This is a genomic window from Pseudoxanthomonas fibrivorans (assembly GCF_041464125.1).
GTDB lineage: Bacteria > Pseudomonadota > Gammaproteobacteria > Xanthomonadales > Xanthomonadaceae > Pseudoxanthomonas.
In genome coordinates, this window is the sequence record NZ_JBGNUG010000001.1 from 2,795,689 (window position 1) to 2,850,033 (window position 54,345).

Here is a 54,345-nt window from a genome sequence, read left to right on the forward strand (position 1 = left end):
GACGTGTTCGGCGTGCACGCGGTGGGCGGCATCGTCGGCGCGATCCTGACCGGCGTGTTCTCGGCCGATTCGCTCGGCGGCGTCAAGGCCGTGGCCGACGGCTACTCGATCGGCGGGCAGGTCGTGACCCAGGCGCTGGGCGTGGGCCTGACCGTGCTCTGGATCGGCGTGGTCTCGGTGATCGGCTATTCGATCGCCAGGCTGGTGTTCGGCCTGCGCGTGAACGAGGAGTCCGAGCGCATCGGCCTGGACATCACCTCGCACGGCGAGTCCGCGTACGAGTCCTGATCCGGATGCATCCGTCCCGCGGCGCAATGCCGCGGGACGGCGTTCCTCCTCCGGTGCGGCCGGCTGCGTCCGGCCGCGACCGGCGATGCGCACGGCCGGGGGGCGTCGCGCTCCCGCCATCGCCAAGGTGATCCCCGTGTCTCCCGCCTCTCCGCGGCCCCGTCCCGTCCATGCCGGCGCATCCCCGAGCCGCGGCCGGCGCTTGCCTTCGCCGCCGGCCCACGCTGCAATGGGCCATGGTCGTCCGCTGGCTGTGCCTGCTGTTCCCCGCCCTGCTGCTGTGCGCCTGCGCGCAGGCGCCGGGCCGCAAACCGCTCGCGCCGTGGGAACCCACGCCGAACCACCACCCGCGGCGCGCGCGGTTGGCGGCCGGGCGCGGGCGCGCCGGCGCCGGTCCGCAATCCGCTCGCGCAGTGGGAACCCTCGCCGAACCACGACGCGCGGCGCGCGATCGTGATCGTGATCCACGCGACCGAGCAGGAGTCGGCGGCGCAGAGCCTGCACACGCTGAGCACGCGCAACAGCGGCGGTCCGGTGAGCGCGCACTACCTGGTCGGTTCGGACGGCCGCCTGTACCAGCTGGTCGAGGATTCGCGCCGCGCCTGGCATGCGGGCGGTGGCAGCTGGGGCACGATCGACGACCTGAACTCCGCGTCCATCGGCATCGAGCTGGACAACGATGGCGCTGAACCCTTTCCGCCCGCGCAGGTCGCCACGCTGCTGCGCCTGCTCGACGACCTCTGCACCCGGCTGCGCATCCCGCGCCATGCGGTCATCGCCCACGCCGACATGGCGCCGACGCGCAAGCGCGACCCGGGGCCGCGGTTCCCGTGGCGCGACCTCGCCGCGGCCGGCTATGGCCTGTGGCCCGACCCCGCCGACGGTGAGCCGCCACCCGGCTTCGATCCCTGGCTCGCGTTGCAGGCGATCGGCTACCCGCTGGACGACCGCGCGGCCACCGTCCGTGCCTACCGCCGCCACTTCCGTGGCGACGAGGCCGACGCGCTCGACGCGGACGACCACCGCATCCTCCACTCGCTGGTCCTGCAGGCCCGCCGGCTGCGCTGAGGGCGGATCCCGTCGCGGATCGCGCCCCGGCCCGCTTTGCACTAAATTGGTGCAATGAGCATGGCCACGCCCGTCCCGACACTCGATCCGATCCTGGAGCAGCTGGGCACCCCCGTGGCGTGGGCTGACCGCCAGGCCCGCATCACCGGCATGAACCCGGCGTTCCCGCGCTGGCTGGGTGTCGGGGTACGGCGCCTGCTGGGCCAGCCGCTGGCCGCGCTGGAACTGGAAGGCGACGCCCTGGCGCGGTTCCTGGACCAGGACGAGCGCGAGGTCCTGCGCCTGCACCGCATCGCCCTGGGCATGCCCGGCGAGGCGCCGAGGTTCGCCGACGGCTGGGTGACCCGCACCGCCGATGGCTGGCTGCTGGAAGCCCACCCGGTCGATGCGTTCCCGGCCCCGGATCCCGCCCAGGCCCTGCCGGGGGCGCTGCAGGCCGCGCTCAAGGGCCTGGCCCATGAACTGCGCAACCCGCTGGCCGGGCTGAAAGGCGCGGCCCAGCTGCTGGCCCGCCGCACCAGCCAGCGGCCGGACGAGGGCGGCGAGGCCGAACTGGTCGAACTGATCGGCGCGGAGATCGACCGCCTCAGCCAGCTGGTCGACCAGCTGCTGTCGCCGGCGCCGCAACGCCCCCACGCACCGCTGAACATCCACGCCGTGCTCGAGCGCGTGCTGCGCCTGGCCGAGGCCGAGGGCGGCTGGACCATGCGCGTGCAGCGCGACTACGACCCCAGCATTCCCGAATTTTCCGGGGACGCCGACCGCCTGACCCAGGCGGTGTGGAACCTGGTGCGCAACGCGCTGCAGGCCGGCGCCTCGATGATCATCCTGCGCACCCGGGTCGAGAGCGGCCTGCACATCCGCGAGCACCTGCATGCGCGCGCGCTGCGCGTGGAGATCGTCGACGACGGCCGCGGCGTGCCGGACGAACTGGCCGAACACCTGTTCCTGCCGCTGGTCAGCGGCCGCGCCGAAGGCACCGGCCTGGGCCTGGCGCTCGCCCACCAGGTCGCGCGCGAGCACCGCGGTTCGCTGACCTTCCGCTCCCGTCCGGGGCACACCGTGTTCACCCTGCTGCTGCCGCAGAACGACGCCGAAGGAGGCACCCCCGCATGACGAGCGCCGACAACCGCCGGGTCTGGGTGGTCGATGACGACCGCTCGGTGCGCTTCGTGCTGGCCACCGCGTTGCGCGACGCCGGCTACGAGGTCGACGGTTTCGAGAACGCGGCCAGCGCGCTGGCCGCGCTGCGCGTGCGTGGCGCGCCGGACCTGCTGTTCACCGACGTGCGCATGCCCGGCGAGGACGGGCTGGTGCTGCTGGACCGGCTCAAGGCCGCGCACCCGCAACTGCCGGTGATCGTGATGTCGGCCTATACCGACGTGGCCAGCACCGCCAGCGCCTTCCGCGGCGGCGCGCACGAGTTCCTGTCCAAGCCGTTCGACCTGGACGACGCGGTCGCACTGGCCGCGCGCGCGCTGCCCACCGCCGCCGCGCACCCGCCCGAGCCGGAGCCCGCGCCGGTCGTGGACGGCGCCGCGACGGCGCAGGAGCTGATCGGCGACACCCCGGCGATGCGCGCGCTGTTCCGCGCGATCGGGCGGCTGGCGCAGGCACCGCTGTCGGTCCTGATCACCGGCGAGACCGGTACCGGCAAGGAGCTGGTCGCCAGCGCGCTGCACCGCGAGTCGCCGCGCTCCGGCGGGCCGTTCGTCGCGCTCAACACTGCGGCCATTCCCGCTGAACTGCTGGAGAGCGAGCTGTTCGGTCACGAGGCCGGCGCCTTCACCGGCGCCCAGCGCCGCCACGTCGGCCGCTTCGAGCAGGCCGACGGCGGCACCCTGTTCCTGGACGAGATCGGCGACATGCCGGCTTCGCTGCAGACCCGCCTGCTGCGTGTGCTCGCCGAGGGCGAGTTCTTCCGCGTCGGCGGCCGCGAGCTGATCCGCGTCGACGTGCGCGTGATCGCGGCCACCCACCAGGACCTGGAGGCGCTGGTCCAGCAGGGGCGTTTCCGCGCCGACCTGCTGCACCGGCTCAACGTGGTCCGGCTGCAGATTCCCGCCCTGCGCGAGCGGCGCAGCGACATCCCGCTGCTGGCCGACACCTTCCTGCACCGCGCCGCGCGCAAGCTCGGCGCAGGCGCCAAGCGCTTCGAGCCGGCGGCACTGGCCGCGCTGCAGGCGATGGACTGGCCGGGCAACGTGCGCGAACTGCAGAACCTGTGCTGGCGGCTGGCCGCGCTCGCGCCCGGCGAGACGATCACGGTGGACGACCTGGGCGACGTGCAGGCGCCTGCGCCGGGCGTGGTGCCTGCATCCGCGCCTTCGGCGCCGGCCGAATGGGACCGCCAGCTGGGCCTGTGGGCGCTGGCCTGCCTGCAGGCGGGCGCGCGCGAACTGCATGCGGAGGCACGCGAACGCTTCGACCAGGCGCTGCTCCATGCAGCCCTGAAGCACACCGGCGGCCGTCGCGTGGAGGCGGCGGCGCTGCTGGGCGTGGGGCGCAACACGATGACGCGCAAGCTCGGGCCTGGACGCAAGCGGCGCTGAGCCAGGCGCTGCAGCGATCGCGGGGACGCGGCGCGCGTTCATGCGGCCTGAACCGCGGCGCGACTTATCCTGAGGCCTGGACCTTCCTGGAGACCGCCCCATGCGCATCGCACCCGCCCCGCTGGCCCTGGCCGGCTCGCTCGTCGTCCTCGCCGCCTGCAGCAGCACGCCCAGGGCCCCGGCCCCGGCAGCGCCTGCACCCGCCACCAGCACCGCCCAGCAGGCGGTGGCGGTGCTGGCGTCGGCATCCGGCAGCCGGGTGAGTGGCAAGCTGACGCTGGCGCCGATGGGCGATGGCGTGCACATCAGCGGCGACGTCGGCGGGCTGCCGCCGAACACGCCGTCGGGCTTCCACGTGCACGAGAAGGGCGATTGCAGCGCGGTCGACGCCACCAGCGCCGGGGCGCACTTCAACCCGGCCGGCAGCGCCCACGGCCGCGCCGGCACGGCGACCCACCATGCCGGCGACATGGACAACATCGTCGCCGATGCCAGCGGCGTGGCGAAGGTCAACGTGCACCTGCGCGGCGTCACCCTCGGCGGCGGCGCGGCCAACGACATCGCCAACCGCGCGGTGATCGTCCACGCCGCGGCCGATGACTACCACACCCAGCCCACCGGCAATGCCGGTGCGCGCGTGGCCTGCGGGGTGATCAAGGTCACCCGCTGAGGTCGTCGAGGGGTTCCGGCCGGCGAGCGGCGGGCCGGAACCGGCTCAGGACCCGGCCAGCAGCGCGCGCGCGTCGGCCTTGCCGTCGCAGTGCACGAATAGCACCGGGATCCCGTGCGCTTCCAGCACCGCGGACAGCTGCCGCTGGCGGGCGAGGAAATGCTCGTACACCCGCTGCAGGCGGTCGCAGTCGCCCTGGCCGTGGTGGTAGTGGACGCACCAGCCGGCCGGGTCGAACAGCGCCATCCGCGCCTCGCCGCCTTCCACCCGCAACAGCGGCTCGGCGCCCTGGTCCAGCCATTCGACCGACGCCGGTGCCAGCAGCGCGGCCTCGACCAGGTTCCACAGCGGCGCCAGGCCCTGGTTCTCGTACTGCATCGCCATCATCGCGGCCAGGTCGTGGGCGCTGAAGTAGCGGGCATGCTCGATCCGCGCGGCGAAGCCGTCCTGCGCGGCCAGCGCGGTCTCCGGCTGCGCCATGCCGAGCGCCAGCAGCTTGTCTTCCAGCGCCTCGGCCGTCGCGGCGAGCGCGGCCGCGTCGCCGGCGAGCAGGAACGGCAGCACGCGCAGGCCGCCGCCGGCCAGCGCCGGATCGGCCTGGAACGGCAGCGGCACCTCGCCGGCCGCGTCGGCACCGAAGGCGAGCACGCGCGGCCCCTGGTCACGCCCGGGGGCGCGCGCATGCAGCTCCTGCAGGCGCTGGTGCAGCGGCCAACCGGGGCGCAGCACTTCGGCCGGATCGAAATGGGCGGCGGCCAGGACCAGGTCCAGGCCGGGCACGCCCTCGGCCAGCCGGGACAGGTCGCGCCCGACCCGCATCGCCAGCTCGCCGGCCGGGCCGGGCGGCAATGCGGCCTTGCCCGGCGCCTCGCCGCCGGCCAGTTCCAGCGCGAACACCCCCCTGAAAACCGCCTCAGCCATGCGCGGGCCTCCGCGTTGCGACGCCACGCGTGCGCGCCGCGCGTGGGGGAATTCCATTCATGCCGGGGTGGGTCTGGCTCATTGGCCGCCTGACGGGTCGGGGCTACACTGCCGCATTATGCATTCGGCCGCGTATGCAGGCCGTCCCCACGAACGGAATCCGCCCGAGGTCACCGCATGCCAGCTGTCCGCCCCGTCGCCATCCTCGGCGGCGTCCGCATCCCGTTCTGCCGCCAGAACACCGCCTATTCGGACGTCGGCAACCTCGGCATGTCGGTCCGGACCCTCGGCGCCCTGGTCGAGCGCTTCGGCCTGCACGGCCAGCAGCTGGGCGAAGTGGCGATGGGCGCGGTGATCAAGCACTCCTCGGACTGGAACCTGGGCCGCGAGGCGGCGCTGTCGTCCGGCCTGTCGCCGCTGACCCCGGGCATCACCCTGCAGCGCGCCTGCGGCACCAGCCTGGATTCGATCATCACCGTCGCCAACAAGATCGCCGTGGGCCAGATCGAGTCGGGCATCGGCGGGGGTTCGGACACCACGTCCGACGTGCCGATCGTCTACGGCAAGAAGCTGCGCGCGCGCCTGCTGGCCGCCAACCGCGCCAAGACGACCAAGGACAAGATCGCCGCGTTCAAGGGATTCAAGCTGTCCGAGCTCAAGCCCGAGTTCCCCGGCGTGGCCGAGCCGCGCACCGGCAAGAGCATGGGCGACCACTGCGAGGACATGGCCAAGCAGTGGAGCATTTCCCGCGACTCGCAGGACGAGTGGGCGGTGTCCTCGCACCGCAAGCTGGCCGCCGCGTACGAGCGCGGCTTCTTCGCCGACCTGGTCGCGCCGTTCCGCGGCGTGGAGCGCGACAACATCCTGCGCGCGGACACCTCGCTGGAAAAGCTGGCCACGTTGAAGCCGGCGTTCGACAAGGTCTCCGGCCGTGGCACGCTGACCGCGGCCAATTCCACCCCGCTGACCGACGGCGCCGCCGCGGTGCTGCTGGCGTCGGAAGAATGGGCGCGCAGCCACGGGCACGAGCCGCTGGCGTACCTGCGCGACGCGCAGGTCGCGGCCGTGGATTTCGTCCATGGCGAAGGCCTGCTGATGGCCCCGACCGTCGCGGTGCCGGAGATGCTCCGCCGCCATGGCCTCACGCTGCAGGACTTCGACCTCTACGAGATCCACGAGGCGTTCGCCGCGCAGGTGCTGTGCACGCTGCGCGCGTGGGAGAGCGAGGACTACTGCCGCAACCGGCTGGGCCTGGATGCGCCGCTGGGCCGGATCGACCCGGAGAAGATCAACCCGGTCGGCTCCTCGCTGGCCACCGGCCATCCGTTCGCCGCCACCGGTGCGCGGGTGGTGGCGACCGCGGCCAAGCAGCTCAAGGAACGCGGCGGCGGCCGCGCGCTGGTCTCGATCTGCACCGCCGGCGGCATGGGCGTGGTCGCGATCGTCGAACGCTGAGCGTGGCGGGTGGAGCGGAAGGGCGGCTTCGGCCGCCCTTCGTCGTTTCGCGCCGCGCGCTGCTATCGTCGGGCGACACCACGCGGAGGGGACGCGGCATGGGCGGGAACAGGGAGAGGGGGATGCGGGTCCGGGCCGCGTTGCTGGCCGGCATGCTGGCCGGGCCGGCGCAGGCGTCGACGGTGATGGAAGTGGACCATGTCTGCCCGGTCGGCGGCGAGCATTTCCGCCAGGAGATGGCCGGCTCGGGCACCGCCTTCGGCCACTACCTCGACGGCCAGCTGCACGGACCGATCATGTCGCCGTGGCCGCTGGCCAAGTGCCCGGGCAATGGCTTCGTGATTTACCGCGACGGTTTCACCCCGGCGGAGATCGAGGTGCTGGAGTCGTTCGTCCAGGGCCCGGAATACCGGCGGCTGCGCGACGTCGAGACCAGCTACTGGCTGGCCGCACGCCTGCAGGAGGCACTCGGCGTCCCGCTCGCGGAGCGGGCGGGCACGCTGCTGCGCGCGACCTGGCAGGCGTCCCCGGAGCAGTATCCGCGCTACGTCGAAGCCGCGGGTGCGGCCTTCGCCGCGGCGTGCCCGGACGATGCCGCGCCTGACGCCCGCGACGAACCTTGGCTCTACTGCCAGCTGATCCGCGCCGAGTGGGAACGCCGCACCTCGCGCTTCGACGCCGCGCGCACCCGGCTGCTGGGCTTGCAGCTGCCGGCACAGGGACTGGACGACGAGGCCGTGCGCGGCCAGTTGCAGGCCGAGATCGCGCAGCAGCTCGCGCTGGTCGCCGAGGGCGACGCGCGCAGGACGTTGGCGGTGGAGGCCGGAAGCGACGCCTCCGGCGCGGGCGAGCCGGGGACCCGGTGACACGTCCGGCGGTGGACGCCGTGGCAGCCGCTGCACGCGCGACGGGGGCATCTGCGCGCCCGGTGTGTGTCAGTCCTTGAGACGCGGGATGCCGTGGGCGTCGCGATCCTCGCTGACGGCCAGGTCGTAGATCCGCTCGCGCAGGTCGCGGCCGGGCAGCTCCTCGGCCGCCTCGCCGCGCGCCGCATGCAGCGCATTGGCGTAGGCGCGGCGGGCCAGGCCCTCCTCGCCCGCAGCCGCGAAGCCGGCACCCATTTCCTCCCAGGCGTCCGCGCCGGCGCCCTGCGCCAGCGCGCGATGCAGGAAGTCCTGCGCCTGCAGCCACTGGCCCTGCTTGCGGGACAGCCGGGCCAGTGCGACCAGCAGGGCCGGGCTGGCCGGGTGCGCCTGCAGCCAGCGCTGTGCGCTGGCGCGGCGCGAATCGACGTGGCCGATCGGCAGGCGTCCGTAGAGGTCGGCGAGTGACTCGTCCCAGCGCGCATCGAGCGCCTGCTCGAGGTGGCGCAGTGCCGCTTCGTCCCAGCGCAGCCCGGCGGCGCGCTCGGCGTACGCGGCCACCACCGACGGCTCGGTGCGCAGCGGCTTGGGCATCGCTTCCCAGCGTTCGGCCAGCAGGTTCGCGTCGCTGGCCTCGTGCAGCGACTGCGCCGCCAGTTCCATTTCCAGGCGGGCCAGGTCGGTCTCGGGGAGCACGCCCTGCTGGCGCAGTGCGCCGAGCAGGCCGTAGGCCTCGCCGGCGCGGCCGATGGCCTTGAGCGCTCGCACGCGCAGCAGCAGCCCGCGCGGCGGCAGTGGCTGCGCGGCAGCCACGTCGAGCGCGTTGATCGCATCCACCGGAAGCCCGCGTTCGAGCAGGCGCTCGGCCGCGAGCATGGCGTGCGCCGCCGGATCGCGAGCGGCCAGTGCCGCCAGGCGGGCCTGCGCGGCGGGTTCGTCGCCGCGGGCATCGGCCGCACGCACCGAGGCGGCCAGTGCGATCGCACCGGCCTCCCGGTCGTCCCCGGCCGCGGCCAGCAGGCGATCGGCGCGGGACCAGTGGCCGCCCTGGTAGGCGCGCAGGCCCTCCAGGAGCCGCGCACGGCCCTGGCGCTTGCGATAGCGGCCCCAGATCCGGAACGGCAGGCGCAGCAGGGACCACAGCGCGGCCAGCAGCAGCCATGCCAGCAGCAGCAGGAGCGCGGCGCGTGGCAGCGTGGTGCTGTAGTCGTAGCCGCCGCTGCGCACGATGACCTGGCCGAGGTCGGAGGTGGTGTGCTGCGCGAGCCATTGCGCCCCGAGCACCCCGACCACGGCCACCGCCAGCAGGACCACCAGCCACTGGTAAGGCTTCATGTTCATGGCATGTCCCTCCCGTCGCGCAGGGCACGCAGCTGCTGCAGGGTGCTGCCGAGCAACGGCGACTGCGGCTGCAGCGGAGCCTCGCGCATGGATTCGAACCCGGCCACAACTTCACGCAGCGCCGGTGAATCGGGCCACAACCGCGTCGTCCAGCGCGCGGCGCGGTTCAGCGCCGTGCGGAACGCGTCGACGTCGCCACGCTCCAGCGCCGCGCGCGCAAGCGTCACTTCGAGCTGCAGGGCATCCTCGCCTTCGCGCCGCTGCGCGTCGCCGACCAGCGCCTGGCCGTTGGCCGGGCGGATTTCCAGCAGGGGCGAGAGCAGGCGCTGCCACCACGGCCGGCGACCGGCACCCGCGTCGGCCGGAAGCTCCCGCGGCAGCCTGGCCAACCGGGCGTCCAGTTCGCGCAGCCGGCCGGCCAATGTCGCCCGCGGACCGGCACCCAGGGCGTCGAGCGCCGCGCGCTCGGCCGCCAGGGTCTGGCGCAGGTTGATCAGCGAAGGGTCGTCGAGGCCGTCGAGCATGCCCGCCGCCAGGCCGTAGGCGCGGCGTGCGCCATCGATGTCCGCGGCCAGCTGCAGGCGCTGCGCGCCCGCCACCAGTGCGAGCTCGGCCTCGTCCAGGCGCAGCGCCTGGTGGCCTTGCCGGCTGTTCGCATCCAGCCGCGCCACCGCTTCCTCGAGCAGGGCGTTGCGCTGGCCCAGGCCGAGCACTTCGTCGCGCAGCACGCGGCTGGAAGCGGCGGCGTCCTGGAGCAGGCGGCCCTGCGCACGCAGGTCGCCGCGCAGCGTGTCGATGCGCTGGCCGAGTGCGTCGATCTGGCGGGCGTCCTCCTGCGCGCGCAGGCGTGCCTGATCCTGGCGCTGCTGCCACGACTGCCAGCCGTACCACGCGGCCGCTCCCGACGCCAGCACCAGCAGCGCCGGGACGAGCACGCGCCAGGGGACGCGGCGGGGGGCAGCGGGAGAAACCTCGTTCACGGGAGCGTCCTTGTCCAAGGGCCCCTGCCGCAGCGTCGACCGTGACGCGCGTCGCGCCGGAAGCCCTGCGTGAAAGGATCGCTTGGCGCCGGTGGCGCTGCAAGCGCGCGCGGTTCAGCCCGGGCCGAGCGCGCTGGCGGCCGCGCCGGCCAGCGCGGCCGGACGCGGGCTTCCGGCCGACACGACCCGCTGCCAGCCCAGGTCGCTGGCGATCGCCGCCAGGCGTTCGCTGGCCGCGACCGCGGTCGCGCTGCGCAGGGCGCGGGCCGCGTCCGGCGGCAACTGCCCCAGCACGAGCCGCAGCGCCTGCTCGCTGCTGAGCGCGAGGCAGGCTGGCGCGTCCAGCGCGGCGAGGCGGGCCACGGCGCTCCCGGACAACGGCACCGGCACGCGGTCGTAGACGTCGGCACGCACCACCTCGGTACCGCGCGCGGCCAGCGCGGCGGCGAGCAGGCCGCGACCTTCGGGTGCGGTCACGAGGCCGACGCGGGTGGCCGCGGCGAGCGCCGGCAGCGCGAGCAGGCCTTCGCTGTCCATGCGCGACGGCGCGCGGGCGTCGGCGATGCCGGCACGGCGCAGCGCTGCGGCGGTGCCGGCGCCGACCGCCAGCCAGTGCCGGCCCGGCTGCGCGGCCAGCGGGACGAGCGCGGCGGCGGCACGCACCGCGGCGGGGCTGGTGAAGACCAGCACCGGCGCGCGCAGCGCGACCTCCAGCCGGCCCCGGCTGGCCTCGTCATGGCGCGGCTGCAGGCGCCACGGCGACAGCGGCAGCAGGCCGCCACCGTGGCGCGCGGCGGCGCGCCGCATCGCCGCATGCTCGCCCTGGGCGCGCAACGACACGAGGTACCAGGCGGGCGGACGCGACGCGGGCATTGCGGCATTATGCGGGCCCCGCCAGCGGCAGAGGCACGATGAGCCCGTCCGATTCCCTCGATGCGTTGCGCGTCCACCTGCGTTCGATTCCACAGGTGCGGGCGATGCAGGTCGACGTCGACGACGAACGCGACGGGCGCCTGTGCCTGTCGGCACCGCTGGCGCCGAACGTCAACGACAAGGGTTCGGCCTTCGGCGGCAGCCTGGTGTCGCTGATGACGCTGGCCGGGTGGGCACTGGCGACGCGGCGCCTCGCCCAGGCCGGGTTGAAGGCCGACGTCTACGTGGCCGACAGCCAGGTGCGTTACCTGGCGCCGCTGCACGCGGACCTGCGCGCCGAGGCCTGGCTGGAGGAGGGGGACTGGGACACCTTCGTCGCCACCTTCCGCCAGCGCGGCCGCGCGCGCTGCCGGATCGCGGCCTGCGTGCGGCTGCCCGGGGGCGAGGAGGCGACCGTGTTCAGCGGGCGCTTCGTCGCGCTGGCGGCCGGCTGAACCCTCCCCCGGGGCGGCTGCTAGGATGCGGCGCATCCATCCGGGAATCGTCGCATGCGCGCCACCACGAGCCTCCTGCTGTCCCTGGCCTTCGGGCTGGCGCTGGCGTCCCCGGCCGCCGCCGCCGGCAGCTCCCGCAAGCTCGAGCAGGCGCAGACGGTGTACTCCTCGGCGATGCGCTGGAGCGACTACGAGGCGGCGTGGCAGATGGTCGACCCGGACGTGCGCGCCGCCCAGCCGCTGACCGACCTGGAGCTGGAGCGCTACCGCCAGTTGCAGGTGTCCAGCTACCGGGAAGGCAGCAACGGCGAGCTGGAAGACGGCACCGTCGTGCGGCCGGTCGAGATCGGCGTGATCAACCGCCACACCCAGGCCGAACGCATGCTCCGCTACCAGGAGCGGTGGCGCTGGGATCCGAAGGCCAAGCGCTGGTGGCAGATGGCCGGCCTGCCGGACTTCTGGGAAGGAAAGTAGCGCAGGGTCGCGCCGGCGGGGCTGTGCGACAATCGCCGCCCGTTCCGTTCCAAGACCGCGAGCCGCCGTGAATTTCGAGACCCTGATGGCCTTCTTCGGCCGCAACCCGATGCTGTCGCTGGCGCTGGCGGGCCTCACCGTGGCCATTCTCTACACCGAGGTCGCGCGCCTGTTCCGCGGCTACAAGGCGCTCAAGCCGGCCGGACTGACCGCACTGGTCAACCAGGGCGGCACGCTGGTGGTGGACCTGTCGGCGATCGCCGACTTCGAAAAAGGCCACATCCCCGGCAGCCGCAACGTGATCCCCAGCCAGTTCGACCCGCAGGGCAAGCTGCTCGCGGGGGCGAAGCAGTCGCCGGTGGTGCTGGTGTGCCGCAACGGCATGGCCTCCGACGCCGCGGCCAAGAAGCTCAAGAAGGCCGGCTTCGAGCAGGTCTACGTGCTCGATGGCGGCACCGCGGCCTGGGATGCGGCCGGCCTGCCCCTGGTCAAGGGCCGCGCCTGACCCCGCCGCCCGGCCACGCCCGGGCCGGCATGCCATAATCCGGCGTTCATTCCGATCACGCTGATCGCTACCTACGCATTCTGGAGTTTGTGAAATGTCCGACGAAACCACCAACGGCGCCGCCCCCGTCCAGCAGGATGCCGCCGCCGGCCCGGCCTTCAGCGTCGAGAAGATCTACGTCAAGGACGTTTCCTTCGAAGCTCCCGGCGCTCCGGGCATCTTCAGCGAACAGGGCCAGCCGGACCTGCAGCTCAACCTCAACCAGCGCGTGCAGCGCCTGAACGAGGCGCTGTTCGAGGTCGTGCTGACCGTGACCCTGACCTGCAAGGTCGGCGACAAGACCGCCTACGTGGCCGAAGTGGAGCAGGCCGGCGTGTTCGGCCTGGTCGGCCTGCAGCCGCAGGCGATCGACGTGCTGCTCGGCACCCAGTGCCCGAACATCCTGTTCCCGTACGTGCGCCAGATCGTCGGTGACCTGATCCAGGCCGGCGGCTTCCCGCCGTTCCTGCTGCAGCCGATCAACTTCGACGCGCTGTACGCCGAGACCCTGCGCCAGCGCCAGTCGCAGGGCCCGGGCGCCGACCTGGCCTCGGCCGAACCGGCCGGCAACGCCTGAGTCCCGAAGTCCGGCCGATGACCGCGGCTGCTGTCGTGCCCGACGCCCTCGCGGTCCTCGGAGCCGGTTCCTGGGGCACCGCGCTGGCCACCCTGGCCGCGCGGAACGGCCTGGCCACCACGTTGTGGGGGCGGGATCCGGCGATGGTCGCGGCGATCGACCGCGACCACCAGAACACCCGTTACCTGCCGGGCATCGAACTGCCGGCCGCGCTGCGTGCCACCACCGACCTGGCCGATGCCGTCCGCGGCGCCGCCTGGGTGCTGGTCGTGGTGCCCTCGCACGCCTTCACCGAAACCCTGCATGCGCTGCGGCCGCTGCTGCCGGCCGGTGCCGGCGTGGCCTGGGCGACCAAGGGCTTCGAGCCCGGCTCGGGCCGCTTCCTGCATGAGGTCGCCGAGGACGTGCTCGGCCCGGACGTGCCGCTGGCGGTGGTCACCGGCCCGTCGTTCGCCAAGGAAGTCGCGCTCGGCCTGCCCACCGCGGTGACCGTGCACGGCGCCGACGCCGAATTCGCCCAGGTCGTGGCCGACGCACTGCACGGCCCGGCCTTCCGCGCCTATACCGGCAACGACATGGTCGGCGCCGAGCTGGGCGGCGCGATGAAGAACGTACTGGCGGTCGCGACCGGCGTGGCCGACGGCATGGAGCTGGGCCTGAATGCCCGCGCCGGCCTGATCACCCGCGGCCTCAACGAGATGCTGCGGCTGGCCGCGGCGATCGGCGCGCGTCCGGAGACCCTGATGGGCCTGGCGGGCCTCGGCGACCTGGTGCTGACCTGCACCGGCGACCTGTCCCGCAACCGCCGCCTGGGCCTGGCCCTGGGTCGCGGCCAGGCGATGGACGAGGCGATCCGCCAGATCGGCCAGGTGGTGGAGTCGGTGCAGACGGCCGACGAGGTCATGCGCCTGGCCGGTCGCCACGGCGTCGAGCTGCCGATTTCGGCCGGCGTGCAGGCGGTGCTGCACGGGGACATCACCCCGGTCGACGGCCTGCGCCAGCTGCTGTCGCGCGAGCAGAAGCCCGAGTATCCGGACACCCTGTTCCGTTGAGGCATCGCCCCGCGTCGGGCGGGAGTTCCTTCGAGATTCCGCAGCGCCTGCGATGGCGTGGGCCTGCCTTGCCCGTCACTCGCGTTCGAGCGCGACCACGCGCCTGCGTTCCGGTGCACGGACGACGCGCATAAAAAGAGCCCGGCTTGCGCCGGGCTCCGGTCTGGCGTGGGGGAGGGATCACGCCAGTAGAACAAGCCGGGAAGCGGGGAGAGAGGACCGCCCCCGGCTCTTGCACGCGGTGCTTACCAGCTGAAGCGCGGGCCGACGAACCACTGGGTATCGCCGTCGACGAACTTCACGTCGCCGCTCACGCCCCAGTTCTGGTTGAACTTGGCCTGGGCGCCCACGCGGCCGTAGAACTCGCCGTCGTAGGTGTCGCCGTCCTCGTAGCCGGCCATGACGTAGCCTTCGAAGTTCGGGTGCAGCGCGCCGCGCACGCCCACTTCGGCGCTCCAGCCGTCGAAGTCGAAGCCGCTGCCGGCATCGAACTTCTCGTAGGCCACGCGGGTGACCAGGTCGGCGGCCGGGGCGATCTCGCGGTTGTAGCCCACGCCCGCGCGCCACTGGTCGAAATCGATCGAGGTGTTGTCGAGCTCCTGGTTGCTGTAGCCGCCGAACAGGTGGAAGTTGGGGGCGATGGCCACCGAGCCGTTCAGGCCCCAGCCGTCGGCATCGGCGCCGTCGGTGTTGGTCGCGGCGTAACCGCCCTCGACATAGTTGTAGGAGACGCCCTCGGCGGCCGAGGCGGCGAACGGAGCGGCGAGCAGCAGGGTCAGGGCAAGCAGGGACTTCTTCATTGTTCTATCGACCTCTATGTCGGTTGTTTTGTCCCGGCCTTCGACCGGCCGGTGTGCGCAATTATTCGTGACACGGCTCAATCCAGCCTGAATATCAAACTGAGCAGTACATAAATTAGGCGTTCCGATCCGGAACTTCGGGCCTTGCACCGGCTCAACCGGCGCCGGCGAATCCGGCCTGGCGCCAGGCCTCGAACACCACCACCGCGACCGCGTTGGACAGGTTGAGGCTGCGGTTGCCCGGGCGCATCGGCAGGCGCAGCTGGTGGTGCGGAGGGACGGCGTCGAGGACCGGCTGCGGCAGGCCCCGGGTTTCCGGGCCGAACAGGAAGGCGTCCCCGTCGGCGTAGCGCGGCTGGTCGTGGCGGACCTGGCCACGGGTACTGAGCGCGAACAGCCGCTGCGGCCGGATCGCCTCGAGCGCGGCGTCCAGGCTGGCGTGCACCTGCACGCGGGCGAACTCGTGGTAGTCCAGGCCGGCGCGCCGCAGCTGCTTGTCCTCCATCGCGAACCCGAGCGGTTCGACGAGGTGCAGGCGCGCGCCGGTGTTGGCACAGAGCCGGATCACGTTGCCGGTGTTCGGCGGGATTTCCGGCTGGTAGAGCAGGACGTCGAAAACAGGATCGTGCATCGCGGCGATTGTATGCGGGCCCTGCCCGCCGCCGCGCGGCGGCGGTCAGGGCAGGGTGACGGCGACGGTCTCGGCCAGCAGGTTGGACGCCAGCTGGGCGGTCAGGGCCCGGGCCTGTTCGGCGGCGATGATCGCGGCGCGCTCGGCCAGCTGCTCGGCGGACGGGTGCACGTTGATGGCCGGCAGGTCGACGATGCGGGCGACGAAGGCCTGGGTGGCCAGTTCGGCGCGCAGCGCGGCGTCGGGGCGGACGGTGACGGCGGGGAGGTCGACGATGTGGTCGACGCGGGCCAGTTCGACGTCGGGGCGGACGGTGACGGCCGGCAGGTCGACGATGTGGTCGACGCGCGGGGTCTCGGCATTGGCGGACAGGGCGGCCAGCGACAGGATCAGGCTCATCGCGGCGGAGAGGGTCTTGGCGTTCATGGCGTGCTCCGGTGTTGTGTAGCGGTGGTGTGGTAGTAAAGTAATACACCTAACCAGCAAGCGCAAGCAGAAGTTCTGGATTCCCCTCTTCTGTTCACCATCCGTTCAGTAGATGTTCGGGTGGCGGTGCGGCACCTGTAAGCAACGCATGCCTCGTGCCAACCTTAAGTGGTTGTTGCTTCAAGTATTTTTCAGGTGTCCGCGGTGTCCGGCGGTCTGCGCGGACGTCCGGCAGGGCAACATCAGGGACGCGCAACCTGCCGTCGGACCTGTCGGCGCGAGGGCTTCAGGGCCCAGCCAGTGCAGCCGCAGGCGTACGAGGGCCGCCCTGGGCCGGCCGGGTACCGCCTATAGATGAGCGGGTGCGCCGATGCCGGTCGGGGACCGGTCGCCTGATCCCTACCAGGGCAGCTCGCGGCCCTGGCTGTCGAGGAAGCGGCCGCTGTCCGCGGCGTCCAGCCGGTCGATCACCGCGAGCAGCGCGCTGACGGCGTCTCCCGCCGCGGTCGTGGCCTGGGCGCCGCCCATGTCGGTGCGCACCCAGCCCGGATGCAGCGCCACGACGACGATGCCACGCGGCGCGAGTGCGCGGCCGAGCAGCACGCTGCCCATGTTCTGGGCGGCCTTGCCGATGGCGTAACTGGGCGTGCGGAACTCGGTGCGGCGGGCGAGCGAGCCGATCTCCGACGACAGGTTGGCGACGATCGCGCCCCGCTGCGAGGTGCCGGCATCGGCCAGGAATGGCGCCACGCCCTGGGTCAGCAGGAACGGGCCGGTCGCGTTGGTGCGCAGGCTCGCCTCGAGGTCCGATTCGGCCACCGTGCCGAAGCGTTCGCCGCCCTGCAGGACGCCGGCGTTGTTGAGCAGCAGCCCCAGCCGGGCGCCCTCCAGCACCAGGGGCAGCTCGCGGACCAGTTCGTCCCGGCTGCGTGCGCTGGACACGTCCAGGGGCAGCACATGCAGGCGGCCGGGGTGCTCGCCGGCAAGGGTGTTCAATGCGGTGGCGCGGCCGGGGTGCCGGCAGGTCGCGACCACCCGGTCGCCGCGCGCCAGCAACTGGCGGACGAACTCCAGCCCCAGCCCGCGGCTGGCGCCTGTCACCAGGCACTGGAGATCTGCGTGGATCGGCTCCGGCATGGGTGCCTCCGGCGGGACGGCCCGGCCCGCATGGCTTGTGGCCTAGTGTAAAGGCCGGGGCCGCTGGGTAGGATCGGCGTTCATCTCTCGAGGAGCGTCACCATGACGGTAGCCCGTCGGCCGCGCACGGCCGCCCTAGTACTGGCCATCACCGCTTCGCTCGGCGTCGCCGCCCTGGCGCCTTCGCCGGCCCTGGCCGCCAAGGCCGCCGCGTCCACCGGCGGGCAGCTGGTCCCCTACGAGGAGTTCACCCTGCCCAACGGGCTGCGGGTGATCGTGCATACCGACCGCAAGGCGCCGATCGTCGCGGTGAACCTCTGGTACCACGTCGGCAGCAAGGACGAGCCGGCCGGCCGCAGCGGCTTCGCCCACCTGTTCGAACACCTGATGTTCAACGGCTCGGAGAATTACCGCGGCGAATTCTTCGAGCCTTTCGAGCTGGCCGGCGCCACCGACCAGAACGGCACCACCTGGCTCGACCGCACCAACTACTTCCAGAACGTGCCGACCACCGCGCTGGACATGGCGCTGTGGATGGAGTCCGACCGCATGGGCCACCTGCTTGGCGCGATCGACCAGAAGGTGCTCGACGAGCAGCGCGGCGTGGTCCAGAACGAGAAGCGCCAGGGCGAGAACCAGCCCTACGGCCAGGCGGACGACGAGATCTACCGCGCGCTGTACCCGAAGGGCCACCCGTACCACCACAGCACGATCGGCTCGATGAACGACCTCGACGCCGCGTCGTTGGAGGACGTGAAGAACTGGTTCCGCGCCTGGTACGGCCCGAACAACACGGTGCTGGTGCTGGCCGGCGACATCGACGTGGCCACGGCGAAGGAGAAGGTGTCGCGCTATTTCGGCGACATCCCGGCCGGCCCGACGATGCAGCGGGTGAAGGCGGGCCCGGTCGAGCGCGCCACCTCGCGGGCGACGATGACCGACAAGGTTCCGCAGGCGCGCATCCACCGTGCCTGGAGCGTGGCCGGCTACGGGGATGCCGACCTCGACCGGCTGATGCTGCTCGGCCAGGTGCTCGGCGGCAGCAAGAGCTCGCGCCTGGACCGTCGCCTGGTGCACGAGGACAAGCTGGTCGACAAGGTCAGCGCCTACGTGCAGCCGTTCGAGCTCGCCTCCACCTTCTACATCACCGCCGACGTGAAGCAGGGCGTGGACCCGGCCCGGGTCGAGGCCATCATCGACGAGGAACTGCGGAAGCTGCTGGCCGAGGGCCCGACCGCAGGCGAGCTCGAGCAGGCGCAGACCATGATCCGCGCCAGTTTCGTGCGCGGCGTGGAGCGCATCGGCGGCTTCGGCGGCAAGGCCGACGCGCTGGCCGAGTGCGCGGTGTACACGAAGGACCCGGGCTGCTTCCGCACCAGCCTGGACGTGATCGCCGACGCCACCGCCGGAGACCTGAGGAAGAGCGGCGCGCGCTGGCTGGGCGACGGGTCGCACACCCTGGTCGTGGTGCCGGGCGACCGTACCGTGCTCGAGGAGGAACCCTCGCCGACGCCTGCGCCGTTCGTGCCGGGCAAGCCCGAGGCGAAATACACGACCACCGCATCCACGGTCGATCGCAGCAAGGGCGTGCCGGTGCCGGGAAGCTTCCCGGACCTGAAGTTCCCGGCGCTCGAGCGGGCCACGCTGAGCAATGGCACCCGGGTGATCCTCGCCCGACGCGACGCGGTGCCGGTGGTGCAGTTCAGCTACGAGTTCAAGGGCGGCTTCGCCGCCGACCAGGGCCGCAAGCTGGGTACCTCCAGCTTCACCATGGGCATGCTCGACGAGGGCGCGGGCGACCTGGACGCGCTGGCCTTCGCCAACCGCGCCGAATCGCTGGGCGCGGTGTTCGCCGCCGGCGCCTCGCTGGACGGCGGCAATGCCTACCTGTCGGCGCTGAAGGAGAACCTGGACGCATCGCTCGGGCTTTACGCCGACATGCTGCGCCAGCCGCGCTTCGACCAGAAGGAGATCGACCGGGTGCGCGCGACCTGGATCGCCGGCATCAACCAGGAGAAGGCGCGCCCGAACGGCGCCGCGCTGCGCGTGCTGCCGCCGCTGCTGTACGGCAAGGACCATCCCTACGCGATCCCGTTCAGCGGCAGCGGCACGGAAGCGTCGATCGGTTCGCTGACCCGTGACGACCTCGTCGCGTTCCAGAAGCAGTGGGTGCGCCCGGACAACGCCACGCTCATCGTGGTCGGCGACACCACGCTGGAGGAAGTCGTGCCGCTGCTGGAGAAGCACTTCGGCGACTGGAAGCCCGGTGCGCCGGCCGTGGCCGCCGCCGCGCTGCCGGAGGTCAAGCGTCCGGCCAGGCCGGCCGTCTACCTGGTCGACCAGCCGGGCGCGGTGCAGGCCACGATCCTGGCGGGCCAGGTCGTGCCCTCGACCAAGGACGCGGGCGCCATCCGGTTCGACTTCGCCAACTCGGTGCTCGGCGGCGAGTTCACCTCGCGCCTGAACATGAACCTGCGCGAGGACAAGCACTGGGCGTACGGGGCCTACAGCAGCGCCCCGGGTGCGATCGGGCAGCGGCCGTGGATCAGCTTCGCGCCGGTGCAGATCGACAAGACCGCCGAGTCGCTCCGGGAGCTGGACCGCGAGATCCGCGAGTACGCCGGCGGCAAGGCGCCGCCGAAGGCCGAAGAGGTGGCCAAGATCCAGGCCAGCGAGATCCGCAGCCTGCCGGGCGCCTACGAGACCGGTCGCGCGGTGATGGGCACGATCGGCGGCATCGTCCGCTATGACCGTCCGGACGACTACGTGTTCAAGCGCAAGGACGAGATCGAGGCACTGACCGTGGACCAGGTGAAGCAGGCCGCAGCCACGCTCGATCCGGACAAGCTGGTCTGGGTCGTGGTCGGCGACCTCGAGCAGGTCGAGGCGCCGGTGCGCGCGCTGAACCTGGGCGAGGTCCGCGTGGTGGATGCCGACGGCAAGCCGGTGGCGTCGGCGAAGAAGTAGGTCCTTACAGGGGTGGCGGCTCCACGCCGCGCCGCCACCCCGATATCCACCCGCGCACCCTCGCGGTCCGCTCCCGTACCGTTCACGCGCCCGCGGTCACCCTTGCCCTCAGCGCCCCGCCACTGGACTCCTGCCCATGCTCCGACCCCTGACTGTCCTGCTGCTGCTCCTGCCGCTGTCCGCCTGCACCTGGGTGGCGATCAAGCCGGAGGCCAAGCAGGTCCGGGTCGTCGCCGCGGGCGGGGCGCCGGCCGGCTGCACCAAGCAGGGCGAGATCGAGGTGTCGGTCAAGCACAGCGTGGCCTTCTACGATCGCGACGCGGTGAAGGTGCGCGACGAGCTGGAGACCCTGGCCCGCAACGAGGCCGCCGCGCTGCCGGCGGACACCATCCAGCCGCTGGGCGATCCGGCGGGCGGAACCCAGCGGTTCTCGGCCTGGCGCTGCGGCGGCTGAACCCCCGCGGCGGCCACGCCATACGTAAAGGTGCGGTGAAGGCGGTCAGCCGGTAGAATCGGTGACCCTTTCGCCCCACGGGCGTGGATTGCCATGCTTTTCAAGAACGTCTCGATCGCGGGGCTGGCGCATGTCGATGCGCCGCATACCCTGACCTCGCAGGAAATCAACGCGCGGCTGAAGCCGACCCTGGACCGCCTCGGCATCCGGGTCGACGTGCTCGGCGACATCGCCGGCATCCACGCGCGGCGCCTGTGGGACCATGACGTGCAGGCGTCCGACGTGGCCACCCTGGCCGCCCGCAAGGCCCTGGCCGACGCCGGCGTCGGCGTGGACAAGGTCGGCCTGCTGGTCAACACCTCGGTCAGCCGCGACTACCTCGAGCCGTCCACCGCCTCGATCGTCTCGGGCAACCTCGGCGTGTCCGACGAGTGCATGACCTTCGACGTCGCCAACGCCTGCCTGGCCTTCATCAACGGCATGGACATCGCCGCGCGGATGCTCGAGCGCGGCGAGATCGACTACGCGCTGGTGGTGGATGGCGAGACCGCCAACCTGGTGTACGAGAAGACCCTGGAGCGGATGACGTCCCCGGACGTGACCGAACAGCAGTTCCGCGACGAGATGGCCGCGCTGACCCTGGGCTGCGGCGCCGCCGCGATGGTCCTGGCCCGCCGCGAGCTGGTGCCCGACGCGCCGCGCTACAAGGGCGGCGTGACCCGTTCGGCCACCGAGTTCAACCAGCTGTGCCGGGGCAACCTGGACCGCATGGTCACCGATACCCGCATGCTGCTGATCGAAGGCATCAAGCTGGCGACCAAGACCTTCGCCGCGGCCAAGGTCGCGCTGGGCTGGGCGGTGGACGAGCTGGACCAGTTCGTGATCCACCAGGTCAGCCGGCCGCATACCCAGGCCTTCATCAAGTCGCTGGGCGTGGATCCCAAGAAGGTCATGACCATCTTCGGCGAGCACGGCAACATCGGCCCGGCCTCGGTGCCGATCGTGCTGAGCAAGCTGAAGGAGCTCGGCCGCCTGAAGAAGGGCGACCGCATCGCCCTGCTCGGGATCGGTTCGGGCCTGAACTGCTCGATGGCCGAGGTGGAGTGGTAGCCGCCGCCTCCGGCGGCTGACGCGAAGGGCCGGCCTGTCCGGCCCTTTTCTTTTCGCGGGTGCGGTACGGCGCTGTTTCCGGTCCGCACGGGATGCCGGGTCCGCTTCAGTGGGCGGCGGGGCTCACTCCGTCCCGCAGCACTTCTTGTACTTCTTCCCGCTGCCGCAGGGGCAGGGATCGTTGCGGCCCGGGCCTTCTTCGCGGCGGATCGGCGTGCGCGGCGTCAGTGCCTCGACGTGGTGGTGGTTGAGGTCGGCCAGCATGCCCGGCAGGTCCATCACGATCCCGAGCCGGTCGCGATAGCCGAGCGGCGTGGGCGCCTTCGCCGGATCCTCGGCGACCTCGCCGGTGACCAGGCGTTCGAGCAGGTCGAAGATCTCCTCGATCCATTCGTTCTCGTCCAGCCACTGGTCCCATCCGGCTTCGCGCAGGCCCACGCCCTCGAAGAAGCCGAGCGCCCATTCGCGGCCGACGTCCAGTTCGTCCTCGCCCAGCGCATCCTCGCCCTGCTCCGGGTCCTCCGGCAGCCACATCAGCGGCATCAGGTGGTCGGGCAGGTCTTCCTCGCCGCGGCGCGCGCGCGCGGCGCACATGTTCCAGTGGCCGAGCAGCAGGGTCTGCACGTCCTGCGCCTCGCTGGCGCTGCCCCAGTTCGGCTCCTTGCCGCCCCACACGACCGGTTGCCACTCCTCCGGCGGCACGGGCGACGGCGCCACCACCAGCGCCGACAGGAAGCCGTCCAGCGCCTCCAGGTTGAAGCCGCGGAACGGAACGGCGCGTTGTTCGAGCAGCGCGGAAAGCCGTTCGATCTGCGCGTCGTCGAGGTAGGGCGGGGGCGTGGCCATGGCGGGCGTGGAGCGGGAAGGGGCGTGCATGGTAGTCCCTGCGGGGCGCCAAGGGGCCGGAATCCGCTCCCGGATCGCCGGCCGGCGGGGGCGCGCGCTGGCCTACAATGCGCGGTTTCCGCGCAAACCGGCTGCCCCGTGTCCCAGTTCCCCGGCTATCCCGCCCATCCGAAGCGCTTCGAGGTCCGTCCCGGCATCTCGATGTCCTACCTGGACGAGGGCCCGCGCGATGGCGACATCGTGGTCGCCCTGCACGGCAATCCGTCGTGGAGCTACTACTGGCGCACGCTGGTGCCCGGGCTCGCCGACCGCTACCGCGTGATCGTGCCGGACCATGTCGGCATGGGCCTGTCCGACAAGCCCGACGACTACCTCGCCTCCTCGCCGCGCTACGACTACACGCTGCAGTCGCGGGTGGACGACCTGGAGGCGCTGCTGCGCCATGCCGGCGTCGACGACGCCACGCCGGTCACGCTGGCCGTGCACGACTGGGGCGGCATGATCGGCTTCGGCTGGGCGCTCGCGCACGCCGCGCAGGTCAAGCGGCTGGTGGTCCTCAACACCGCCGCGTTCCCGATGCCGGCCGACAAGGCCATGCCGTGGCAGATCGCGCTGGGCCGCGACTACTTCGTCGGCGAGATGGTGGTGCGCGGGTTCAATGCGTTCTCCGCCGGCGCGTCGTGGCTGGGCGTGGAGCGGAGGATGCCGGCGGACGTGCGCCGCGCCTACGTGGCCCCGTACGACTCGTGGAAGCACCGCATCGCCACGATCCGCTTCATGCAGGACATCCCGCTGTCGCCGAAGGACGCGGCATGGCCGCTGCTGGAGGCGGCCGGCAGGGCGCTGCCGTCCTTCGCCGACCGCCCGGCATTCATCGGCTGGGGCCTGAAGGACTTCGTGTTCGACCACCACTTCCTCGCCCGCTTCCGTGCCGACCTGCCGGATGCCGAGGTCCACGCGTTCGAGGATGCCGGCCACTACGTGCTGGAGGACAAGCACGAGTTGCTGGTGCCGGCGATCCGCCGCTTCCTCGATACCCACCCGCTCTAGCGGAGGGCCGGCGCCGCCGCGGGGGCTGCTCGCCCGCGGCCAGAACCGCCGGCGCGGTCCCGCCGCCGAACAGGTGTTCGCGGATGGGGCGGCGTGGAAGCCGCCGGCCTGGAGCACGAGGCCGGAGCGGCGGTCGCCCAGGTGCTGCTGGCCCGGGCCGACGTGATGCGTGTGATGGAGCCACCGCAGTGCCGGGTGCGGGCGCCGCGCCTCGGCGCGCACCTGGGCCACCTGCGCATGCCAGCGCCGGCGTGCCCGGCCGCCATCGCTCCAGGGCGCCCTGCGGGTCGACCGCCGGTCGTGCCGCCGCGCCTGCGACGGCGCCGGGGCTCAGGCCGCCGGCAGGGGATTGCGCTCGGCGTCGGCGACGCCGGCCCAGTCGGCTTCGGTCAGTGCGTGCAGGCCATGCGCCAGCCGCGACTTGTCGCATTGGGGACTGCGTTCGCCGAACTCCAGCGAGGCCGGCACCGCGGCGCAGACCGACGGCCGGCGGTCGTGGATGGTGCAGCGGCTGTAGCGGCCGATGTCGGCATCCAGGGCGATGCAGCGCGGCTTGGACTGCGAGGTGCCGCGCATGACCCGCTCGTGGCTGCGCAGGCTGTCGGTCAGCTCGACCGGCACCCGTCCGCCCAGCGAAGGATCCGCCTCGCTCCAGTGGAAGCTGACGCGGAAGAAGGCGCAGCAGGCGCCGCAGGACAGGCAGGGGTGGGCCATGGAAGCCGGGCCTTGCGCGGCGATCGTGAGGAGGGGGCGCGGCATTCTGCCGCAACCGCCACGCCGCGCAAGCGCGCCCGCTTCAGCTTCGTGCAGGGGCGGGCGCGTGCGTGGGATGGGCGATAATCGGCCGATGACGCAACCCGACCTTGCCACGGCGCCGCCGCGGCTGGCCTGCAACATCGCCGCGGCGCTGCCGCGGCTGGCCGCCGAACGTCCCGACCAGCCCGCGATCCGCTGCCCCGGCGGCCGCGCCGCGGGCGGCGGCCTGGCCCGTTACGACGTCGTCCTCGACTACCGCGCGCTGGATGCGCGCAGCGACGCGATCGCCGCCGGCCTGGCCCGCCACGGGATCGGCCGCGGCATGCGCACCGTGGTGATGGTGCGGCCCTCGCCCGAATTCTTCCTGCTGATGTTCGCGCTGTTCAAGGCCGGGGCGGTGCCGGTGCTGGTCGACCCGGGCATCGACCGGCGCGCGCTGAAGCAGTGCCTGGACGAGGCGCAGGCCGAGGCCTTCATCGGCATCCCGCTCGCGCACCTGGCGCGGCGCGTGCTGGGCTGGGCCGGGTCGGCGCGGCACCTGGTGACCGTCGGGCGCCGCTGGGGCTGGGGCGGGACCACGCTGGCGCGGGTCGAACGCGACGGTGCGAAGGCCGGACCCCAGCTGGCCGACACCGCACCGGACGACGTGGCCGCGATCCTGTTCACCAGCGGCTCGACCGGCGTGCCCAAGGGCGTGGTCTACCGCCACCGCCACTTCGTCGCCCAGGTCGGGATGATGCGCGAGGCGTTCGGCATCGAGCCCGGTGGCGTGGACCTGCCGACCTTTCCGCCGTTCGCGCTGTTCGATCCTGCGCTGGGCCTGACCTCGGTGATCCCGGACATGGATCCGACCCGCCCGGCGCGGGCCAACCCGGAGCGCCTGCACGACGCGATCCGCCGCTTCGGCGTCAGCCAGCTGTTCGGCTCGCCGGCGCTGATGCGGGTGCTGGCCGACCACGGCCGGCCGCTGCCGACGCTGCGCCGGGTGACCTCGGCCGGTGCGCCGGTGCCGCCGGAGGTGGTCGAGAAGATCCGCACGCTGCTGCCCGACGAGGCCCAGTTCTGGACGCCCTATGGCGCCACCGAATGCCTGCCGGTGGCGGTGATCGAAGGCCGCGAACTGCAGGGCACGCGCGCGGCGACCGAAGCCGGCGCCGGCACCTGCGTCGGCCGGCCGGTGCCGCCGAACGAGGTCCGGATCATCGCCATCGACGACGCGCCGGTCGCCGACTGGTCGGGCGTGCGCATCCTGGCGCCGGGCGAGGTCGGCGAGATCACCGTCGCCGGCCCCACCGCCACCGACAGCTATTTCAACCGCGACGCCGCCACCCGCGCGGCGAAGATCCGCGAGGCGCTGGCCGGCGGCGGCGAGCGCGTCGTGCACCGGATGGGCGATGTCGGCTATTTCGACGCGCAGGGCCGGCTGTGGTTCTGCGGCCGCAAGACCCATCGCGTGGAGGCCGCCGACGGGCCGCTCTACACCGAACAGGTCGAACCGGTGTTCAACGTGCACCCGCAGGTGCGCCGCACCGCGCTGGTCGGCGTCGGCGCGCACGGCGCGCAGCGCCCGGTGCTGTGCGTGGAGCTGGCCGAAGGCATCCATGCCGGCGAGTTCGCGCGCATCGAAGGCGAACTGCGCGCGATCGGCGCCGGCCACGCGCACACCGCGCGGGTGGCCACGTTCCTGCCGCACCCGGGGTTCCCGGTCGACATCCGCCACAACGCCAAGATCGGCCGCGAGACGCTGGCCGGCTGGGCCGCCACCCGCCTTGGAGCGAATGCATGAAGATCCTGGTCACCGGCGGCGCCGGTTTCCTCGGCCAGGCGCTGTGCCGCGGCCTGCGCGAACGCGGGCACGAGGTGGTCAGCTTCCAGCGCAGCCATTCGCCGGCGCTGGCGGCGCTGGGGGTCGGCCAGGTGCGCGGCGACCTTGCCGACGCGAACGCCGTGGCGCACGCGGCGGCCGGCGTCGACGCGGTCTTCCACAACGCCGCCAAGGCCGGTGCGTGGGGCAGCTACGACAGCTACTTCCAGGCCAATGTCGTCGGCACCCGCAACGTGCTGGCCGCGTGCCGCGGCCACGGCATCGGCCGGCTGGTCTACACCTCCACGCCGAGCGTGACCCACCGCGCGACCCATCCGGTGGAAGGACTCGGCGCCGACGAGGTGCCGTACGGCGAGGACTTCCAGGCGCCCTACGCGGCGACCAAGGCGATCGCCGAACAGGAGGTGCTGGCCGCCAACGATCCGGCGCTGGCCGTGGTCGCGTTGCGGCCACGGCTGATCTGGGGCCCGGGCGACGCGCAGATCCTGCCGCGGCTGGTGGAGCGCTCGCGCGCCGGCCGCCTGCGCATCGTCGGCAGCGGCCGGAACCTGGTCGACACCACCTACATCGACAACGCGGCGCAGGCCCACTTCGACGCGTTCGAGCACCTGCGGCCCGGCGCGGCGTGCGCGGGCAAGGCGTACTTCATTTCCAACGGCCAACCCAGGCCGATGGGCGAACTGCTCAACGCGCTGCTGGCCGCCGCCGGCGCCCCGCCGGTGGACAGGCACCTGTCCTTCAAGGCCGCCTACCGCATCGGCGTGGTCTGCGAGCGCCTGTGGCCGTTGCTGCGCCTGGGCGGCGAACCCCCCATGACCCGCTTCCTCGCCGAGCAGCTGAGCACGCCGCACTGGTACAGCATGGAACCTGCGCGCCGCGATTTCGGGTACGTGCCGCAGGTGTCCTTTGACGAGGGGCTCACAAGGCTGAAGGCCGCATGGCAGCCGGCGGCGGCCATCACCTGATCACCACCGCCCGGTCCGCACTATCCCCCGCAACCGCCCGGAGTGGCGCTCACCGAGGGATGCCCCGATGCTTCATTACGCCGTCGTCTTCTTCGTCATCGCCGTCATCGCCGCGCTGCTGGGTTTCAGCGGCATCGCCGGCGCCGCCACCAACATCGCCTGGATCCTGTTCGTCGTGTTCCTGATCCTGGGCGCCGTTTCGCTGCTGCGCGGCCGCAAGGTCTAGCAGCGCCCGCACGGAGGGAGCTCGCCGCCCGGGCCGTGACCGTACCGGCGCGCGGCAGGCAGGGATGCCGGATGACGGGCGGGGCCTTGGGCCCCGCCCGTCTTTTTTTCTGCGGGGCGTCGGCACCGCGGCGGCGGGGCGTCGATGCCTTGCCGGTAGAATGGCGGCCATGCCGACGCCCCTCGATGCCCTCAAGCCGCTGGCCGGACGCGCCCTGGAAGTGGCGCTCAACCGCGCCGTGGCGCTGGACCCGGACACCCGCGACGCGCTCGCGGCGCTGGACGGGCGCCGCATTTCGCTGGCGCTGCAATCGCCGCCGCTGGCCCTGGAGATCGGCGTGCACCGCGGTTACCTGCAGGTCGGCCCGCCGTTGCGCGAGGCGGACCTGGCGGTGCGCGGAACCGTGGGCGGACTGCTCGGGCAGTTGCCCTTCTTCTCCGGCGCCCGTCCCGGCGGCCGGCTGCATGTGTCCGGCGATGCCGAGCTGGCCCAGCGCCTGCAGCGGCTGGCGGCCGGGTTCGACCCNTGCCCTTCTTCTCCGGCGCCCGTCCCGGCGGCCGGCTGCATGTGTCCGGCGATGCCGAGCTGGCCCAGCGCCTGCAGCGGCTGGCGGCCGGGTTCGACCCGGACTGGCAGCAGCCGTTCGTCGCCGCCTTCGGCGAGATCGTCGGCGTGCAGGTCGCCAGCGCGGCGGCCGCGGCGTTGCGCGGCGCGAAGCGGACCGCCGAAGGCCTGGCCCGATCCGGGGCCGAATACCTCACCGAGGAAAGCCGCGACGTGGTCGCGCGCGCCGAGCTGGCGGCGTTCAACGACGACGTCGATGCGTTGCGCGACGACGTCGAGCGCATCGCCGCGCGCATCGCCCGCCTGCCGCGCGTGGAGGTGGCCCGGTGAGGGCCGCGCTGCGCGCCTGGCGGATCGGCCGGGTGGTCCTGCGCTACCGCCTGGATGAACTGCTCGACGACACCCCGGCGGAGCGTTGGCTGAGGCTGGGCAAGCCGTTCGCGCCGCGCGCGCCCGCCGCGATCGCGAACCTGCCGCGCGGCGCGCGCCTGCGCCTGGCGCTGCAGGAGCTCGGGCCGATCTTCGTCAAGTTCGGGCAGATCCTCTCGACCCGCCGCGACCTGCTGCCGCCGGACATCGCCGAGGAACTGGCGCTGCTGCAGGACCAGGTGGCCCCGTTCGACGGCGACGCCGCGCGCGCGATCGTCGAGCAGGCGCTGGGCCAGCCGGTCAGCACCGCCTTCGCGCGCTTCGACACCGTGCCGCTGGCCTCCGCGTCGATCGCGCAGGTCCATGCCGCGCGCCTGCACGGCGGCCGCGAGGTGGTGGTCAAGGTGCTGCGGCCGCGCATCGAGAAGCAGATCGCCGCCGACATCGCCCTGCTCAAGTCGCTGGCGGCGCTGGTCGACCGCACCCATCCCAACGCCGACAAGATCCGGCCGCAGGCGGTGGTGGCCGAGATCGAGACCACGCTGGCGGCCGAGCTGGACCTGCAGCGCGAGGGCGCCAATGCCAGCGTGATGCGCCGCCTGTGGGCCGGTTCGCCCGACCTGTACGTGCCGGAGGTGGTCTGGAGCCACACCGCCGAGCGCGCGCTGACCATGGAGCGGGTCAGCGGCATTCCGTCCGATGACGTCGCCGCGCTGGACGCGGCCGGCATCGACCGGCGCGTGCTGGCGGAGAAGGGCGTGCGCGTGTTCTACACCCAGGTGTTCCGCGACAACTTCTTCCACGCCGACGCGCACGCCGGCAACATCTGGGTCGATGACGACCCGGCGCGCCGGCTCGATCCGCGCTTCGTGGTGCTGGACTTCGGCATCGTCGGCCAGCTCTCGGCGCAGGACCAGTACTACCTGGCCGAGAACTTCATGGCCATCTTCCACAAGGACTACCGGCGCATCGCCGAGCTGCACGTGGAGGCCGGCTGGATGCCGGCGACCGTGCGCATCGACGAGCTGGAGGCCGCCGCGCGCGCGGTGTGCGAGCCGTACTTCACCCGGCCGCTGAGCGAGATCTCGCTGGCCGAGGTGCTGGCCAAGCTGTTCCGCACCGCGCAGCGCTACGAGCTGACCCTGCAGCCTCAGCTGATCCTGCTGCAGAAGACCCTGCTCAACATCGAGGGCGTCGGCCGCCAGCTCGACCCCAGGCTGGACATCTGGGCGGTGGCGCAGCCGGTGCTCGAGCGGATCCTGCGCGAGCGCTACAGCCCGCGCCGGCTGATGCGCGAGTTCCGCAAGCGCGCGCCGGAACTGATGACCCGCGCCCCGGAGATGCCGCGGCTGCTGCACGCCTGGCTGGAACAGCAGGTCGAAGGCCGGCACGAGATGGGCATCCGCTCGCAGGAGCTGGCCGAGGTCGCTCGCACGCTGCAGACGATGCAGCGGCGCTCGGTGGCCGCCATCCTCGGCAGCGGGCTGCTGGTGGTGGCCGCGGTGCTGTATGCGCTGGAGGCCGGTGGGCCGCGCCTGTTCGGCGTGCCGCTGTCGGCCTGGATCGCGGGCCTCGGCGGCCTCTGGGCGATCCTGGCGGCGCTGCCGCGGCGGTAGCCGCGACGCCTCGTGGCGGGCGGCCTCGCCGCGCCCGCCACGACCCAGGTTCGCGCGCGGTCAGCCGCCGGGCGGCGTGGCGGCCGCCGGCGCAGGCGCGTTCGCCGCGGCGGCGAAGTCGCCCGCCACGAACACGCTCAGTTTCGCGGGATCCAGGTGCTTGCGGATCGCGGCATTGACCTGGTCCACCGTCAGCGCGCGGTACCGGGCATCGAGGTCCGCGGTGAACTGCATCGTGCGGCCGAAGAACAGCTGGTCCTGCAGCATGCCGGCGACCTGGCCGTCGTCCGCGCGTCCCTGCTCGCGTTCGGTCAGCAGCCCGGACACCGCATCCTGCAGTTCGGCGGGGGTGACGCCGCCGGTGGCCAGCCTGGCCATTTCCTCGCGCACCGCGGCCTCGACCCGGTCCATGTTCTGCGGCGCGGCGATGGCCTGGATGCTGAAGCTGCCGGCATCGTCCTGGCCGCCGAGGCTGTCGTCGGCGTGGATGGCGCTGCCCACGCCGTAGCTCAGGCCTTCCTTCTGGCGGATGCGGTCGCCCAGTCGCGACTTCAGCGCGCCGCCGCCGAAGATGCGGTTGGCGACGACCAGCGCGGGGTAGTCCGGGTCGGTGACGCGCACGGCGACGTTGTGGCGCGCCAGCAGCACCGCGTTCGGCTTGTCCGGCGCCGGCAGGCGCTCCACCGCCGCGGACACGGCCTGGAATCGCGTGGAGATGGGCCGGTACGCGTGCGATGTCGTCCAGCCGGTGAACAGCGTCTGGAGCTGGCTGCGCACCGCCGCCGGGTCGAAGTCGCCCACGATCGCCACCTCGCCCTGCGCGGTCCCGTAGAAGTCGCGATGGAAGGCGACCAGGTCATCGCGCTGCAGCGCGCGCAGGCGCGCGAGCGATTCGTCCAGCGTTTCCACATGCAGCGGGTGTCCGGCCGGCCACGGGTCGAAATGCAGCGCCAGCGCCTGCGAGGCGATGCTGGCCGGCTCCCTGCGCGAGGCCTCCATCCCGGTGATCGCCTGCAGCTTCAGTTGCTCGAATTCGTCCTGCGGGAAGGCCGGCTCGCGCAGCAGCGAGGCCATCAGCGCCAGCGCTTCGGGCAACTGCGCGCGGCGCGTCGTCAGGGCCAGGTTGGCGCCCTGCAGTCCACCGGACACCCCGCCCTGGGTCTGCAACGCCTCCAGCTTCTGGTCGATCTGCACGCGGCTCAGCGCCTTCGATCCGCGCATCAGCATCGCCCCGGTCATCCCGGCCGCGGTATCGCGGCCGGTGAGCGAGGCGACGTCGCCGAAGCGGAACGTGCCGCTGACCACCACGGTCCCACCGCGGGTGCGCTTGGGCAGCAGTGCCACCTTCAGCCCGTCACCGAGGGTGAAGCGCTCGGTGCGCGATTCGATGTTGGCCGGGCTGGGGTCGAAGTGCTCGCCCGCGTCCACCGCCGCACGGCCGGTGTAGCCGGCGACCACGCTGGCCGCGGCGGGCGCGACCGGGACGTCCACCCGGTCCGGCGCGTCGGTCGGCACGAAGCGGCCCAGCGTCCGGTTGCTCGCGCGAAGGTACTGCGCGGCGACGCGGTTGACGTCGGCGGCGGTGACCTTCGCGATCGCGTCGCGGCTGGTGAACAGCAGGCGCCAGTCGCCGGCGGCGACGAACTCGGACAGGCCCATGCCGACCGCGTTGACGTCGGTGAAGTACAGGTCGTACGCGTTGGCGATGCGCTGCTGCGCCTGCGCCACCTCCTCGTCGGTGACCGGCGCCTTGGCCAGCTGTTCGAGCTGGGCGAGCAGCACGTCCTCCATCTTCGCCGCGTCGCCGCTGCGCGGCTGCACCGCCACGGCGGTGAACAGGCCCGCATCGGCGAGGCCTTCGGCGCTCGCGCCCGCCCCGGCGGCGATGCGGGGCTCGACCAGCGCGCGGTGCAGGCGCCCGCCCGGGGTGTGGCCGAGGACGTTGCCGAGCACCGCCAGCGCCGCGTTGTCGGCATGGGTGCGCGCCGGGATGTGGTACGCCGCGGCGACCAGGTTCAGGTCGCCGGTGCGGCGCACGGTCACCACCCGCTCGCCGTCCTGTGCCGGCTCGCGCGTGGGGGCGCGTGGCAGCGCGGTTTCCGGGTTCCTGGATTTGCCGAACGCGGCCTGCACCTTGGCCAGGGTGTCGGCCGGGTCGATGCGGCCGGCGATCACCAGGGTCGCGTTGTCGGGCCGGTACCAGGTCCGGTAGAAGGCCTGCAGCTGGCCGATTTGCAGCCCTTCGACGTCCGAGCGCGCGCCGATGGTGGAGTGCCCGTAGTTGTGCCAGAGGAAGGCGGTCGAGCGCAGCCGCTGCATCAGCACGCCGACCGGGTTGTTCTCGCCGGCCTCGAGTTCGTTGCGGACCACGGTCATCTCGCTGTCGAGGTCGGCCTTGGCCACGCGCGAGTGCAGCATGCGGTCCGCCTCCATGCCCAGCACCCATGCGAGGGTGTCCGGGTTGGCCGGGAAGGACGCGAAATAGTTGGTCCGGTCCAGCGAGGTGGTGGCGTTGAACTCGATGCCGCGGCGCTTCATTTCGCCGCTGATGTCGTCATGGGTCGGCGTACCCTTGAACAGCAGGTGCTCGAGCAGGTGGGCCATGCCGGTCTGGCCGTAGTTCTCGTGCACCGAGCCGACGCCGTAGGTCAGGTTGACCGTGACCGTGGGCTTGGTCGGGTCCGGGAACAGCAGCACGCGCAGGCCGTTGGCCAGGGTGAACTCGCTGATGCCCTCGATGCTGGGGCCGGCGGCCACGCCCTTGGGCAGGGCGGTCGCGGCGGGTGCTGCGCCGGGCAGCGCGAGGGCCAGCGCCAGGGCGAATGCGAGAATGGGCTTTCCGGGGATCATCCGTGGTCTCCAGTGCAAGGATGCCGGCGAACGCCGGCGCTTCGAGTGTCGCAGATGCCGCGCGTCCCCGCAGCGGCGCCGGAGGATGCATGCGGTTGCAGGTGCTGTACGAGGATGCGTGGCTGGCGGTGGTCGACAAGCCGGCCGGGTTGATGGTGCACGACAGCGTGCTGGCCGCCGACGAGACCGACTTCGCCGCCGACCGCCTGCGCGCGCAGTTCGGCCGGCCGATCCACCTGGTGCACCGCCTGGACCGGGCGACCAGCGGCTGCCTGCTGCTGGCCTTCGACCGGGACAGCGCCTCGGCGCTGGGCAAGGCGGTGATGGCCCAGCAGCTGGACAAGCGCTACCTGGCCGTCTGCCGGGGCTGGCCGGAGGAGGCGTTCGAGATCGACCACCCGCTGGACGGCGGCCCGGGCAAGCCGCAGAAGAAGCCGGCGGTGACGCGGTTCCGCCGCCTGGCGACCGGCGAGCTGGACGAGCCGTCGGCCGGTTTCGCCACCTCGCGCTACGCGCTGCTGGAATGCGAGCCGCTGACCGGCCGTTTCCGCCAGATCCGCCGCCACCTCAAGCACGCCTCGCACCACATGATCGGCGACACCAGCCACGGCGACGGCCGCCACAACCGCGCGTTCCGCATGCGCGGCGTGCACCGGATGCTGCTGCATGCCTGGCAGCTGGGCTTCCCGCATCCGCGGACGGGGGCGCCGACGCGGGTGGAGGCCCCGGTCGAGGGCGAGTTCCTCAGGGCGATGGCGTTGTTCGGCTGGACCCTGCCGGTCCGCTGAGCAGCGGCCCGCGCTGCTGCACCGCACACAGCGACGCGACGAGGGGCTCCCGTACAATCGCCGCCCATGTCCACCGACGTCGTCACCATCAGCCCGGAGCTGGCGATCCCCGAAGCGGAGATCGTCGAGCGTTTCGTGCGCGCCAGCGGCGCCGGCGGCCAGAACGTCAACAAGGTGTCCAGCGCGGTGGAGCTGCGTTTCGACATCGCCGGCTCGCCGTCGCTGCCCGAGCCGTTGCGCGCGCGCCTGCTGGCCCGCCGCGACCGCCGCCTGACCGATGCCGGCGTGCTGGTGATCGATGCGCAGCGCTTCCGCACCCAGGACCGCAACCGGCAGGACGCACGCGAGCGGCTCGCCGCGTTCATCGCCGCCGGACTGTCGGTGCCCAAGCGCCGGATCGAGACCAAGCCGACCCGTGCGGCCAAGCAGCGCCGGCTCGACGGCAAGCGCGAACGCGGCGAGATCAAGCGCGCGCGCACCACCCGCAGCTGGGACTGAGCATGGCCACCGTTCCGCCGCTGCTGCCGGCCATCCCGCCGAACATGCCGCAGGTGCCGGCCTCGCGGCGTTTCTCGCGCTGGCTCGGCCGCACGATCCTGCGGCTGGGCGGCTGGCGCGTCACCGGGACGTTCCCCGACGTGCCGCGGCTGGTGCTGATCGCCGCGCCGCATTCGTCCAACTGGGACGGCATCTGGGGCATGGCCGCGAAGATGGCGCTGGGGTTCGACGCGCGCATCCTCGGCAAGGATTCGCTGTTCTGGTGGCCGCTGTCGGTGGTGCTGCGCAACCTGGGCGTGATCCCGCTGGACCGCAGCAAGCCGCAGGGCGTGGTCGGGCAGAGCATCGAGCTGATCCGGGGTTCGCCGAAGCTGTGGTTCGCGCTGGCCCCGGAGGGCACGCGCAAGCCGGTCCAGCAGTGGAAGTCCGGCTTCCTGAAGATCGCCCACGGCGCCGGCGTGCCGGTGCTGATGGCCTACTTCCACTACCCCGAGAAGGTCATCGGGATCGGCCCGCTGTTCCACACCAGCGGCGACCTGGCGGCCGACATGGCCGCGATCCGCGAGTGGTACCGGCCCTGGCAGGGCAGGAACCGCGGCACGGGATAGGGGCGGACGATGGCGGTCGCCCTGGTCTGGTTCCGCGACGACCTGCGCCTGGACGACCATCCGGCGCTGCGCGCCGCGCTGGAGCGCGGCTGGCTGCCGGTGCCGGTGTACATCCACGCGCCGGACGAGGAGGGCGCATGGGCGCCGGGGGCCGCGTCCGACGCCTGGCGCCGGCGCTCGCTGGCCGCGCTGGCGGCCGCGCTGGAGGCACGCGGCTCGCGCCTGCTGGTCCTGCACGGGCACAGCCTGCCGATGCTGCAGGCCACCGCCGCCCTCACCGGGGCCGAAGCGGTGCTGTGGACGCGGCGTTACGAGCCGGCCGTCGAACAGCGCGATGCGAAGATCAAGCGCACGCTGCGCGCGGCCGGGCTGCACGCGGAAAGCTTCAACGGCTCGCTGCTGTTCGAGCCGTGGGAGGTGGCGACCAGGCAGGGCGACCCGTACCGGGTGTTCACCCCGTTCTGGCGCACGGCGCGGGGGCAGTGGCGCACGCCGAAGACCTGGGACGCGCCGGCGCGGCTGCCCTCGCCGGACGAAGCGGGGACGCCGCACGGCGCGGCGCTGGACGACCTGCTGCCGGCGCCACGCCCGGCATGGGACGCCGGCTTCTGGCAGCGCTTCACGCCGGGCGAGGCGGGGGCCCGCGAGGCGCTCGCCGGGTTCACCGCGCGCGTGCTCGACGGCTATGCCGCCACGCGCGACATGGCCGCCTCGCCAGGCACGTCGCGGCTGTCGCCGCACCTGCACTTCGGCGAGGTATCGGTGCAGCGCGTGGCCGCGGCCGTGCTCGACGCCGGCGACGGCATCGCCGCCGACGATCGCGACCGTTTCCTCGCCGAGCTGGGCTGGCGCGAGTTCGCCCACCACGTGCTGCACCACCATCCGCACGTGCCGGACCGCAACCTCGATGCCCGTTTCGAGGATTTCCGCTGGGCCAGGCCGACCCCTGCCCGCCTCGAGGCCTGGCGGCACGGCCGCACCGGCGTGCCGATCGTCGATGCCGGCATGCGCGAGCTCTGGCACACCGGCTGGATGCACAACCGCGTGCGCATGGTCGTGGCCAGCTGGCTGACCAAGCACCTGCGCCTGCACTGGGAGCACGGCGCGCGCTGGTTCTGGGACACGCTGGTCGACGCCGACCTGGCCAACAACACCCAGGGCTGGCAGTGGAGCGCCGGCACCGGCGCCGACGCGGCGCCGTACTTCCGCGTGTTCAATCCCGTCAGCCAGGCGCGCAGGTTCGATCCGGACGGGGCCTACATCGCGCGCTGGGTGCCCGAGCTGGCCGCGCTGCCGCTGCCGGCGCGGTGGGCGCCGTGGGAACACCCGGACCTGCTGCGCCGGCACGCCCCCGGCTATCCGCGCACGCCGCAGGTCGGCCTGGCCGAAGGCCGGCAGGCGGCGCTGGATGCCTTCGCCGCGCTCAGGCGCGCGCGCTGACGCGCGCCGGGCGCGTCACGGCGGCGTGACGTGCGCCGCGTAGCATCGGATCCCTTCCGTCCGCCCTGCGAGGTCACGCCATGCGCCGTTCCCCCCTCACCCTGCTCGCGTCCGCACTCCTGCTCGCCAGTGCCGCCGCCTCGGCGCAGGCGCCCGCGGCCGCGGACCGCCCCTTCGATACGGTCGAGATGGCGCGGTTCGACGAACCGTGGGCGATGACGTTCCTGCCCGATGGCCGCCTGCTGGTCACCGAGAAGGCCGGGCGCCTCTGGGTGCAGGACGTGGCCAGCGGCAAGCGCACCCGCATCGCGCACGTCCCCGAGGTCGTGCACGCCGGGCAGGGCGGCTTCGGTGACGTGGTGCTGCATCCGCAGTTCGCGCAGAACGGCTGGGTCTACCTCAGCTATGCCGAAGCCGGCGAAGGCAACACTTCCGGGGCCGCGGTGGCGCGCGCCAGGCTGGACCTGGAGGCCAACGAGCTCGACGACCTGCAGGTGATCTGGCGGCAGGTGCCGAAGGTCGCGGGCAACGGCCACTACGGCCACCGCCTCGCGTTCGGCAGCGATGGCCTGCTGTGGATCACCTCCAGCGAACGGCAGAAGTTCGATCCGGCGCAGGACATGGATTCCAACCTCGGCAAGATCGTGCGCCTGCGCGACGATGGCAGCGTGCCGGAGGGCAATCCGTTCGCCGGACAGGGCAAGGTCAGCGAGCAGGTCTGGTCGCTGGGCCACCGCAACATGCTCGGCATCGCCTTCGACGCCGATGGCCGGCTGTGGGTGCACGAAATGGGGCCCAAGGGCGGCGACGAGCTGAACCTGATCGAGAAGGGCGCCAACTACGGTTATCCGATCGTCTCCAACGGCGACCACTACGACGGCAAGCCGATTCCCGACCACGACACCCAGCCGCAGTACCGCGCGCCAGTGGTCACCTGGACGCCGGTGATCTCGCCGGCCGGTTTCGTCATCTACAGCGGCGACCGCTACCCGGGCTGGAAGGGCAGTGGCCTGATCGGCGGCCTGTCGTCGCAGAGCCTGGTGCGGGTGGCCTTCGACGGCGATCGTGCGCGCGAGGCCGAGCGCTTCGACATGGGCACGCGCATCCGCGAGGTCGAACAGGGGCCGGACGGCACGGTCTGGCTGCTCGAGGACGGCGGCAAGGGCGCGCAGGGGCGGCTGTACCGGCTGGATCCGCGCAAGCGCTGAGCCGGTCGCGGCTTGCCGGGGCCGCCGCGACCCGGCAGCATCGGCCGGCAGCGCGGCGTGCCCGCCCGCTCCGCCCCTTGAGCGCGCGGGCCGCGGACGCGCGACTTCCGATCGCGCCCCCGCCTGGGAGATCCCGTTGCAACCGCATGCCCTCGAACTCGCCCTGCGCACGCATTCCGGCCACTTCCTCTGCGAGCGGATCCATGCGGGCGGAGGGACGCGGGAGGTTCCGTTCCACCATGAGGTCGCGCCGCCGGTGCCGCCCGGGCTGCCGCCGGTCGCCGGCCGGGTGGACGAGTTCTACCGCCATTTCGGCAGCGTGACGCTGTACCACGATGCGGCGAGTGGCGACGCTGGGCGGTTCATCGCGCCGGTGGCGGCCTGGCCGGCGCTTCGCGAAGGCTTCGGGGCATGGATCGCGGCACTGGGCGACGACGAAGACGGGCTGCGGCCGGCCTGGCTCGGCTCGGCGCTGGTCGTCGGCGAGGTGCCGGGTTCCGGCAACTACATCCTGGTGGCGACGGAGGGTGACCGGGCCGGCCATGTGTTCGAGTTCGACCACGATGGCTTCGAGTTCCGCGCGCGTGCGCCCGACCTGTTCGCGTACGTGGCGGCGTGGCTGCGGCCGGACGACGCGATGCTGGTCGACATGGCGTCGCACATGCGCTTCGCCGGCGACGATCCCGCCGTCCAGTGGTGGATCCGCGAGCTCCACGACGGCGATGGCCTGCGCGCCTCGACGTCCGCCGGCTGAACCTGCACCAGGGAGGAGGTTGACCATGGAAAGCAACCCGCGCGCGCACGGCATCCGCCAGGTCGCGATCACCGTCGCCGACGTCGACGCGGCGCTCGGCTTCTACCGCGACGTGCTCGGCCTGGCGTTCCTGTTCCGGGCGGGGCCGGAACTGGCGTTCCTGGACGCCGACGGGACAAGGATCATGCTGACCACGCCGCAGGGCACGGGCGCGGTGGGCGCCAATTCGATCCTCTACTTCCGCGTGCACGACATCGCCGCCACGCACGCGGCGATGCGCGGGCGGGGTGCGACGGGCGAGCGCGAACCGCAGCTCACCGCGCGCATGCCCGACCATGAGTTGTGGACGGCATTCCTGCGCGACCCCGACGGCAACCTGGTCGGGTTGATGGAGGAGGTACGCTAGCGCGGCACGGGCCGGTGGCCGGCCGGGGACTGCTTCCGCGTTTTTCCGCGCAACGATGGCGCCGGCGGTGACGATGTCGCAGGGGGGAACGATGCGTGTCGAAGCCAGGCCGCGAGCCCGGTTCTTCCTGGCCATGGGCGTGCTGTTCCTGGCCGTGGCCCTGGCCGGCTTCACGGGCACGTACTTCGTGCCGCTGGCGCGCCGGAGTTTCAGCGCGCCAGCGGTGGTGCACGTGCATGGCGCGCTTCTGTTCGGCTGGTTGCTGCTGTTCATCGCCCAGGCGTGGCGCGTCCGGCAGCGCCGGATGGTGCAGCATCGACGCTGGGGCTGGTTCGGCGCCGGCCTGTGCGTGGCGATCATGGCCTCTGGCGTGGGCGTGGGACTGTTCGCGACCCGCCGCGACCTGGCGGCCGGTGGCGGCGACTTCGCGCTGGGCCAGTTCGTCAACATCCTGGTCGAGATGCTGCTGTTCGGCGCGCTGGTCGGCGCGGCCGTGGCGATGCGCCGCGATGGCGAAAGCCACAAGCGCCTGCTGCTGCTGGCCACCATCTCGGCGCTGGCGCCGGCCTGGCTGCGGTTCCGCCATTTCCTTCCCGGCGTGCCGCATCCGTTCGTGACCTTCTCGATCGTGGCCGACACGCTGCTTCTGGTCGCCATCGCACGCGACTGGCTCATGCTGCGGCGCGTGCATCCGGTCTACCTGTGGGCGGGAGGCGCGATGGTCGCGGTGCACGCGATCGAGCTGCTGGCGATCACCTCCGCGCCATGGACAGGGATGGCGCGGTGGCTGCTGGGCGTGTCGGGCTGACGCGCCGGGCCCAGGGCCGCAATGGAGCGGGGCGGGCGGCGGTCCGGCGCTGGCCCGTGCGGGCCAGCGCGCGGATCGGACTCAGAAGTCCCAGCGGCCGCTGATCGACAGCGGCACCGACACCCGGCTGCCGGTGTCGTTGATCGCCGCCAGGCCGAGCCCGGCAAGCGCGGAGTCGTCGTCGGACAGGTCGCCGATGTAGTTGATCCCTCCGCTGATCGTCATGCCGAAGCGCTCGGTGAACGGGACCTGCACCCCGGCTTCGACCCCGCCGCTCACGGCCCACGCCTTCTCGAAGAACGGGGCGTCCGGGATCGTGATCGCGGCGGCGGGAATGTCGAAGGTGGCCTGGATGGCATCGGTCTCGGTCGCGCCCAGGCGCGCCGCCACGAACGGCCGGGCCCAGCGCGCCTCGCCGAAGTAGTGCCGGTAGCCGAACTCCCACGCGTAGGCGTCATAGCCGGAGAAGTGGCCGAAGACGTCGAGCTCGGTGGCCAGCGCGGGCACGTAGGCGGCGCCGACCCGCAAGCGGCCGTCGTCGGCGCTGGTCTGGCGGGCCTGGACGAACACCTCGGAGCGTTCGGACAGGCCATAGGCCAGCTCCAGGCCGACCGACATCGCCGCACCGTAGACCTGGTCGTGGCCGCGCGCGCCGATGCGCAGTTCGGCATCGACCCCGGCCAGCGCGGGGTTGAGCGGACCCAGGTCGGGGACCGCGACGGTGGCGCCCTTGTGCACGTCGCCGCTGACGGGAGTGTCGAGCGAGCCGAGCACGGACATCGAGAAGCGGCCTTCGGTGGGGCCGGCGAAGGCCGCGGGTGCGAGGGTGCAGAGCGCGGTGGCGAGCAGCAGCTTGTTCATGGCGATGGTCTCGTCGGTAGGGTGGCCGGTGGCGGGGTGCATGACCGCCACCCGGCGAACGGGGTACGTCAGGGCATCAGCACGCGGTCGATGACGTGGACCACGCCGTTGCTGGCGGCCAGGTCGGCGGCGGTCACGTGCGCCGAGCCGCCCTTGGCATCGGTCAGCTGCACGCGGTCGCCATCCAGGCTCGCGACGAGCGTCCCGCCCTGCGCGGTGGTGAGCGTGGCCTTGCCGCCGCCGGCCTTGATCCTGGCCGCCAGCGAGGCCGCATCGAGCTTGCCCGGCACGACGTGGTAGGTCAGCACGCCGGCCAGGCGCGAGGTGTTGGCCGGCTGCAGCAGGGTGTCGACGGTCCCGGCAGGCAGGGCGTCGAACGCCGCGTCGACCGGCGCGAACACGGTGAACGGTCCGGTGCCCTGCAGCGTGTCGACCAGGCCGGCGGCCTTGACCGCTGCCACGAGCGTGGTGTGCCGGGGCGAGCCGCTTGCGACGGCGACGATGTCGCCGCGAACGGCGGCCTGCGCCGCAGCGGTGCCGGCCACGGCCGGCGCCGCCAGCGGGGCGAGCAAGGCAAGAGAGAAGGCGAGGGCGATGCGATGGCGCTTCATGGGGTGCCTCGTGCGTTGGACAGGGGTGGCTGCGCGGATCGGCAGCGGGGGTCTTTACGCCGGGAGCGCGCCATCGGATCCCATGCACCACCACGCCGGGCATCCGGCGTGCCGCGGGGATCCATTCCGCCTCGTGCCGCGTATGCACACCCGGCGCAGGACCGCGCTGGCCGGAGATCGCCGATGCACGAAGCCGTTCCGCAGGCGGATACGCCGCTGGCCTACCCGCACGCCGCATGGGCGCGGCTCGGCATGTGGCTGGCCGGCGGCGCGGCGCGCCGCGGCAACGAGGGCCCGGTGGGCCGGCGGATCGACTGGCTGCGTGCGCTGCCCTTCGTCGGGCTGCATGCCGGGTGCGCTGGCGTGATCTGGGTGGGCGTGTCGCCGGTGGCGCTGGGCGTGGCCATCGCGCTCTACCTGGTGCGGATGTTCGCGATCACCGCCTTCTACCACCGCTACTTCTCGCACCGTGCCTTCCAGACCTCGCGCGCGCTGCAGCTGCTGTTCGCGGTCATCGGCGCCGCCGGCGTGCAGCGCGGGCCGCTGTGGTGGGCCGCCCACCATCGCCACCACCATCGCCATGCCGACACGGTCGACGACCCGCATTCGCCCGGCGTGCGCGGATTCCTGTGGAGCCACGTCGGCTGGTTCCTGACCCCCGAGGCGTTCGCCACCGACCATCGCCGCATCGGCGACCTGCTCCGCTACCCGGAACTGCGCTGGCTGGACCGCTACGACACGGCGGTCCCGCTGCTGCTCGCGGTCGTCCTGTACGCGCTCGGCGCGCTGCTGGCGCGGCTCATGCCGGGCCTGGGCACCAGCGGGCCGCAGATGCTGGTCTGGGGATTCTTCGTGTCCACCGTGGCGCTGTTCCACGCCACGGTGACGATCAACTCGCTGGCGCACCGCTTCGGCCGGCGCCGGTTCGACACGCGCGACGACAGCCGCAACAACGCCTGGCTGGCGCTGCTGACCCTGGGCGAAGGCTGGCACAACAACCACCACTTCTACCCGGGCTCGGCGCGGCAGGGTTTCCGCTGGTACGAGATCGACCCGACGTGGTACGTGCTGCGCGCGATGCAGGCCCTCGGGCTGGTCTGGGGCCTGCGTCCGGTGCCGGCCTGGGTGATGGGCAAGGCGGTGCGCCGGTGAGGATCGCCGTCGTGGGTTCGGGCATCGCCGGCCTGTCGGCGGCCTGGCGGTTGTCGCGGCGCCATGACGTGGTGCTGTTCGAGGCGGACGACCGCCTCGGCGGGCACACCCACACCCACGAGGTGCACCACGAAGGCCGCACCTACCACGTCGATACCGGCTTCATCGTCCACAACCCGGGCCACTACCCGCGCCTGACCGCGCTGTTCGACGACCTCGGCGTCGCCACCCGGCCGGCCACGATGGGTTTCTCGGTGCAGCGCGAGGACGGGCTGGAGTACAGCGCGTCCTCGGCCGACACGCTGTTCTGCCAGCGGCGCAACCTGGCGTCGCCGAGGTTCTGGGGGATGCTCGCCGACCTCGTCCGCTTCTACCGCCAGGCGCCCCGCCTGCTGCACCAGCCCGGCCCGGGGCCGACCCTCGGCGACTACCTCGCCGCGAACGGCTACGGCGACGCGTTCCGCGACGACCACCTGGTTCCGATGGCCTCGGCGCTGTGGTCATCGCCGGCGGCGCGCATTCTCGAGTTCCCGGTGCAATACCTGGTGGCGTTCATGGCCAACCACCAGATGCTGCAGCTGGCCGGCCGGCCGCAGTGGCGGGTGGTGGAGGGCGGTTCGTCCACCTACGTCCAGCGCCTGCGCGAACGCTGGAACGTGGACGTGCGCCTGCGTTGCCCGGTGCGGGCGGTGCGCCGCTTCGAAGGCGGCGTGCGCCTGCTCCACGCCGCCGGGATAGAGCCGTTCGAACACGTGGTGCTGGCCTGCCACAGCGACCAGGCGCTGGCGCTGCTGGCCGACGCCGACGCGCGCGAGCGGGCGATCCTCGGCGCACTCGAATACCAGGACAACGACGTCGTCCTGCACACCGACGCCGCCCTGCTGCCGCGCAATCGCAAGGCCTGGGCGGCATGGAACGCGTACGTGCCGGCCGATCCGGCGGCGCCGTGCACGGTGAGCTACTGCATGAACCTGCTGCAGGGGCTGCAGTCGCACGAGCCGTTCGTGGTGACACTCAACCGCGGCCACGCCATCGACCCGGCGCGGGTGGTGAAGCGGCTGCGCTATGCGCACCCGGTCTATACCCGTGCGTCGGTCGCCGCGCGCGCGCGCGCCAGCGAGATCCAGGGGCTCCGCCGGACCTGGTTCGCGGGCGCCTACTGGGGCTGGGGCTTCCACGAAGACGGCATCCGCAGCGGCGAGGAGGTCGCGGCGGCGGTCGAGGCGCACGCCGCGCACCGCATCGGGGCGGCGGCATGAGTCCGTTGCACAGCGCCGTGTACGAGGGCCGCGTCGTGCACCGGCGCCACCTGCCGCGTGCGCACGCGTTCGGCTACCGCGTGGCCCAGCTCTACCTGGACCTGGACGAGGTCGACCGGGTCTTCGCGGGGCGCTGGCTGTGGTCGTCCCGCCGCCGCAACGTCGCCGAGTGGCGGCGCGGGGACTTCCTCGACCCGGACGTGCCCTCGCTGCGGGAGGCCGTGCTGGACCGGGTCGAGCAGGCGGGGGCGGGACGTCCGGCCGGCCCGGTGCGGATGCTCTGCCATCCGCGCTACGCCGGCTACGTCTTCAACCCGGTGACCTTCTACTACTGCCATGCCGCCGCCGACGCCGGGGGCGCGCTGGAGGCCGTGGTCGCCGAAATCACCAACACCCCGTGGGCCGAACGCCACGCCTACGTCCTGCCGGTCGCCCGTGCCGAGCGGCGTGGCCCGGCGCTGCAATGGCGCTTCGACAAGGCCTTCCACGTGTCGCCGTTCATCGGCATGGCGCGCCGCTACGAATGGCGCTTCACCGTGCCGGGCGAGGGCCTGGCCGTGCACATGCAGGTCGGCGATGGCGCCACCCGCGAGTTCGACGCGACCCTCGGCCTGCGCCGGCGCCCGCTGGACGGCGCCGCGCTGGCGCGCGTGCTGTGGCGCTATCCGCTGATGACCGCGCAGGTGACCGGCGCGATCCACTGGCAGGCGCTGCGGCTGTGGCTCAAGCGAACCCCCTTCCACTCCCACCCACGGCTGGCGGACGGCGTGCCGCCGGATCCGCCCACGGACGCCCGGCCATGACCCAGACCTCCCTCCGCATCGACGCCAGCGGCGCGCCGTCCGCGCTCGACGGCTGGTTGCGCGCGCGCCTCCTGCAGCGGCTGGTGGGGCTGCGCCACGGCGCGCTGGTGATCGAGGACGCGTGGGGGCGCGCGGTCCTCGGCGAGCGCGGCGCGCGCGAAGTGCGCATGGTGGTGGACGACCCGCGTGCCTACCGCATGCTGGCGCTCAACGGCAGCATCGGCGCCGGCGAGGCTTACGGCGCCGGCCTCTGGCGGTGCGACGACCTGGTCGGGCTGGTGCGGCTGCTGGTGCGCAACCGCGGCCTGCTCGACGCGATGGAGACCGGGCCGGCGAGGCTGGGCGGCGCCGCGCAACGCGCCTGGCACGCCTTGCGCGGCAACACGCGGGCCGGTTCGCGCCGCAACATCGCCGCGCACTACGACCTGGGCAATGACTTCTTCGGCCTGTTCCTGTCCGCCGACCTGATGTACTCCTCCGCGTTGTGGGAGACGGGCGACAGCCTCGATCAGGCCTCCACCCGCAAGCTCGACGCGATCTGCCGCAAGCTCGACCTGCGCGAAGGACAGCGGGTGCTGGAGATCGGCACCGGCTGGGGCGGTTTCGCGATCCATGCCGCGTCCGCGTACGGCTGCAGGGTCACCACCACTACGATCTCGCGCGAGCAGTTCGAACTGGCCCGCGCGCGCGTGGCCGAAGCCGGGCTGCAGGACCGGATCGAGCTGCTGCTGCAGGACTACCGCGACCTCGACGGGCGCTACGACCGGGTGGTCTCGATCGAGATGATCGAGGCCATCGGCGCCGGCTACCAGGACACGTACTTCGGCAGGCTCGGCGCGTTGCTCGCCGACGACGGCATGGCCCTGGTCCAGGCCATCACCATCGAGGACCACCGCTACGCCCGGGCGCTGCGATCGGTGGACTTCATCAAGCGGCATATCTTCCCGGGCAGCTTCATTCCCTCGGTACAGGGCATGCTCGCCGCCAAGACCCGCGCCAGCGACCTGCAGCTCGTGCACCTCGAGGACTTCGGCCTGTCCTACGCGCGCACGCTGTGCGCCTGGCGCGAGCGCTTCCTGCAGGCGCTCGACCGCGCCCGCGCGCAGGGCTACGACGAGCGCTTCCTGCGCCTGTGGGACTTCTACCTGGCCTATTGCGAGGGCGGCTTCCTCGAGCGTTCGATCGGCGTGTCGCACCTGCTGCTGGCCCGCCCCGGCGCACGGCCACCGCACGGCGACCGCTGGGTCGCCGGGGGCGCCGGCTGATGGGCGTGCCCGTGCAGCTGGGCCTGCTGGCATTGCTGATGGCGGCGGTGATGTTCGCCGGCTGGCGTGTCGAGCGCGCGCGCCGCAATGCCGGCATCGTCGACGTGCTGTGGGCCGCCGGGATGGGCGCGGCCGCGCTGCTGACGGCCGGGCTGGGCGACGGCGCGCCGCTGCCGCGGACCCTGCTGGCGGTGCTGGCCGGCGCCTGGGCCCTCCGGCTGGCCCTGCACCTGGCGCACCGGGTACGCGGCGAGGCGGAGGATGGCCGTTACCGGCACCTGCGCGCGCACTGGAACGATCGCGGCCTGCCGTTCCTGCTGCTGTTCCTCGCCCAGGCCGGGCTGGTGGTGCTGTTCGCGTTGCCGTTCGTGGCCGTGGCCGCCAATCCCGTGTCCGTTCCCACCGCCTGGACCCTGCTGGGCGTGCTCGTCTGGCTGGGCAGCCTGGCCGGCGAAACCGTCGCCGACCGCCAGCTGGCGCGGTTCCGGGCCGACCCGCGCAACCGCGGGCGCACCTGCGACGCCGGCCTGTGGCGCTGGTCGCGCCATCCGAACTATTTCTTCGAATGGCTGCACTGGTTCGCCTACGTAGCCCTGTCGGTCGGCTCGCCGCTGCACCTGCTTTCCTGGACCGGACCGGTGCTGATGTACCTGTTCCTGCGCTACTTCAGCGGCATTCCCTGGACGGAGGCGCAGGCGCTGCGGACCCGGGGCGAGGACTACCGCCGCTACCGCGAACGCACCCCGGCCTTCTTTCCCTGGTTTCCCCGCGAACACGACCGCAGGAGCACGTGAGATGGATACAGCGGCAGCCATGGCGGGAGCGCCCGGCGAGCGGCCGGAGGCTGGCCTCACCGGACTGGCCGAGCGTGGATGGCTGCCGGATGCGGCCATCCGTCACGGCATCCGCCGCCTGTGCGCGCAGCGCCTCCGGCAATGCCTGGCCGGCGGCGCGGCGCAGCAGCAGGCGCGCCACCGGGACCTGCTGGAGACGCTGCGGCGGATGCCGGTGGCGGTGCACGTGGATGCCGCGAACGCGCAGCACTACGAAGTCCCGGCCGCGTTCTTCGCGCATTGCCTGGGCCCGCGCCTGAAATACTCCGCGTGCCTGTTCGAGCGCGAGGACGCGACCCTGGCCGAGGCCGAGGAGGCGATGCTGGCGCTGTACGCCGCCCGTGCCGGCCTGGCCGACGGCATGGACATCCTCGAACTGGGATGCGGCTGGGGCTCGCTCACGCTGTGGATGGCCGAGCGCTTCCCGGCCGCGCGCATCACCGCCGTCTCGAACTCGCAGTCGCAGCGCGCCTGGATCGAGGCCCGCTGCCGCGAGCGCGGCCTGGCCAACGTGCGCGTGCTCACCTGCGACGTCAACCGGCTCGAGCTGGCAGGTTCGGCGTACGACCGGTGCGTATCGGTGGAAATGTTCGAGCACGTGAGCAACCACGAGGCGCTCATGTCGCGCATCGCCGGTTGGCTCCGGCCGGAGGGCCGGCTGTTCGTGCACATCTTCGTGCACCGCGTCGCGGCCTATGCGTTCGAGGCGCAGGGCGGGGACAACTGGATGGGCCGGCACTTCTTCACCGGCGGGATCATGCCCGCGGCCGACACCCTGCTCCACCTGCAGCGCGACCTGGTGCTGCAGGACCGCTGGCTGGTGGACGGCCACCACTACCAGCGCACCGCCGAGGCCTGGCTGGCCAACCAGGACCGCCACCGCGACGTGCTCCTGCCGGTGCTCGCCGAAGCCTATGGCGGCAAGGCACGGGCGCGGCTGTGGTTCCGGCGCTGGCGGATGTTCTGGATGGCCTGCGCCGAACTGTTCGGCTACGACCGTGGCCGGCAATGGATGGTCGCCCACTACCTGTTCGCGCCAAGGCGCTGAGGACCACCCCATGCATGCCCATCGCCGCGCCACGTTCCTGCCCTCGCTTGCCATCGCCACCCTGCTCACCGCCTGCGCCGGCGGCAGCCACCCGCGCCCGATCGAGCCGGTGGCCCATGTCGACATCGACCGCTTCATGGGGGACTGGTACGTGATCGCCTCGATCCCGACGCCCATGGAGCGCGAGGCGGTCAACGCGGTGGAGAGCTACTCGCGCGGCGCGGACGGACGCATCGACACGGTGTTCCGCTACCGCGCGGGCCGCCCGGACGGCGAGCTGGAGACCATGACGCCCACCGGCTTCGTCCGCGAGGGATCCGGGAACGCGGTGTGGGGGATGCGCTTCGTCTGGCCGGTGAAGGCCGAGTACATCATCGCCTCGCTGGCGCCGGACTACTCGGACACCATCGTCGCGCGCAGCAAGCGCGACTACGTGTGGATCATGGCCCGCAGCCCCAGCCTGCCCGAGGCGCGCTACCGGGAACTGGTGCGCCAGGTCGCGGCGATGGGCTACGACACCGGGCGCCTGCGCCGGGTGCCGCAGCACTGGCCCGAAGCGCAGCCGCGGCCGCCGCTGCCGTGACCGGTGCGCGGCCCACGGGGATCCGAATGCCCGCGGCATGCGTAAGCAGGAGGACCCCATCCGGGGGCTCGAGGGTAAGATGCCGATCGACCCGGCCACCAGGAAAGTGACGCCGCTCGCGGCGCCCAAGCGCGTGTCCAGCACGATCGACGCCATGCCGGACGATGCCTGCCACTGGAGCGACCAGATGCGGGCGGTCGCCATGCATGGGGACATGGACGCGTTCCTGCGCATCCACGACCACTACGCGCCCCGGCTCAAGCGCTACCTGCTCGGCCATGGCGTCGCCGGTGCCCAGGCCGACGACCTGGTGCAGGACGCGATGCTGCGGCTGTGGCGCAGTGCGGCCGCGTTCGACCCCGCCCGCGCCAGCCTGTCGACCTGGCTGTTCCGCATCGTCCGCAACCTGCAGATCGACGCGCGCCGGCGATCGGCGCACCGCGATGCCGAGGCCGGCTTCCCGGATGGCGACGATGGCTGGGCGGTCGACGAGGACGGCGTGCAGCCCGACGCCTACGCCGACCATGTCGGCCTGGACCGCGCGATCCGGGGCCTGCCCGCGGCGCAGGCGCGGCTCATCCGCATGGCCTACCTCGAAGCCCGCAGCCACAGCGAAATCGCGGCCGAGCTCGGCATGCCGCTGGGCTCGGTCAAGTCCACGCTCCGGCGTGCGTTCGCCCGCCTGAAGGCCGGTCTGGGGGCCGGGCCATGACCACGAACCATCATCCCGATCCGTCGACGCTGATCGCGCATTCCGCCGGGGCGCTGCCGCAGGCGTTCTCGGCCGTGGTGTCCGCGCACCTGGAAGCCTGCGCGCACTGCCGCGCGCAGCTCGCGCTGGCCGACCGCATCGGCGGCCATCTGCTGGCCCAGCAGGATGGCGCACCGCTGGCCGGGGACGCGCGCTCCCGGTTGCGGGAGCGCGTGCTGGCGGAGGGGCCGCCCCTGGCCCCGCCTCATCCGCGGCCCGCGCGCTCCGCGCCGTCCGGCGAACTGCCGCGCACCCTGCAGCCGTATTTCGGCCAGCGCTACGCCGACCTGCGCTGGCGGATGATCGGTCCCGGCATCCACTACATGCGCGCCGACCGGTGCGACGACGGGCACCTGATGCTGCTGCGGACCGCGCCGGGGCGCAGCGTCCCGATGCACACCCACGGGGGCAACGAGCTGACCCTGATCCTGCAGGGCGCCTATCGCGACGCGATCGGCCAGTTCGGCCCGGGCGATGTCGCCGACCTCGACGAAGACGTGGAACACCAGCCGGTGACCCTGCCCGGCGTGCCCTGCATCTGCGTCGCGGCGACCGACGCGCCGCTGCGGTTCTCCGGCTGGATGGCACGGTTGCTGCAGCCGCTGTTCAAGCTCTAGGGGCGGCACGGCCGCGGACCCGGATCGGCTACGCTGCCGCTCCCGACCGTCGCCGCGCGAGCGCCCCGCACCGATGAAGCAGTCCCTCGGCCTGGTCTCCCTCGTCGTACGCGACTACGACGAGGCGCTCGACTTCTTCGTCGGCACGCTGGGCTTCCGCCTGGTGGAAGACACGCCCGTGCCGGAACAGGGCAAGCGCTGGGTGGTGGTCTCGCCGCCGGGCGCGGTGGAATCGCAGCTGCTGCTGGCGCGCGCGTCGACCGCGGAGCAGGCCGCGCACGTGGGCGCACAGACCGGCGGCCGGGTGTTCCTGTTCCTGTATACCGACGACGTCCGCCGCGACTACCGCACGTATCGCGCGCGCGGCGTGCGCTTCGTCCGCGAACCGGTGGAGCAGCCGTACGGGACCGTGGCTGTGTTCGAGGACCTCTACGGCAACCTCTGGGACCTGCTCCAGCCCACGGCCGCGCACCTGCGGCAGCGCGCAGGCAGCGCAGGCCCGGGGACGACCGGCTAGGCTCGACGGTCCCACGCCGGAGTGCAAGGACATGGCCGCCCGAACCCGTTCCCTCGTCGCCTTCGCCCACGTGGCCGATGTCGCGCGCAGCATCCGCTTCTACGCCGACCTCGGATTTTCCGTGGCCAGTTCGGTCGTTCCGGACGGTGGTTCGGCGCCGACGTGGGCGTGGCTGGAAAGCGACGGCGCGAACCTGATGGTCGGCCTGGCCGACGCGCCGGTCGATGCGGCGGTGCAGGCGGTGCTGTTCTACCTGTACGTCGACGATGTCCGGCAGGCGTATGAACAGCTGCGAGCCCTCGGGCATGCGCCCGGGTCCATCGCCCACCCGTTCTACATGCCGGCTGGCGAGTTCCGCCTGGAGGACCCGGACGGCTACGTGCTGATGCTCGCGCAATGCTAGCGGCCGGCCAGGTGCTCCGGCGCGCGTGGTGCGCGTGGGCCCGGCCTGTCGCCCCCGTGGCTGCCGTTGTCACGGTCATCGGCAGCCACGCGCAGCCGCGCGAGGCGAGGCGGGTGATGCGGGAGGAGGACGGCATGGCGGACAAGCAGGAACCGCGCAGGCAGGCGGGCAAGCCGGCGGCCTCCCGGCGCCGGGCCTACGAATACGACCACCACTACGGGGCGCGCCTGCAGGGGCGGGAGGCGCCGCCACCGCCGCCCAGGCCGACCCCCGGTCCGAAGAAGAACGCCTGATCCGGCGAGCCGTTCAACGCTCGGAGTGCCCGGCCTCGTCGTACTCGCGGGGCGCCATCAGGTCGGGCTTGATCAGGGCGATGAACGCACGCGCCTGCGGCGACAGCACGCGCCCCTTGCGCACGATCACGCCATAGCTGCGCGACGGGAAGAACGCGGCCAGCGAGCGCGAGCCCAGGCGCTCGCCGTCGTTCTCGCCCAGGCAGATCGACGGCACGATCGACACGCCCATGCCCATCGCCACGTACTGCTTGATCACGTCCCAGCCGCTCACCTCCAGCGCGACCGTGTACGGCACCCGGTTCTGCTGCAGCACCAGGTCGACCAGCCGCCAGGTGATCTGGCGCTTCGGGGGCAGGATCAGCGGATGCGGGGCCAGGTCGGCCAGTTCCAGCCGCGGCTTCCTCAGCAGCGGATGCCCGGGCGGTGCGATCAGGCGCTGTTCGAAGCGGTAGGCGCCCTCGTAGCTGAGGTCCGCCGGCACGTCGAGCAGGGTGCCGACCACCAGGTCCACCGCGTCCTCGCGCAGCAGGTCGGTGCCCTCGCTGGTCACCACGTTGTTCAGGGTCAGGCGCACGTCGGGATGGCGGGCGCGGAACGCCTCCACGATCCGCGGCAGCAGGTAGAGGATGGTCGAGCTGTTGGCCGCGATCTTCAGCTCGCCGGCATCGAGGCCCTGGACCCGCTCGCGGAAGGCCGCCTCCAGCCCGTCCAGCTGCTCGACCAGCGGCAGGGCCATCTCGTACAGGACTTCGCCTTCGCGGGTGGGGGTCAGTCGCCGCCCGCTGCGCTCCAGCAGCCGCACCCCCAGGTCGCGCTCCAGCGCCTGCAGCTGCAGCGTGATCGCCGGCTGGGAGACGAAAAGCGCATCGGCCGCCCGCGAGACCGACCCCAGCCGGACCGTCTGGCAGAACGCGCGCAGCGGCTTGAGGCGGTCGGATTTGTAGGAAAAACGAGGACTTGCGCTTCCGGGCACGGGATGGTTGTGCCTGCATATTAGTTAAGCTTATGAACTACATTGGCAAAACTGTTTTGTCAAATAGTTTGTCGCAGCGCAGCGTGGACTCCCGACCCGTGCAGCCCAGGAGCCTGCCATGTCCGCCACTGCCATCCCCGTGTCGCCGCGCCCCTCCGGTGCCCGTCCGCCCGTCGCCGCGGTCGCGCCGCGGGCCGCGGCCGGGCTTTCGCTGACCGAGCGCGTCGCCGGGCAGGAGCAGCTGCTGCCGGCGCCGTTGCTGGGCCTGCTCGTATCGCTGCACCGGGCGATCGAGCCCGAGCGCCGCGCCCGCCTGGCCGCGCGCCGCGAGCGCCAGGCCTTCTTCGACGCCGGCGGCCTCCCGGACTTCCGGGCAGACACCGCCGCGATCCGCGCCGGGGACTGGACCGTCGCCGCGATCCCGCGCGCGCTGCAGGACCGCCGCGTCGAGATCACCGGGCCGACCGACCCGAAGATGGTGATCAACGCGCTGAACTCCGGCGCGCAGTGCTACATGGCCGACTTCGAGGATTCGACCGCCCCGACCTGGCGCAACCTGCTGGCCGGCCAGCGCGCGCTGGCCGCGGCGGTCGACGGCACGCTGCAGTTCGAGGGCGACAACGGCAGGCAGTACCGGCTGCGCCCGTACGAGGAACGCGCGGTGCTGATCGTGCGCCCGCGCGGCTGGCATCTGGACGAAAAGCACGTGCGCATCGACGGCGAAGCGATCGCCGGCGGCCTGTTCGACATGGCCGTGTTCGCCTGGCACAACGCGCGCACGCTGATGGCCAACGACCGCGGCCCCTACTTCTACCTCCCCAAGCTGCAGAGCATGGAAGAGGCCGCCCTGTGGGAAACCGCGCTGTCGCACGTGGAGGCGATGCTGGGCCTGCCGCACGGGCAGATGAAGGTGACCGTGCTGGTCGAGACGCTGCCCGCGGTGTTCGAGATGGACGAGATCCTGCATGCGCTGAAGGACCGCATCGTCGGCCTGAACTGCGGGCGCTGGGACTACATCTTTTCCTACCTGAAGACCTTCCGCGCCCATGCCGACCGGGTGCTGCCCGAGCGCGGCCAGGTGACGATGACCCAGCCGTTCCTGAAGGCCTACTCGGAACTGCTGATCCGCACCTGCCACCGCCGCGGCGCGCACGCGATGGGCGGCATGGCCGCGCAGATCCCGATCGCCGGCGACGAGGCGGCCAACGAGCAGGCGTTGGCGCGGGTGCGTGCCGACAAGCTGCGCGAGGTCACCGCCGGCCACGACGGCACCTGGGTGGCGCATCCGGCACTGATCCCGGTGGCGCGCGCGATCTTCGACGCGCACATGCCGACGCCGCACCAGCACCACGTGCTGCGCGCGGATGTCCGGGCAAGCCGCGACGAGCTGATCCGCCCGAGCGAAGGCACCATCACCCGCGCCGGCTTCGAGAACAACGTGGAAGTGTGCGTGCGTTACATGGCCGCCTGGCTGGACGGCAATGGCTGCGTGCCGATCCACTGGCTGATGGAGGACGCGGCCACCGCCGAGATCGCCCGCGCGCAGCTGTGGCAGTGGCTGCACCACTCCGATCCGCGCGGCTGCCACGCCGATGGCAGCCCGGTGCACCTGGCCGACGGCACGGTGATCGACTTCGCCCTGTTCGAGCGGACCCTGGCCGCGTTGCCGGGCCGCCTGGGCGACACCGCGGCGCTGCCCGGCGGCGCGCGGATTGCCGAGGCCATCGGCCTGCTCGACGAACTGACCCGCGCCTGCCAGCTGGTGGAGTTCCTGACCCTGCCCGCCTACGCCCGCATCGACTGAGCCGCATCCAGAACCGCATCGACACCCCACGGAGAACGCCATGACCACCCTGAAGACCGCCGAACAGATCCAGCACGAATGGAACACCGACCCGCGCTGGGCCGGCATCACCCGCAACTACACCGCCGCCGACGTGGTCCGGTTGCGCGGCACGATTCCGGTCGAGCATTCGATCGCGAAGATCGGCGCGGAGAAGCTGTGGCGCTACCTGCACGAGAAGGATTTCGTGAACGCGCTCGGCGCGCTGACCGGCAACCAGGCCATGCAGCAGGTCAAGGCCGGCTTGAACGCGATCTACCTGTCGGGCTGGCAGGTGGCCGCCGACGCCAACCTGGCCGGGCAGATGTACCCGGACCAGTCGTTGTACCCGGCCGACTCGGTGCCGGCGGTGGTGCGCCGGATCAACAACGCGCTGCTGCGTGCCGACCAGCTGCACCATGCCGAGGGCGACGACAGCATCGACTTCCTGCAGCCGATCGTGGCCGACGCCGAAGCCGGCTTCGGTGGTGTGCTCAACGCCTTCGAGCTGATGAAGGCGATGATCGAGGCCGGTGCCTCGGGCGTGCACTTCGAGGACCAGCTGGCCTCGGTGAAGAAGTGCGGGCACATGGGCGGCAAGGTGCTGGTGCCGACCCGCGAGGCGGTGGAGAAGCTCAACGCCGCGCGCCTGGCCGCCGACGTGCTGGGCGTGCCGACGCTGCTGGTGGCGCGCACCGACGCCGAGGCCGCCGACCTGCTGACCTCCGACGTCGACGACAACGACAAGCCGTTCTGCACCGGCGAGCGCACCGTCGAAGGCTTCTACAAGGTCCGCAACGGCCTGGAGCAGTCGATCAGCCGCGGCCTGGCCTACGCGCCGTACGCCGACCTGGTGTGGTGCGAGACCGGCAAGCCGGACCTGGAGTTCGCGCGCAGGTTCGCCGAGGCGATCCACGCGAAGTACCCCGGCAAGCTGCTGGCCTACAACTGCTCGCCCAGCTTCAACTGGAAGAAGAACCTGGACGACGCGACCATCGCGAAGTTCCAGAAGGAAATCGCCGGCTACGGCTACAGGTTCCAGTTCATCACCCTGGCCGGCTTCCACGCGCTGAACTACTCGATGTTCAACCTGGCCCACGGTTACGCCCGCCGGCAGATGAGCGCCTTCGTCGAACTGCAGGAGGCCGAGTTCGCCGCCGCCGAGAAGGGCTTCACCGCGGTCAAGCACCAGCGCGAGGTCGGCACCGGCTACTTCGACCAGGTGACCCAGGCGATCCAGCAGGGCCAGTCCTCGACCACCGCGCTGAAGGGCTCGACCGAGGAAGAGCAGTTCCAC

General features: G+C 72.4%; 54 protein-coding genes and 4 pseudogenes (2 of these 58 cut by a window edge). 43 read left to right on the plus strand and 15 right to left on the minus strand.

What is annotated here, in order from left to right; all coding sequences use genetic code 11:
- The 5 genes and pseudogenes from ACA089_RS12845 to ACA089_RS12865 form a co-directional block, all read left to right on the plus strand.
- Positions 1-288, plus strand: the end of a protein-coding gene (locus ACA089_RS12845) for an ammonium transporter (RefSeq protein ID WP_372017360.1). The gene continues 1,212 nt to the left of window position 1, outside the view; only the last 288 of its 1,500 coding nucleotides appear in the window; the start codon falls outside the window, past its left edge; its stop codon occupies positions 286-288.
- A gap of 375 nt (positions 289-663) precedes the next feature.
- Positions 664-1,356, plus strand: a pseudogene (locus tag ACA089_RS12850) (N-acetylmuramoyl-L-alanine amidase); the annotation flags it as partial.
- 60 nt (positions 1,357-1,416) lie between these two features.
- Positions 1,417-2,472, plus strand: a complete 1,056-nt coding sequence (locus tag ACA089_RS12855; RefSeq protein ID WP_372017362.1) for a two-component system sensor histidine kinase NtrB — start codon at positions 1,417-1,419, stop codon at positions 2,470-2,472.
- The gene (ntrC, locus tag ACA089_RS12860) at positions 2,469-3,908 is read left to right on the plus strand and encodes a nitrogen regulation protein NR(I) (RefSeq protein WP_372017364.1); all 1,440 of its coding nucleotides are present in this window, start codon (positions 2,469-2,471) and stop codon (positions 3,906-3,908) included. Before ACA089_RS12855 ends, ntrC begins: the two co-directional genes overlap by 4 nt.
- Positions 3,909-4,008: 100 nt before the next feature.
- Positions 4,009-4,578: a superoxide dismutase family protein gene (locus ACA089_RS12865; protein WP_372017366.1), complete on the plus strand. Its 570-nt coding sequence runs from the start codon at positions 4,009-4,011 to the stop codon at positions 4,576-4,578.
- 45 nt (positions 4,579-4,623) lie between these two features.
- Here ACA089_RS12865 and ACA089_RS12870 read toward each other — a convergent pair whose 3' ends face one another.
- Entirely contained in the window at positions 4,624-5,499 is an 876-nt protein-coding gene (locus tag ACA089_RS12870; RefSeq protein ID WP_372017368.1) for a hypothetical protein, read from the minus strand.
- Positions 5,500-5,676: 177 nt separating this feature from the next.
- Between ACA089_RS12870 and ACA089_RS12875 the strand changes: the two genes are divergently transcribed.
- Together ACA089_RS12875 and ACA089_RS12880 are read left to right on the plus strand one after the other, a co-directional pair.
- Positions 5,677-6,954: an acetyl-CoA C-acetyltransferase gene (locus ACA089_RS12875; RefSeq protein WP_372017370.1), complete on the plus strand. Its 1,278-nt coding sequence runs from the start codon at positions 5,677-5,679 to the stop codon at positions 6,952-6,954.
- 122 nt (positions 6,955-7,076) lie between these two features.
- Positions 7,077-7,820: a hypothetical protein gene (locus ACA089_RS12880; RefSeq protein WP_372017372.1), complete on the plus strand. Its 744-nt coding sequence runs from the start codon at positions 7,077-7,079 to the stop codon at positions 7,818-7,820.
- Positions 7,821-7,889: 69 nt separating this feature from the next.
- Here ACA089_RS12880 and ACA089_RS12885 read toward each other — a convergent pair whose 3' ends face one another.
- The 3 genes from ACA089_RS12885 to ACA089_RS12895 all read right to left on the minus strand — a co-directional run bounded on the left by ACA089_RS12885 (position 7,890) and on the right by ACA089_RS12895 (position 11,011).
- A complete protein-coding gene (locus ACA089_RS12885) occupies positions 7,890-9,152 on the minus strand; it encodes a heme biosynthesis protein HemY (RefSeq protein WP_372017782.1) in 1,263 nt (420 codons plus the stop codon).
- A gap of 2 nt (positions 9,153-9,154) precedes the next feature.
- Complete coding sequence (locus tag ACA089_RS12890) at positions 9,155-10,138, minus strand: uroporphyrinogen-III C-methyltransferase (RefSeq protein ID WP_372017374.1); 984 nt, start codon at positions 10,136-10,138, stop codon at positions 9,155-9,157.
- Between the two features lie 114 nt (positions 10,139-10,252).
- Entirely contained in the window at positions 10,253-11,011 is a 759-nt protein-coding gene (locus tag ACA089_RS12895) for a uroporphyrinogen-III synthase (RefSeq protein ID WP_372017375.1), read from the minus strand.
- A 38-nt stretch (positions 11,012-11,049) separates the two neighbouring features.
- Here ACA089_RS12895 and ACA089_RS12900 point away from each other — a divergent pair, with 38 nt between their 5' ends.
- The 5 genes from ACA089_RS12900 (at position 11,050) to ACA089_RS12920 (ending at position 14,152) form a co-directional block, all read left to right on the plus strand.
- Positions 11,050-11,505 (plus strand): YiiD C-terminal domain-containing protein, encoded by a 456-nt coding sequence (locus ACA089_RS12900; RefSeq protein WP_372017377.1) that lies wholly within the window; start codon positions 11,050-11,052, stop codon positions 11,503-11,505.
- Between the two features lie 54 nt (positions 11,506-11,559).
- A complete protein-coding gene (locus tag ACA089_RS12905; RefSeq protein ID WP_372017379.1) occupies positions 11,560-11,979 on the plus strand; it encodes a hypothetical protein in 420 nt (139 codons plus the stop codon).
- 67 nt (positions 11,980-12,046) lie between these two features.
- Positions 12,047-12,484, plus strand: a complete 438-nt coding sequence (locus ACA089_RS12910; RefSeq protein WP_372017381.1) for a rhodanese-like domain-containing protein — start codon at positions 12,047-12,049, stop codon at positions 12,482-12,484.
- Between the two features lie 94 nt (positions 12,485-12,578).
- Positions 12,579-13,100 carry a protein-export chaperone SecB gene (secB, locus tag ACA089_RS12915; protein ID WP_372017383.1) on the plus strand — a complete coding sequence of 174 codons (522 nt, stop codon included), beginning with the start codon at positions 12,579-12,581 and terminating at the stop codon, positions 13,098-13,100.
- Positions 13,101-13,117: 17 nt separating this feature from the next.
- Entirely contained in the window at positions 13,118-14,152 is a 1,035-nt protein-coding gene (locus ACA089_RS12920) for an NAD(P)H-dependent glycerol-3-phosphate dehydrogenase (protein ID WP_372017385.1), read from the plus strand.
- A 245-nt stretch (positions 14,153-14,397) separates the two neighbouring features.
- Here ACA089_RS12920 and ACA089_RS12925 read toward each other — a convergent pair whose 3' ends face one another.
- From ACA089_RS12925 to ACA089_RS12940, 4 genes are all read right to left on the minus strand, one after another.
- The gene (locus ACA089_RS12925) at positions 14,398-14,952 is read right to left on the minus strand and encodes an OmpO family porin (protein ID WP_372017386.1); all 555 of its coding nucleotides are present in this window, start codon (positions 14,950-14,952) and stop codon (positions 14,398-14,400) included.
- A 154-nt stretch (positions 14,953-15,106) separates the two neighbouring features.
- A complete protein-coding gene (trmL, locus tag ACA089_RS12930; RefSeq protein ID WP_372017388.1) occupies positions 15,107-15,583 on the minus strand; it encodes a tRNA (uridine(34)/cytosine(34)/5-carboxymethylaminomethyluridine(34)-2'-O)-methyltransferase TrmL in 477 nt (158 codons plus the stop codon).
- Positions 15,584-15,628: 45 nt separating this feature from the next.
- Complete coding sequence (locus ACA089_RS12935) at positions 15,629-16,009, minus strand: hypothetical protein (RefSeq protein ID WP_372017389.1); 381 nt, start codon at positions 16,007-16,009, stop codon at positions 15,629-15,631.
- A 399-nt stretch (positions 16,010-16,408) separates the two neighbouring features.
- Positions 16,409-17,146: an SDR family oxidoreductase gene (locus ACA089_RS12940; protein WP_372017391.1), complete on the minus strand. Its 738-nt coding sequence runs from the start codon at positions 17,144-17,146 to the stop codon at positions 16,409-16,411.
- Positions 17,147-17,248: 102 nt separating this feature from the next.
- Here ACA089_RS12940 and ACA089_RS12945 point away from each other — a divergent pair, with 102 nt between their 5' ends.
- The 3 genes from ACA089_RS12945 to ACA089_RS12955 all read left to right on the plus strand — a co-directional run bounded on the left by ACA089_RS12945 (position 17,249) and on the right by ACA089_RS12955 (position 21,677).
- Positions 17,249-20,113, plus strand: a complete 2,865-nt coding sequence (locus tag ACA089_RS12945) for a M16 family metallopeptidase (RefSeq protein ID WP_372017393.1) — start codon at positions 17,249-17,251, stop codon at positions 20,111-20,113.
- A 136-nt stretch (positions 20,114-20,249) separates the two neighbouring features.
- Positions 20,250-20,567 carry a DUF4156 domain-containing protein gene (locus tag ACA089_RS12950; protein WP_372017395.1) on the plus strand — a complete coding sequence of 106 codons (318 nt, stop codon included), beginning with the start codon at positions 20,250-20,252 and terminating at the stop codon, positions 20,565-20,567.
- A gap of 93 nt (positions 20,568-20,660) precedes the next feature.
- Positions 20,661-21,677 (plus strand): 3-oxoacyl-ACP synthase III, encoded by a 1,017-nt coding sequence (locus ACA089_RS12955; protein WP_372017397.1) that lies wholly within the window; start codon positions 20,661-20,663, stop codon positions 21,675-21,677.
- Positions 21,678-21,800: 123 nt separating this feature from the next.
- On the opposite strand, the pseudogene ACA089_RS16390 reads toward ACA089_RS12955, so the two are convergent.
- Positions 21,801-21,908 (minus strand): annotated as a pseudogene (locus ACA089_RS16390) (SEC-C metal-binding domain-containing protein); the annotation flags it as partial.
- Positions 21,909-22,028: 120 nt separating this feature from the next.
- Positions 22,029-22,553 (minus strand): annotated as a pseudogene (locus ACA089_RS12960) (UPF0149 family protein); the annotation flags it as partial.
- A 108-nt stretch (positions 22,554-22,661) separates the two neighbouring features.
- On the opposite strand from ACA089_RS12960, the gene ACA089_RS12965 reads away from it, so the two are divergent.
- A complete protein-coding gene (locus tag ACA089_RS12965; RefSeq protein WP_372017400.1) occupies positions 22,662-23,573 on the plus strand; it encodes an alpha/beta fold hydrolase in 912 nt (303 codons plus the stop codon).
- 330 nt (positions 23,574-23,903) lie between these two features.
- On the opposite strand, the gene ACA089_RS12970 is transcribed toward ACA089_RS12965, so the two are convergent.
- Positions 23,904-24,287, minus strand: coding sequence for a YkgJ family cysteine cluster protein (locus ACA089_RS12970; protein WP_372017402.1), 384 nt, complete (start codon positions 24,285-24,287; stop codon positions 23,904-23,906).
- A 133-nt stretch (positions 24,288-24,420) separates the two neighbouring features.
- Between ACA089_RS12970 and oleC the strand changes: the two genes are divergently transcribed.
- From oleC to ubiB, 5 genes and pseudogenes are all read left to right on the plus strand, one after another.
- Positions 24,421-26,115, plus strand: coding sequence for an olefin beta-lactone synthetase (oleC, locus tag ACA089_RS12975; RefSeq protein WP_372017404.1), 1,695 nt, complete (start codon positions 24,421-24,423; stop codon positions 26,113-26,115).
- The gene (gene oleD, locus ACA089_RS12980) at positions 26,112-27,119 is read left to right on the plus strand and encodes a 2-alkyl-3-oxoalkanoate reductase (RefSeq protein WP_372017406.1); all 1,008 of its coding nucleotides are present in this window, start codon (positions 26,112-26,114) and stop codon (positions 27,117-27,119) included. The genes oleC and oleD overlap by 4 nt, the downstream gene beginning before the upstream one ends.
- A gap of 67 nt (positions 27,120-27,186) precedes the next feature.
- Positions 27,187-27,345 carry a DUF1328 domain-containing protein gene (locus ACA089_RS12985; RefSeq protein WP_162375829.1) on the plus strand — a complete coding sequence of 53 codons (159 nt, stop codon included), beginning with the start codon at positions 27,187-27,189 and terminating at the stop codon, positions 27,343-27,345.
- A gap of 169 nt (positions 27,346-27,514) precedes the next feature.
- A pseudogene (locus tag ACA089_RS12990) lies at positions 27,515-28,239 on the plus strand (ubiquinone biosynthesis accessory factor UbiJ).
- Positions 28,236-29,894, plus strand: coding sequence for a ubiquinone biosynthesis regulatory protein kinase UbiB (gene ubiB / locus ACA089_RS12995; RefSeq protein ID WP_372017408.1), 1,659 nt, complete (start codon positions 28,236-28,238; stop codon positions 29,892-29,894). Before ACA089_RS12990 ends, ubiB begins: the two are co-directional and overlap by 4 nt.
- 60 nt (positions 29,895-29,954) lie before the next feature.
- Here ubiB and ACA089_RS13000 read toward each other — a convergent pair whose 3' ends face one another.
- Complete coding sequence (locus tag ACA089_RS13000; RefSeq protein WP_372017410.1) at positions 29,955-32,744, minus strand: M16 family metallopeptidase; 2,790 nt, start codon at positions 32,742-32,744, stop codon at positions 29,955-29,957.
- On the opposite strand from ACA089_RS13000, the gene ACA089_RS13005 reads away from it, so the two are divergent.
- The 8 genes from ACA089_RS13005 (at position 32,717) to ACA089_RS13040 (ending at position 39,254) form a co-directional block, all read left to right on the plus strand.
- Positions 32,717-33,532 carry a pseudouridine synthase gene (locus tag ACA089_RS13005; protein ID WP_372017412.1) on the plus strand — a complete coding sequence of 272 codons (816 nt, stop codon included), beginning with the start codon at positions 32,717-32,719 and terminating at the stop codon, positions 33,530-33,532. The two genes, ACA089_RS13000 and ACA089_RS13005, sit on opposite strands and share 28 nt — an antisense overlap.
- A 66-nt stretch (positions 33,533-33,598) precedes the next feature.
- Complete coding sequence (arfB, locus tag ACA089_RS13010; RefSeq protein WP_372017414.1) at positions 33,599-34,030, plus strand: alternative ribosome rescue aminoacyl-tRNA hydrolase ArfB; 432 nt, start codon at positions 33,599-33,601, stop codon at positions 34,028-34,030.
- 2 nt (positions 34,031-34,032) lie between these two features.
- Positions 34,033-34,638 carry a lysophospholipid acyltransferase family protein gene (locus ACA089_RS13015; protein ID WP_372017416.1) on the plus strand — a complete coding sequence of 202 codons (606 nt, stop codon included), beginning with the start codon at positions 34,033-34,035 and terminating at the stop codon, positions 34,636-34,638.
- A gap of 9 nt (positions 34,639-34,647) precedes the next feature.
- Positions 34,648-36,078: a cryptochrome/photolyase family protein gene (locus ACA089_RS13020; RefSeq protein WP_372017418.1), complete on the plus strand. Its 1,431-nt coding sequence runs from the start codon at positions 34,648-34,650 to the stop codon at positions 36,076-36,078.
- Positions 36,079-36,158: 80 nt separating this feature from the next.
- Entirely contained in the window at positions 36,159-37,286 is a 1,128-nt protein-coding gene (locus tag ACA089_RS13025; protein ID WP_372017420.1) for a PQQ-dependent sugar dehydrogenase, read from the plus strand.
- Positions 37,287-37,422: 136 nt separating this feature from the next.
- On the plus strand, positions 37,423-38,040 hold the full coding sequence (locus ACA089_RS13030; protein ID WP_372017421.1) for a hypothetical protein: 618 nt from the start codon (positions 37,423-37,425) through the stop codon (positions 38,038-38,040).
- A 25-nt stretch (positions 38,041-38,065) separates the two neighbouring features.
- Positions 38,066-38,446, plus strand: a complete 381-nt coding sequence (locus ACA089_RS13035) for a VOC family protein (RefSeq protein ID WP_372017422.1) — start codon at positions 38,066-38,068, stop codon at positions 38,444-38,446.
- Positions 38,447-38,537: 91 nt separating this feature from the next.
- A complete protein-coding gene (locus tag ACA089_RS13040) occupies positions 38,538-39,254 on the plus strand; it encodes a hypothetical protein (protein WP_372017424.1) in 717 nt (238 codons plus the stop codon).
- Between the two features lie 81 nt (positions 39,255-39,335).
- Here ACA089_RS13040 and ACA089_RS13045 read toward each other — a convergent pair whose 3' ends face one another.
- Positions 39,336-40,157 (minus strand): hypothetical protein, encoded by an 822-nt coding sequence (locus ACA089_RS13045; protein WP_372017426.1) that lies wholly within the window; start codon positions 40,155-40,157, stop codon positions 39,336-39,338.
- Positions 40,158-40,183: 26 nt separating this feature from the next.
- On the minus strand, positions 40,184-40,726 hold the full coding sequence (locus ACA089_RS13050) for a fasciclin domain-containing protein (protein WP_372017428.1): 543 nt from the start codon (positions 40,724-40,726) through the stop codon (positions 40,184-40,186).
- A gap of 183 nt (positions 40,727-40,909) precedes the next feature.
- Between ACA089_RS13050 and ACA089_RS13055 the strand changes: the two genes are divergently transcribed.
- The 12 genes from ACA089_RS13055 (at position 40,910) to ACA089_RS13110 (ending at position 50,250) form a co-directional block, all read left to right on the plus strand.
- Positions 40,910-41,878: an acyl-CoA desaturase gene (locus ACA089_RS13055; protein WP_372017430.1), complete on the plus strand. Its 969-nt coding sequence runs from the start codon at positions 40,910-40,912 to the stop codon at positions 41,876-41,878.
- Positions 41,875-43,137, plus strand: coding sequence for an NAD(P)/FAD-dependent oxidoreductase (locus tag ACA089_RS13060; RefSeq protein WP_372017432.1), 1,263 nt, complete (start codon positions 41,875-41,877; stop codon positions 43,135-43,137). The genes ACA089_RS13055 and ACA089_RS13060 overlap by 4 nt, the downstream gene beginning before the upstream one ends.
- Complete coding sequence (locus ACA089_RS13065) at positions 43,134-43,940, plus strand: DUF1365 domain-containing protein (RefSeq protein WP_372017434.1); 807 nt, start codon at positions 43,134-43,136, stop codon at positions 43,938-43,940. Before ACA089_RS13060 ends, ACA089_RS13065 begins: the two co-directional genes overlap by 4 nt.
- Entirely contained in the window at positions 43,937-45,205 is a 1,269-nt protein-coding gene (locus tag ACA089_RS13070; RefSeq protein WP_372017436.1) for a class I SAM-dependent methyltransferase, read from the plus strand. The genes ACA089_RS13065 and ACA089_RS13070 overlap by 4 nt, the downstream gene beginning before the upstream one ends.
- Positions 45,205-45,999, plus strand: a complete 795-nt coding sequence (locus ACA089_RS13075; protein WP_372017438.1) for a DUF1295 domain-containing protein — start codon at positions 45,205-45,207, stop codon at positions 45,997-45,999. The genes ACA089_RS13070 and ACA089_RS13075 overlap by 1 nt, the downstream gene beginning before the upstream one ends.
- Position 46,000: 1 nt before the next feature.
- The gene (locus ACA089_RS13080) at positions 46,001-47,086 is read left to right on the plus strand and encodes an SAM-dependent methyltransferase (protein ID WP_372017440.1); all 1,086 of its coding nucleotides are present in this window, start codon (positions 46,001-46,003) and stop codon (positions 47,084-47,086) included.
- A gap of 10 nt (positions 47,087-47,096) precedes the next feature.
- Positions 47,097-47,669, plus strand: coding sequence for a lipocalin family protein (locus tag ACA089_RS13085; protein ID WP_372017442.1), 573 nt, complete (start codon positions 47,097-47,099; stop codon positions 47,667-47,669).
- A 79-nt stretch (positions 47,670-47,748) separates the two neighbouring features.
- On the plus strand, positions 47,749-48,381 hold the full coding sequence (locus tag ACA089_RS13090) for a sigma-70 family RNA polymerase sigma factor (RefSeq protein ID WP_372017444.1): 633 nt from the start codon (positions 47,749-47,751) through the stop codon (positions 48,379-48,381).
- Positions 48,378-49,037, plus strand: a complete 660-nt coding sequence (locus ACA089_RS13095; RefSeq protein WP_372017446.1) for a ChrR family anti-sigma-E factor — start codon at positions 48,378-48,380, stop codon at positions 49,035-49,037. The genes ACA089_RS13090 and ACA089_RS13095 overlap by 4 nt, the downstream gene beginning before the upstream one ends.
- A gap of 73 nt (positions 49,038-49,110) precedes the next feature.
- Positions 49,111-49,554, plus strand: coding sequence for a VOC family protein (locus tag ACA089_RS13100; RefSeq protein WP_372017447.1), 444 nt, complete (start codon positions 49,111-49,113; stop codon positions 49,552-49,554).
- A 31-nt stretch (positions 49,555-49,585) separates the two neighbouring features.
- Positions 49,586-49,957: a VOC family protein gene (locus ACA089_RS13105; protein ID WP_372017449.1), complete on the plus strand. Its 372-nt coding sequence runs from the start codon at positions 49,586-49,588 to the stop codon at positions 49,955-49,957.
- Between the two features lie 56 nt (positions 49,958-50,013).
- Complete coding sequence (locus ACA089_RS13110; RefSeq protein ID WP_372017451.1) at positions 50,014-50,250, plus strand: hypothetical protein; 237 nt, start codon at positions 50,014-50,016, stop codon at positions 50,248-50,250.
- A 13-nt stretch (positions 50,251-50,263) separates the two neighbouring features.
- Here ACA089_RS13110 and ACA089_RS13115 read toward each other — a convergent pair whose 3' ends face one another.
- Positions 50,264-51,226 carry a LysR family transcriptional regulator gene (locus ACA089_RS13115; protein WP_372017453.1) on the minus strand — a complete coding sequence of 321 codons (963 nt, stop codon included), beginning with the start codon at positions 51,224-51,226 and terminating at the stop codon, positions 50,264-50,266.
- A gap of 118 nt (positions 51,227-51,344) precedes the next feature.
- Here ACA089_RS13115 and aceB point away from each other — a divergent pair, with 118 nt between their 5' ends.
- Together aceB and aceA are read left to right on the plus strand one after the other, a co-directional pair.
- Positions 51,345-53,030, plus strand: a complete 1,686-nt coding sequence (gene aceB / locus ACA089_RS13120; protein ID WP_372017455.1) for a malate synthase A — start codon at positions 51,345-51,347, stop codon at positions 53,028-53,030.
- Between the two features lie 40 nt (positions 53,031-53,070).
- Positions 53,071-54,345, plus strand: partial view of an isocitrate lyase gene (aceA, locus tag ACA089_RS13125; RefSeq protein ID WP_372017456.1) — the 5' portion only. 18 nt of this gene lie beyond the right edge of the window; only the first 1,275 of its 1,293 coding nucleotides appear in the window; the start codon lies at positions 53,071-53,073; its stop codon lies off the right edge, out of view.

Excerpts from the sequence above, each read along its gene's own strand:
- ACA089_RS12855 (WP_372017362.1), top strand. The coding sequence starts at position 1,417 with ATGGCCACGCCCGTCCCGACACTCGATCCGATCCTGGAGCAGCTGGGC.
- ntrC (WP_372017364.1), top strand. The coding sequence starts at position 2,469 with ATGACGAGCGCCGACAACCGCCGGGTCTGGGTGGTCGATGACGACCGC.
- ACA089_RS12865 (WP_372017366.1), top strand. The coding sequence starts at position 4,009 with ATGCGCATCGCACCCGCCCCGCTGGCCCTGGCCGGCTCGCTCGTCGTC.
- ACA089_RS12870 (WP_372017368.1), bottom strand. The coding sequence starts at position 5,499 with ATGGCTGAGGCGGTTTTCAGGGGGGTGTTCGCGCTGGAACTGGCCGGC.
- ACA089_RS12875 (WP_372017370.1), top strand. The coding sequence starts at position 5,677 with ATGCCAGCTGTCCGCCCCGTCGCCATCCTCGGCGGCGTCCGCATCCCG.
- ACA089_RS12880 (WP_372017372.1), top strand. The coding sequence starts at position 7,077 with ATGCGGGTCCGGGCCGCGTTGCTGGCCGGCATGCTGGCCGGGCCGGCG.
- ACA089_RS12885 (WP_372017782.1), bottom strand. The coding sequence starts at position 9,152 with ATGAAGCCTTACCAGTGGCTGGTGGTCCTGCTGGCGGTGGCCGTGGTC.
- ACA089_RS12895 (WP_372017375.1), bottom strand. The coding sequence starts at position 11,011 with ATGCCCGCGTCGCGTCCGCCCGCCTGGTACCTCGTGTCGTTGCGCGCC.
- ACA089_RS12900 (WP_372017377.1), top strand. The coding sequence starts at position 11,050 with ATGAGCCCGTCCGATTCCCTCGATGCGTTGCGCGTCCACCTGCGTTCG.
- ACA089_RS12905 (WP_372017379.1), top strand. The coding sequence starts at position 11,560 with ATGCGCGCCACCACGAGCCTCCTGCTGTCCCTGGCCTTCGGGCTGGCG.
- secB (WP_372017383.1), top strand. The coding sequence starts at position 12,579 with ATGTCCGACGAAACCACCAACGGCGCCGCCCCCGTCCAGCAGGATGCC.
- ACA089_RS12920 (WP_372017385.1), top strand. The coding sequence starts at position 13,118 with ATGACCGCGGCTGCTGTCGTGCCCGACGCCCTCGCGGTCCTCGGAGCC.
- ACA089_RS12925 (WP_372017386.1), bottom strand. The coding sequence starts at position 14,952 with ATGAAGAAGTCCCTGCTTGCCCTGACCCTGCTGCTCGCCGCTCCGTTC.
- trmL (WP_372017388.1), bottom strand. The coding sequence starts at position 15,583 with ATGCACGATCCTGTTTTCGACGTCCTGCTCTACCAGCCGGAAATCCCG.
- ACA089_RS12935 (WP_372017389.1), bottom strand. The coding sequence starts at position 16,009 with ATGAACGCCAAGACCCTCTCCGCCGCGATGAGCCTGATCCTGTCGCTG.
- ACA089_RS12940 (WP_372017391.1), bottom strand. The coding sequence starts at position 17,146 with ATGCCGGAGCCGATCCACGCAGATCTCCAGTGCCTGGTGACAGGCGCC.
- ACA089_RS12945 (WP_372017393.1), top strand. The coding sequence starts at position 17,249 with ATGACGGTAGCCCGTCGGCCGCGCACGGCCGCCCTAGTACTGGCCATC.
- ACA089_RS12950 (WP_372017395.1), top strand. The coding sequence starts at position 20,250 with ATGCTCCGACCCCTGACTGTCCTGCTGCTGCTCCTGCCGCTGTCCGCC.
- ACA089_RS12955 (WP_372017397.1), top strand. The coding sequence starts at position 20,661 with ATGCTTTTCAAGAACGTCTCGATCGCGGGGCTGGCGCATGTCGATGCG.
- ACA089_RS12970 (WP_372017402.1), bottom strand. The coding sequence starts at position 24,287 with ATGGCCCACCCCTGCCTGTCCTGCGGCGCCTGCTGCGCCTTCTTCCGC.
- oleC (WP_372017404.1), top strand. The coding sequence starts at position 24,421 with ATGACGCAACCCGACCTTGCCACGGCGCCGCCGCGGCTGGCCTGCAAC.
- oleD (WP_372017406.1), top strand. The coding sequence starts at position 26,112 with ATGAAGATCCTGGTCACCGGCGGCGCCGGTTTCCTCGGCCAGGCGCTG.
- ACA089_RS12985 (WP_162375829.1), top strand. The coding sequence starts at position 27,187 with ATGCTTCATTACGCCGTCGTCTTCTTCGTCATCGCCGTCATCGCCGCG.
- ACA089_RS13005 (WP_372017412.1), top strand. The coding sequence starts at position 32,717 with ATGCGAGAATGGGCTTTCCGGGGATCATCCGTGGTCTCCAGTGCAAGG.
- ACA089_RS13000 (WP_372017410.1), bottom strand. The coding sequence starts at position 32,744 with ATGATCCCCGGAAAGCCCATTCTCGCATTCGCCCTGGCGCTGGCCCTC.
- arfB (WP_372017414.1), top strand. The coding sequence starts at position 33,599 with ATGTCCACCGACGTCGTCACCATCAGCCCGGAGCTGGCGATCCCCGAA.
- ACA089_RS13015 (WP_372017416.1), top strand. The coding sequence starts at position 34,033 with ATGGCCACCGTTCCGCCGCTGCTGCCGGCCATCCCGCCGAACATGCCG.
- ACA089_RS13020 (WP_372017418.1), top strand. The coding sequence starts at position 34,648 with ATGGCGGTCGCCCTGGTCTGGTTCCGCGACGACCTGCGCCTGGACGAC.
- ACA089_RS13025 (WP_372017420.1), top strand. The coding sequence starts at position 36,159 with ATGCGCCGTTCCCCCCTCACCCTGCTCGCGTCCGCACTCCTGCTCGCC.
- ACA089_RS13035 (WP_372017422.1), top strand. The coding sequence starts at position 38,066 with ATGGAAAGCAACCCGCGCGCGCACGGCATCCGCCAGGTCGCGATCACC.
- ACA089_RS13040 (WP_372017424.1), top strand. The coding sequence starts at position 38,538 with ATGCGTGTCGAAGCCAGGCCGCGAGCCCGGTTCTTCCTGGCCATGGGC.
- ACA089_RS13045 (WP_372017426.1), bottom strand. The coding sequence starts at position 40,157 with ATGCACCCCGCCACCGGCCACCCTACCGACGAGACCATCGCCATGAAC.
- ACA089_RS13050 (WP_372017428.1), bottom strand. The coding sequence starts at position 40,726 with ATGAAGCGCCATCGCATCGCCCTCGCCTTCTCTCTTGCCTTGCTCGCC.
- ACA089_RS13055 (WP_372017430.1), top strand. The coding sequence starts at position 40,910 with ATGCACGAAGCCGTTCCGCAGGCGGATACGCCGCTGGCCTACCCGCAC.
- ACA089_RS13065 (WP_372017434.1), top strand. The coding sequence starts at position 43,134 with ATGAGTCCGTTGCACAGCGCCGTGTACGAGGGCCGCGTCGTGCACCGG.
- ACA089_RS13070 (WP_372017436.1), top strand. The coding sequence starts at position 43,937 with ATGACCCAGACCTCCCTCCGCATCGACGCCAGCGGCGCGCCGTCCGCG.
- ACA089_RS13075 (WP_372017438.1), top strand. The coding sequence starts at position 45,205 with ATGGGCGTGCCCGTGCAGCTGGGCCTGCTGGCATTGCTGATGGCGGCG.
- ACA089_RS13080 (WP_372017440.1), top strand. The coding sequence starts at position 46,001 with ATGGATACAGCGGCAGCCATGGCGGGAGCGCCCGGCGAGCGGCCGGAG.
- ACA089_RS13085 (WP_372017442.1), top strand. The coding sequence starts at position 47,097 with ATGCATGCCCATCGCCGCGCCACGTTCCTGCCCTCGCTTGCCATCGCC.
- ACA089_RS13090 (WP_372017444.1), top strand. The coding sequence starts at position 47,749 with ATGCCGATCGACCCGGCCACCAGGAAAGTGACGCCGCTCGCGGCGCCC.
- ACA089_RS13095 (WP_372017446.1), top strand. The coding sequence starts at position 48,378 with ATGACCACGAACCATCATCCCGATCCGTCGACGCTGATCGCGCATTCC.
- ACA089_RS13100 (WP_372017447.1), top strand. The coding sequence starts at position 49,111 with ATGAAGCAGTCCCTCGGCCTGGTCTCCCTCGTCGTACGCGACTACGAC.
- ACA089_RS13105 (WP_372017449.1), top strand. The coding sequence starts at position 49,586 with ATGGCCGCCCGAACCCGTTCCCTCGTCGCCTTCGCCCACGTGGCCGAT.
- aceB (WP_372017455.1), top strand. The coding sequence starts at position 51,345 with ATGTCCGCCACTGCCATCCCCGTGTCGCCGCGCCCCTCCGGTGCCCGT.